Source organism: Roseburia sp. (genome assembly GCF_041325975.1).
Taxonomy (GTDB): Bacteria; Bacillota; Clostridia; order Lachnospirales; family Lachnospiraceae; genus Roseburia; species Roseburia rectibacter.
Genome location: NZ_JBGLEJ010000005.1, coordinates 53,571 through 111,241 on the forward strand (window position 1 = coordinate 53,571; position 57,671 = coordinate 111,241).

General features: G+C 42.7%; 48 protein-coding genes, 2 tRNA genes, 1 other RNA gene and 1 pseudogene (2 of these 52 cut by a window edge). 46 read left to right on the forward strand and 6 right to left on the reverse strand.

The window, feature by feature from the left end; translation table 11 throughout:
- The 12 genes and pseudogenes from ACDD58_RS11550 to ACDD58_RS11605 all read left to right on the forward strand — a co-directional run.
- On the forward strand, positions 1–512 hold the 3' portion of the coding sequence (locus ACDD58_RS11550) for a glucosaminidase domain-containing protein (protein ID WP_370777545.1). 1,048 nt of this gene lie to the left of the window's left edge; only the last 512 of its 1,560 coding nucleotides appear in the window; its start codon lies off the left edge, out of view; its stop codon occupies positions 510–512.
- A gap of 84 nt (positions 513–596) precedes the next feature.
- A complete protein-coding gene (locus ACDD58_RS11555; RefSeq protein ID WP_107435423.1) occupies positions 597–1,349 on the forward strand; it encodes a DNA adenine methylase in 753 nt (250 codons plus the stop codon).
- Between the two features lie 103 nt (positions 1,350–1,452).
- The gene (locus tag ACDD58_RS11560; protein WP_107435424.1) at positions 1,453–1,728 is read left to right on the forward strand and encodes a helix-turn-helix transcriptional regulator; all 276 of its coding nucleotides are present in this window, start codon (positions 1,453–1,455) and stop codon (positions 1,726–1,728) included.
- Between the two features lie 441 nt (positions 1,729–2,169).
- Positions 2,170–2,628: a low molecular weight protein-tyrosine-phosphatase gene (locus ACDD58_RS11565; protein ID WP_370777548.1), complete on the forward strand. Its 459-nt coding sequence runs from the start codon at positions 2,170–2,172 to the stop codon at positions 2,626–2,628.
- Between the two features lie 342 nt (positions 2,629–2,970).
- Positions 2,971–8,496 carry an Ig-like domain-containing protein gene (locus tag ACDD58_RS11570; protein WP_370777550.1) on the forward strand — a complete coding sequence of 1,842 codons (5,526 nt, stop codon included), beginning with the start codon at positions 2,971–2,973 and terminating at the stop codon, positions 8,494–8,496.
- A 535-nt stretch (positions 8,497–9,031) separates the two neighbouring features.
- Positions 9,032–10,363: an aspartate--tRNA(Asn) ligase gene (gene aspS / locus ACDD58_RS11575; RefSeq protein WP_186900629.1), complete on the forward strand. Its 1,332-nt coding sequence runs from the start codon at positions 9,032–9,034 to the stop codon at positions 10,361–10,363.
- A gap of 122 nt (positions 10,364–10,485) precedes the next feature.
- Positions 10,486–10,935, forward strand: a pseudogene (locus ACDD58_RS11580) (GNAT family N-acetyltransferase); the annotation flags it as partial.
- A 150-nt stretch (positions 10,936–11,085) separates the two neighbouring features.
- Positions 11,086–11,403: an Asp-tRNA(Asn)/Glu-tRNA(Gln) amidotransferase subunit GatC gene (gatC, locus tag ACDD58_RS11585; RefSeq protein WP_334302678.1), complete on the forward strand. Its 318-nt coding sequence runs from the start codon at positions 11,086–11,088 to the stop codon at positions 11,401–11,403.
- Positions 11,404–11,416: 13 nt separating this feature from the next.
- Positions 11,417–12,874 carry an Asp-tRNA(Asn)/Glu-tRNA(Gln) amidotransferase subunit GatA gene (gatA, locus tag ACDD58_RS11590; RefSeq protein WP_117918800.1) on the forward strand — a complete coding sequence of 486 codons (1,458 nt, stop codon included), beginning with the start codon at positions 11,417–11,419 and terminating at the stop codon, positions 12,872–12,874.
- Between the two features lie 21 nt (positions 12,875–12,895).
- Positions 12,896–14,326, forward strand: a complete 1,431-nt coding sequence (gene gatB, locus ACDD58_RS11595; RefSeq protein ID WP_186900631.1) for an Asp-tRNA(Asn)/Glu-tRNA(Gln) amidotransferase subunit GatB — start codon at positions 12,896–12,898, stop codon at positions 14,324–14,326.
- Positions 14,327–14,877: 551 nt separating this feature from the next.
- A complete protein-coding gene (gene ltrA / locus ACDD58_RS11600; protein ID WP_370777553.1) occupies positions 14,878–16,161 on the forward strand; it encodes a group II intron reverse transcriptase/maturase in 1,284 nt (427 codons plus the stop codon).
- A gap of 363 nt (positions 16,162–16,524) precedes the next feature.
- Positions 16,525–17,037: an HD domain-containing protein gene (locus ACDD58_RS11605; RefSeq protein ID WP_330414587.1), complete on the forward strand. Its 513-nt coding sequence runs from the start codon at positions 16,525–16,527 to the stop codon at positions 17,035–17,037.
- Between the two features lie 125 nt (positions 17,038–17,162).
- On the opposite strand, the gene ACDD58_RS11610 is transcribed toward ACDD58_RS11605, so the two are convergent.
- Both ACDD58_RS11610 and ACDD58_RS11615 read right to left on the reverse strand, forming a co-directional pair.
- Entirely contained in the window at positions 17,163–19,091 is a 1,929-nt protein-coding gene (locus tag ACDD58_RS11610; protein ID WP_370777555.1) for an ABC transporter ATP-binding protein, read from the reverse strand.
- A complete protein-coding gene (locus ACDD58_RS11615) occupies positions 19,091–20,839 on the reverse strand; it encodes an ABC transporter ATP-binding protein (RefSeq protein WP_370777557.1) in 1,749 nt (582 codons plus the stop codon). The genes ACDD58_RS11610 and ACDD58_RS11615 overlap by 1 nt, the downstream gene beginning before the upstream one ends.
- A 124-nt stretch (positions 20,840–20,963) precedes the next feature.
- On the opposite strand from ACDD58_RS11615, the gene ACDD58_RS11620 reads away from it, so the two are divergent.
- The 11 genes from ACDD58_RS11620 (at position 20,964) to fliB (ending at position 30,073) form a co-directional block, all read left to right on the forward strand.
- Positions 20,964–21,443, forward strand: a complete 480-nt coding sequence (locus tag ACDD58_RS11620; RefSeq protein WP_241070947.1) for a MarR family winged helix-turn-helix transcriptional regulator — start codon at positions 20,964–20,966, stop codon at positions 21,441–21,443.
- 275 nt (positions 21,444–21,718) lie between these two features.
- Positions 21,719–23,908 (forward strand): anaerobic ribonucleoside-triphosphate reductase, encoded by a 2,190-nt coding sequence (nrdD, locus tag ACDD58_RS11625; protein ID WP_370777559.1) that lies wholly within the window; start codon positions 21,719–21,721, stop codon positions 23,906–23,908.
- A 111-nt stretch (positions 23,909–24,019) separates the two neighbouring features.
- Positions 24,020–24,409 (forward strand): thioesterase family protein, encoded by a 390-nt coding sequence (locus ACDD58_RS11630; RefSeq protein ID WP_006858827.1) that lies wholly within the window; start codon positions 24,020–24,022, stop codon positions 24,407–24,409.
- Positions 24,410–24,487: 78 nt separating this feature from the next.
- Positions 24,488–25,195, forward strand: coding sequence for a ZIP family metal transporter (locus ACDD58_RS11635; RefSeq protein WP_006858850.1), 708 nt, complete (start codon positions 24,488–24,490; stop codon positions 25,193–25,195).
- A gap of 14 nt (positions 25,196–25,209) precedes the next feature.
- Positions 25,210–25,560 carry a hypothetical protein gene (locus tag ACDD58_RS11640; RefSeq protein ID WP_370777561.1) on the forward strand — a complete coding sequence of 117 codons (351 nt, stop codon included), beginning with the start codon at positions 25,210–25,212 and terminating at the stop codon, positions 25,558–25,560.
- Between the two features lie 11 nt (positions 25,561–25,571).
- Entirely contained in the window at positions 25,572–26,342 is a 771-nt protein-coding gene (locus ACDD58_RS11645) for a YdcF family protein (RefSeq protein ID WP_006858825.1), read from the forward strand.
- Positions 26,343–26,405: 63 nt separating this feature from the next.
- Entirely contained in the window at positions 26,406–27,056 is a 651-nt protein-coding gene (locus ACDD58_RS11650) for a viroplasmin family protein (RefSeq protein ID WP_022112179.1), read from the forward strand.
- A gap of 23 nt (positions 27,057–27,079) precedes the next feature.
- A complete protein-coding gene (locus ACDD58_RS11655) occupies positions 27,080–28,183 on the forward strand; it encodes a GntR family transcriptional regulator (protein ID WP_118209127.1) in 1,104 nt (367 codons plus the stop codon).
- Positions 28,184–28,186: 3 nt separating this feature from the next.
- Entirely contained in the window at positions 28,187–28,705 is a 519-nt protein-coding gene (gene nrdG, locus ACDD58_RS11660) for an anaerobic ribonucleoside-triphosphate reductase activating protein (RefSeq protein WP_118209126.1), read from the forward strand.
- Between the two features lie 17 nt (positions 28,706–28,722).
- Positions 28,723–28,971 carry a phospho-N-acetylmuramoyl-pentapeptide-transferase gene (locus ACDD58_RS11665; protein ID WP_118209125.1) on the forward strand — a complete coding sequence of 83 codons (249 nt, stop codon included), beginning with the start codon at positions 28,723–28,725 and terminating at the stop codon, positions 28,969–28,971.
- Positions 28,972–28,999: 28 nt separating this feature from the next.
- Positions 29,000–30,073, forward strand: coding sequence for a flagellin lysine-N-methylase (fliB, locus tag ACDD58_RS11670; protein WP_370777564.1), 1,074 nt, complete (start codon positions 29,000–29,002; stop codon positions 30,071–30,073).
- Between the two features lie 65 nt (positions 30,074–30,138).
- Here the strand turns inward: fliB and ACDD58_RS11675 are convergent, their stop codons facing one another.
- A complete protein-coding gene (locus ACDD58_RS11675) occupies positions 30,139–30,270 on the reverse strand; it encodes a thioredoxin (RefSeq protein ID WP_117918705.1) in 132 nt (43 codons plus the stop codon).
- A gap of 283 nt (positions 30,271–30,553) precedes the next feature.
- Between ACDD58_RS11675 and ACDD58_RS11680 the strand changes: the two genes are divergently transcribed.
- The 16 genes from ACDD58_RS11680 (at position 30,554) to ACDD58_RS11755 (ending at position 47,688) form a co-directional block, all read left to right on the forward strand.
- A complete protein-coding gene (locus ACDD58_RS11680) occupies positions 30,554–31,309 on the forward strand; it encodes an N-acetylmuramoyl-L-alanine amidase family protein (protein WP_186899508.1) in 756 nt (251 codons plus the stop codon).
- Positions 31,310–31,342: 33 nt separating this feature from the next.
- Positions 31,343–32,839: a methyltransferase gene (locus ACDD58_RS11685; RefSeq protein WP_370777567.1), complete on the forward strand. Its 1,497-nt coding sequence runs from the start codon at positions 31,343–31,345 to the stop codon at positions 32,837–32,839.
- Between the two features lie 5 nt (positions 32,840–32,844).
- Positions 32,845–35,496 carry an EAL domain-containing protein gene (locus ACDD58_RS11690; protein ID WP_370777569.1) on the forward strand — a complete coding sequence of 884 codons (2,652 nt, stop codon included), beginning with the start codon at positions 32,845–32,847 and terminating at the stop codon, positions 35,494–35,496.
- 144 nt (positions 35,497–35,640) lie between these two features.
- A tRNA-Leu gene (locus ACDD58_RS11695) sits at positions 35,641–35,725 on the forward strand.
- A gap of 27 nt (positions 35,726–35,752) precedes the next feature.
- Positions 35,753–35,836 (forward strand) — tRNA-Leu (locus ACDD58_RS11700).
- 266 nt (positions 35,837–36,102) lie between these two features.
- Positions 36,103–37,284, forward strand: a complete 1,182-nt coding sequence (locus ACDD58_RS11705) for a fibronectin type III domain-containing protein (protein ID WP_370777571.1) — start codon at positions 36,103–36,105, stop codon at positions 37,282–37,284.
- Positions 37,285–37,400: 116 nt separating this feature from the next.
- Positions 37,401–38,381, forward strand: coding sequence for a guanosine polyphosphate pyrophosphohydrolase (locus ACDD58_RS11710; protein ID WP_370777573.1), 981 nt, complete (start codon positions 37,401–37,403; stop codon positions 38,379–38,381).
- A 131-nt stretch (positions 38,382–38,512) separates the two neighbouring features.
- Positions 38,513–39,526 (forward strand): deoxyguanosinetriphosphate triphosphohydrolase, encoded by a 1,014-nt coding sequence (locus ACDD58_RS11715; protein WP_370777575.1) that lies wholly within the window; start codon positions 38,513–38,515, stop codon positions 39,524–39,526.
- 17 nt (positions 39,527–39,543) lie between these two features.
- Positions 39,544–41,376, forward strand: a complete 1,833-nt coding sequence (gene dnaG, locus ACDD58_RS11720) for a DNA primase (protein WP_118209118.1) — start codon at positions 39,544–39,546, stop codon at positions 41,374–41,376.
- A 37-nt stretch (positions 41,377–41,413) separates the two neighbouring features.
- Positions 41,414–42,607 carry an RNA polymerase sigma factor RpoD gene (gene rpoD, locus ACDD58_RS11725; RefSeq protein ID WP_117918691.1) on the forward strand — a complete coding sequence of 398 codons (1,194 nt, stop codon included), beginning with the start codon at positions 41,414–41,416 and terminating at the stop codon, positions 42,605–42,607.
- Between the two features lies 1 nt (position 42,608).
- On the forward strand, positions 42,609–43,382 hold the full coding sequence (locus ACDD58_RS11730) for a tRNA (adenine(22)-N(1))-methyltransferase TrmK (protein ID WP_370777577.1): 774 nt from the start codon (positions 42,609–42,611) through the stop codon (positions 43,380–43,382).
- A 78-nt stretch (positions 43,383–43,460) separates the two neighbouring features.
- Entirely contained in the window at positions 43,461–45,131 is a 1,671-nt protein-coding gene (locus tag ACDD58_RS11735) for a nucleoside kinase (RefSeq protein ID WP_186899502.1), read from the forward strand.
- An 89-nt stretch (positions 45,132–45,220) separates the two neighbouring features.
- An RNA gene (gene rnpB / locus ACDD58_RS11740) (RNase P RNA component class A) lies at positions 45,221–45,580 on the forward strand.
- Between the two features lie 185 nt (positions 45,581–45,765).
- Positions 45,766–46,161: a hypothetical protein gene (locus ACDD58_RS11745; RefSeq protein WP_117918685.1), complete on the forward strand. Its 396-nt coding sequence runs from the start codon at positions 45,766–45,768 to the stop codon at positions 46,159–46,161.
- A gap of 17 nt (positions 46,162–46,178) precedes the next feature.
- Entirely contained in the window at positions 46,179–47,042 is an 864-nt protein-coding gene (locus ACDD58_RS11750) for a DUF5685 family protein (RefSeq protein ID WP_186899501.1), read from the forward strand.
- Between the two features lie 13 nt (positions 47,043–47,055).
- Complete coding sequence (locus ACDD58_RS11755; RefSeq protein ID WP_117918681.1) at positions 47,056–47,688, forward strand: DnaJ domain-containing protein; 633 nt, start codon at positions 47,056–47,058, stop codon at positions 47,686–47,688.
- Between the two features lie 84 nt (positions 47,689–47,772).
- Here ACDD58_RS11755 and ACDD58_RS11760 read toward each other — a convergent pair whose 3' ends face one another.
- The 3 genes from ACDD58_RS11760 to ACDD58_RS11770 all read right to left on the reverse strand — a co-directional run bounded on the left by ACDD58_RS11760 (position 47,773) and on the right by ACDD58_RS11770 (position 49,704).
- On the reverse strand, positions 47,773–48,210 hold the full coding sequence (locus tag ACDD58_RS11760) for an aspartate carbamoyltransferase regulatory subunit (protein WP_186899500.1): 438 nt from the start codon (positions 48,208–48,210) through the stop codon (positions 47,773–47,775).
- An 11-nt stretch (positions 48,211–48,221) separates the two neighbouring features.
- Entirely contained in the window at positions 48,222–49,142 is a 921-nt protein-coding gene (gene pyrB, locus ACDD58_RS11765) for an aspartate carbamoyltransferase (protein ID WP_117918678.1), read from the reverse strand.
- Between the two features lie 157 nt (positions 49,143–49,299).
- A complete protein-coding gene (locus ACDD58_RS11770; RefSeq protein ID WP_117918676.1) occupies positions 49,300–49,704 on the reverse strand; it encodes a hypothetical protein in 405 nt (134 codons plus the stop codon).
- Positions 49,705–49,851: 147 nt separating this feature from the next.
- Here ACDD58_RS11770 and ACDD58_RS11775 point away from each other — a divergent pair, with 147 nt between their 5' ends.
- The 7 genes in view from ACDD58_RS11775 to rlmN are tightly spaced (at most 31 nt apart) and all read left to right on the forward strand, a layout consistent with a single transcriptional unit that may run on beyond the window.
- Complete coding sequence (locus tag ACDD58_RS11775) at positions 49,852–51,420, forward strand: UDP-N-acetylmuramoyl-L-alanyl-D-glutamate--2,6-diaminopimelate ligase (protein ID WP_370777580.1); 1,569 nt, start codon at positions 49,852–49,854, stop codon at positions 51,418–51,420.
- A 1-nt stretch (position 51,421) separates the two neighbouring features.
- On the forward strand, positions 51,422–53,665 hold the full coding sequence (gene priA / locus ACDD58_RS11780; protein ID WP_370777582.1) for a primosomal protein N': 2,244 nt from the start codon (positions 51,422–51,424) through the stop codon (positions 53,663–53,665).
- Positions 53,666–53,689: 24 nt separating this feature from the next.
- Positions 53,690–54,166 (forward strand): peptide deformylase, encoded by a 477-nt coding sequence (def, locus tag ACDD58_RS11785; RefSeq protein WP_186899498.1) that lies wholly within the window; start codon positions 53,690–53,692, stop codon positions 54,164–54,166.
- A 3-nt stretch (positions 54,167–54,169) separates the two neighbouring features.
- A complete protein-coding gene (fmt, locus tag ACDD58_RS11790) occupies positions 54,170–55,105 on the forward strand; it encodes a methionyl-tRNA formyltransferase (protein ID WP_370777584.1) in 936 nt (311 codons plus the stop codon).
- 19 nt (positions 55,106–55,124) lie between these two features.
- Positions 55,125–55,835: a zinc metallopeptidase gene (locus ACDD58_RS11795; protein ID WP_370777586.1), complete on the forward strand. Its 711-nt coding sequence runs from the start codon at positions 55,125–55,127 to the stop codon at positions 55,833–55,835.
- Complete coding sequence (gene rsmB, locus ACDD58_RS11800; protein ID WP_370778739.1) at positions 55,828–57,186, forward strand: 16S rRNA (cytosine(967)-C(5))-methyltransferase RsmB; 1,359 nt, start codon at positions 55,828–55,830, stop codon at positions 57,184–57,186. Before ACDD58_RS11795 ends, rsmB begins: the two co-directional genes overlap by 8 nt.
- A gap of 31 nt (positions 57,187–57,217) precedes the next feature.
- A protein-coding gene (rlmN, locus tag ACDD58_RS11805) for a 23S rRNA (adenine(2503)-C(2))-methyltransferase RlmN (RefSeq protein ID WP_370777588.1) crosses the window boundary here: on the forward strand, positions 57,218–57,671 show its 5' end (the start). 596 nt of this gene lie beyond the right edge of the window; the window shows 454 of its 1,050 coding nt (coding positions 1–454); it begins with the start codon at positions 57,218–57,220; the stop codon falls past the right edge of the window.

Below are 57,671 nucleotides of genomic sequence, written 5' to 3' on the forward strand. Positions count from 1 at the left end.
CGGTTCAGATCATCAAGGACGGTGGCTATGCAACTGCTCCGGATTATGTTAACAAGGTGTGCAGTATCATTGAAAAATACAATCTCACCGCTTATGATCAGCAGAAACAGACAACAGCAGAAAGCTGGTATCGTGTCAGAAAGAACTGGAGCGATGCCAAGAGCCAGATTGGAGCGTACCATTCGCTTGAATATGCAAAGACTTGTGTAGACAAGAATCCTGGTTACAGTGTGTTTGATGAAGCAGGTGTAAATGTATATCCTGAAAATGTGTTTGCTCCTTATATGGTGCGTGTGAAAATCAGCGATTTGAAGATGAGACTTGGAGCAACCATTGACACTGCTTCTGTTGGTCACATCCCGGTGGGCTCGTATACCATTGTGGAGGAAAAGTATGGAAAGGTAAGCAAATCCGGTGAGGAAGGCTTGTGGGGACGTATTAAGTCTGAACAGCCTTACAACGGAAAATATGTTCCGGTCTGGATCTGCCTTTCTTATACCGAGAAAGTGTAATAGGAATGAGTTTTGTCCGGGGGCTGAAATGCTCCCGGATTACCTGATTGAATGCCCCAACATTGAAAATCAGGAGGAAGAAGAATGAACAGTTTTATTGCATGGATTGGTGGAAAAAGGTTGCTTAGAAAGGCGATTATTGAAAGGTTCCCAGAGGAAGGCTTTGACAGATACATTGAGGTGTTTGGTGGAGCCGGATGGGTGCTGTTTGGCAAGGAAGTGGGAAAAGAACTGGAAGTATTTAATGATGCAGACAGCAACCTTATCAATTTGTACCGCTGCATCAAATACCACTGTGAGGAACTGCAGAAGGAACTTAACTGGCTGGCAATTTCAAGGGAACAGTTCTTTGACAATAAGAGCCAGCTGAATGCCAGAGGGCTTACAGATATCCAGAGGGCAGCACGATACTTTCATATTATAAAGGTGAGTTTCGGAGCTGACAGAAAGACCTTCGGAACGAATAAGAAAAACCTTACAAATTCGATTGAATATCTGGCAGAGGTGCAGGAGCGTTTGAAAAATGTGGTCATTGAGAACAGGGATTTTGAAAGCCTGATCCGGGTGTATGACAGACCGGGAGCATTGTTTTACTTAGATCCGCCATATCATGGCACCGAGAAATATTATGAAGGAGGGTTTTCACATGATGACCATATTCGTTTAAAGACCGTTTTAGATGGGATTAAAGGAAAGTTTATTCTTTCCTATAATGATGATGAATTTATCCGTGATTTATATAAGGATTATCACATCGAGGGAATAAGCAGGAACAGCAATCTAACGAACAAACTGAATGCTGATACATTCGATGAAGTAATCATCAAAAACTTTTAAACATTATTTTTTTTAGGGTATAAATAACGCAATACGTTATATTCTAACAAAACAATATTTAAAATTATGCCTCGTGATAAACTAAATAAAGGGGCATAAAATCATGGTTAAAATTCATCTATCAAGACTGCTTGGCGAGAAAAGATGGACTCAGAAGGATTTGGCTGATGCTACTGGGATTCGTCCGTCAACTATCAACGAATGGTATCATGAGCTTGTTCCTCGTTTGAATGTAGACCACATAGATAAAATCTGCGAGGCTTTAGACTGTACGATAACTGATCTATTGGAATACATACCAAATGAACGGAAGACGACTGGAAAATACTTGATTCTTGAAGAACATGGAAATCGTAAGCAGAAAAAAGAAAAAGACTAAGCCACGAAAGGACGTTTGAAAGGTTATTAAATATCTTTCAAGCGTCCTTTTTTAAATTCCTTTTTAAAAGTGGTTTTTGTATTTTATACGAAAAAATTTTGTGTTTTGTGCGCAAAGCAACACAGGAAGATTTTCAAAAAGCAATTAATTCATAATGACCTGATGAAAATGAGAGAAAAATGGCTGAATGCCAGTATTTATCTTAATCCCCAATTTCTTACCTGTCGATTCCCAATGGCAGATTTGCCTTTGGTACAGACTTGAAATTTACCAAAGTTTTTACCAAAATTGATGACAAAAATATGCAAAGATATGCCAAAATATGCCAGAATAAGTGAAAAATGAAGAAAGGTAAAAAGGCTTGAAAAGCCCGAAAATACTGGAAATATGAGAAAAATCAAGATTTTATTTGTTTGCCACGGCAACATCTGCCGTTCCCCAATGGCCGAATTTATATTAAAAGATATGGTATCAAAGCGTGGTATAGCCGACCAATTTGAGATCGCTTCCGCTGCCACAAGCACCGAAGAAATCTGGAACGGCACCGGCAACCCGATCTATCCGCCGGCGCAGGCGGAGTTGAGGAAACATGGAATTGGGAAAACGCCATACACAGACTTTTCTGAAAAACGTGCAAAACAGGTAACAAAAGAAGATTACAGGTATTATGACTATCTGCTCTGTGCAGATGCAAACAATATCAAAAACACCATCCGGATTACAGGGCAGGATGTAGACAGCAAGATAAAACTGCTTTTGGACTTTTCCACAGATACAAAAAGAAAAGGCAGATCCATATCAGATCCCTGGTATTCCGGCAGATTTGATGAAACCTACGAAGATGTCGTAGCCGGCTGTGAGGGGCTGCTTGCACATCTGAAAGAAACAGGACAGATCTGATTAAAAATTTCATAAATAAATATCCCCAAAAAACAGTGTTTATATTGATACGGAACACTGTTTTTTTTGTCAAATTATTATTTGAAAATATTTTCGTATATTTTCGTTAAAAGTCAATATCCGAATAATATATAAAAATCGATTCGTAAAATTGGTGAAAGAGACGAAAATTAAAAGAATATACAAAAAGAACTTGTTCAAATCAACGAATGAATGTATGCTATAGAGGTACGAAAAAAAACGAAATTTAAAGGAGGGGAACAGAAAATGTATAAGACCGGTTAGTGATCTTATCCATAAACAGGGGTATGATTGAAAATCCAAAATGGGGGACTTTGAAAAATGAGAAACAAAAAGATTTTACAGAAGGCCGCTAAGAAATCACTTAGCTGGCTTTTAATTTTAGGAATGCTGGTAACGTTACCGGAAACACCGGGAGCCATATCTGCAGCAGCTGCAGAACTTGAGACTGGTACAGAGGAAAATGTAAAAGAAGAAAACAGTACAGCGGATGTTACGACAGAGAAGGAAGAAAATCCAGTTGTAGAGGTTGAAGCAGATACAAGCGAAAACCAGAAAACAGAAAAAGAAACAGAGACGGCAGCATCAGAAACAGATACGGCAGAAACAGAAGATGTGGAAGCATCAGAAACGGAGACAGAAGATGTGGAATCAGCTGACACAGAAGTGGCTGAGGATGAGTCTGGGACAGTAGAAGATACGGAGGCAGTGGAGCAGGAAGAGACGGAAACAGAGCAGGAATTAAAAGCTGCAGAAGGATCGATGAACCTGACACTGCATTTTGATAACAGTGCTGCAAAGTATAAAACACCTGCACTGCAGTTTTGGGGAGATGATAATACTGTCGTATCCGGTGCAGTTAAGACAGATCAGGAAATTACCGGTTGGGGAGAAGCTGTCGGACAGATTTTAACGCAGGATAAAGGCGGTGATTTCTATAGTGTAACTTTACAGGGTAATTTTACCGGATTTCAGTTTTTAGATTATGATACACCATCCCAGAATACAAATGGTCAGGGATTTGTCAGCACCATGAAAGCATACACAGATGAAACACCGACAGATCTTTATTATATCTGTAAAGATGGCAAATGGGGCTGGTATTTAGATGCAGCAGGCACAGAAGCCTTAAAAGAGCCGGAACTTGTTTACCTTACCATGCATATCAAACCGGAAACGAAATGGTCAAAGCCGGCAATGCAGCACTGGAATGACAAATTGACTATCACTGATACAAAAGGTCAGGAAACGATCACCGGCTGGGACGTAAAAGGAGATCTTTTCACAGCAGAAGAGAATGGATTTTACAAACTCACTGTCAAAGGAACATTCGGAGGCTTTCAGTTTGTAGATGCAGATAATGCGGATGATACAAAAACAGGTGACAATACTTACGACAAACTGTTGGATAAATTTGTAGCAGAAACGCCAACCGATGTATATTATATCCAGAAAGACGGCACCTGGAACTGGTACATGGATAAAGATGGAACTATTACACTTGCTTCCACAAAAGAGGTATCGGACCAGGCAGTCGACAATGCAGATGGAACTACCACATTCACGGCTGTTGCAGAAAATGTAAAAGATAAAGTAAAGGTTGTTTATGGTAAAAAATCAGAGGTGGAGGAAAAAGGAATTTCTGCATTAAAGACGGTTACCATGACAGCAGATAAAAATGTTGCAAATGCATATACCACGGATGCGATTTTCCTTGGAGATGATGCATTGGACATCGTATATTACATCGAAGTAGATGGTGTAAAAAAAGACATTGAAACATCCGCTGGTGTTACAGTTGGAAAAGATACTTATCTTTCTTATACCAGAGATAAATTTACCGGCAGAATGGTCTGTGTACCGGGTACATTTCCTGGAAAAAGCTGGGATGCAGCATCAAATATAATGACATACATGGGAGAGGGGTTATATTCCTATACATTTAAAAATGTTCCGGCGGCAAATTACGAGTACAAGATTGCGATGGGTAACTGGAGAGAAAGCTATGGTGCAGGCGGTGCTGCAAGTGGATCGAATATTGCAGTAACGGTGACGGAACCACAGGATGTTACCATTTACTATTCAGATTTCAGCCACTATTCAAAATGCAGTATCGATTATAAGTTCGGGGCAAGCCTGTCATTGCAGGGAACAGGGATTCCATCGGATACAAAATTTTCTGACAGCAGACTGACCGGAATTTACAGTGCGACTGTGGAAAATATGGAGGCAGGTACTTATTCCGATACAAAGATCGTATCGGATGATGAGACGGTTGAAATGGAAACATATACCGTAGATACCACGAAAGATGTGACATTCTATTACGATCCGGAATCCGGCATCTATTATTCAGATGCTTCCGACAAGGAGGTTGCAACGGAAAAACTGGTATTCGATTCTAAGGACACTGCCTACAAATCAGTATATGGTGCAGTGGCAACCGGGGAGGAAGTTACCTACTCCATCGATACCGGAGATGAAGTTACTGCAGTCAAACTGGTCGTAAAAGGCGTGGCAAAGAAAACACTTTCCATGAAAAAAGCAGAGGGTGCGGAAGAGGGAAAACAGAGATGGTCTGTTACCACAAGGTATGACAGACTTGGAGAATATCAGTATTTCTTTGCAGTATACAATGAAACTGCAGTGGTAATGTATGGCGATGATGACGGATTTTATGGAACCGGTGTGGCAGCCAATTTGTTAAATCTTTTACCATATGATCAGATTGTATATCAGTCAGGTTATGAGACACCGGACTGGATGAAAAATGCAGTGATCTACCAGATCTTCCCAGATCGTTTCTATAATGGCGATGTGACAAACGATACCATCACTTCGGATGCAAGAGGTTCGATGCAGTATGAATATATGAATGACTGGTATATTTTGCCGGAGAATCCGGAGCAGGTCACATTACATCCGGATACATATCCAACTTATGCATACAAGGGAGATGGAAACTGGAGCAATGAGATTTATGGTGGAGACTTAAAAGGAATCACCAAACGGATCGATTACTTAAAAGCACTTGGTGTTACCGTGATCTACTTAAATCCGGTATTTGAATCTATTTCCAGCCACAGATATGATACAAGCGACTATAAAAATATTGATCCGATCCTTGGAACACTTGGAGATTTTGAGGAACTGGTCAGCGTAGCAGAAGCGAATAATATGCATGTTGTATTGGATGGTGTATTCAATCATGTATCGGATGATTCTGTTTATTTTGACCGTTACTATGAGTATCTGGAAGATGGAACCGATACGATCGGAGCTTATCCTTACTGGGCATATGTATACGATGCCATGAGCGAGAAAAAGATTTCCAAAGAGGAAGCAGAAAAACAGGCAAAAGAATATTTTACGGCAGAGTATGGAATTACAAACTATGACTATACAGAATGGTTTGATGTATTTTCCGATACAACTTTAAAAGATGACAATGACGATGAAGTATGTGATTCCGTAGGACTTCGTGCCGGAAAACCAGTATATGGTTATGATGGATGGTGGGGTTATGACTCCATGCCGATCATCAAGGCAACGAACGGTTCCGAATATCAGACCGGTACCTGGGCAGAAGAAGTAATCGGAAAAAATGAGACAAGTAAGACCGCAGATAACAGTGTAACACAGTACTGGCTGTCAAAAGGAATGGACGGATGGAGACTCGATGTTGCCAATGAAGTATCGGATGAGACCTGGCAGCACTTCCGTAAATCCGTGAAGGCACTTGACAGTGACAATGTGATCATTGGAGAGATCTGGACGGATGCAGTCAAATATCTGATGGGTGACATGTATGATTCCGTTATGAACTATATGTTCCGTGGAGCAGCGATCGCTTATGCAAAGGGCGGGAATTCCGCAGATGCATTAAATACTTTAGAGCGTTTGAGAGAGCGTTATCCGAAAGAAGCATTTTATGCAATGATGAACCTTGTTGACTCTCATGATACAACACGTTTGTTATCTTACTTAGATGGTATTGATGACGATAGAAAACAGAAAGAAATTGCAGAGGCATTCCCGACTTACGAGAATACTTCAGATGCAGCAAAACAGAAACAGTATTTAGTTGCGTTAATGCAGTTTACCTATGCAGGTGCACCGACGATCTACTATGGTGATGAGCTTGGTATGGTAGGTGCAGATGATCCAGATGACCGCCGTGCGATGATCTGGGGCGAAGGAAATGAGAATCTGGTAAAATGGTATGCAAAACTTGCTGCAATAAGAAGCAGTTACAGTGCATTGAGAACAGGCTCCGTAGAGCCGGTATATGGCACAGATAAAGAAATTTTAGGCTATGTCAGAAGTGATGATTCGGATATCATGCTTGTTTTGATGAACAACAGTGCAGCAGACAAGTCTGTGACAGTAAATGTTGCAGAACTTGGAATTAATGCAGCAGAACTTGCAGATGTGATCACAGGAAACAGCTGCAGTGCAGCAGGCGGCAGTGTAACGGTAAATGTTCCGGCATACAATGGTGTGATCTTAACAGACAAGGGTCATGTAAAACAGGTTTCTGTGGATGAAGAAAACTTAAAACCTGGTTTTGATCCTGCATATAAGATTAAGGCAGAAGAACGTGCAGTCAAAGTAACAGGAGTTTCACTGAAAAAGACAGAGATTACCTTACAGAAAGGTAAAACAGCAAATATTTCTGAAAATGTAGTAGTAGCACCGCAGAATGCAACAAACACAGCAGTAAAATACAAGACTTCTGACAAAACAGTTGCTTCAGTTGACAAAGATGGTAATGTAACTGCAAATGCCAAAGGAACTGCAACAATTACCGTGACAACAAAAGACGGAATGTTTACATCAGAATGTAAAGTAACTGTAGGAGATCAGGTACAGGCAGCGAAGATCAAATTAAACAAGACAAAACTCAGCCTGAAAAAAGGAAAAACATATACCTTAAAGGCAACAGTCACTCCGAAGGATTGTACGGATAAATCCGTGAAATGGAAATCTTCCAAATCCTCTGTTGTAAAAGTAGATGCAAACGGAAAAGTAACTGCAAAGAAAGCAGGAACCGCTACAATTACAGCTACCACAAAGAATGGTTTAAAGGCAACCTGTAAGATCACGGTTACAGATCCGGCAACCAAAGTATATCTGACACCGGCGATGAGTATCAAAAAAGGAAGTTCCGTAAAACTGACAGCATCTGTATTTCCGAAGACAACGACAGATAAACTTACATGGTCTACATCAAACAAAAAGGTAGTGACAGTAACAAAGAGCGGTAAGATCAAAGGAGTCAAAACAGGAACAGCTACGATTACAGTTAAAACAACAAGTGGAAAGAAAGCAACCTGTAAAGTGACCGTTGTAAAGAGTAATAAGAAGTCAGCAGGTATTAAACTGAGTGCAAAGAAACTGACATTAAAGCAAAATGCAACAAAACAGCTGAAAGCTACTCTTGATAAGAATGCAACGGACAAAGTGACATGGAGCAGTTCTAACAAGAAAGTAGCTACAGTCGATAAAAATGGTGTTGTAACGGCTGTAAAGAAAGGTACTGTAACGATTACCGCAAAGACATCAGGTGGAAAGAAAGCAACCTGTAAAGTGACGGTAAAAGTACCGGCAACCAAGGTAAAATTAAACAAAACCAAGGCGACTGTTGCAAAGGGCAGGACTCTGACCTTAAAAGCGACTATGACACCTTCTTCCTCAACAGATAAACTTACCTGGACGAGTTCCAACAAAAAAGTGGCAACAGTTGATAAGAATGGTAAAGTAAAGGCGCTGAAAAAAGGAACAGCCACGATTACTGTAAAAACTGCAAGTGGAAAGAAAGCAACCTGCAAAATTACTGTAAAATAATGTTGGTGCATTAATAAAAATGCAGCATAAAACAAAAAAAGTTGCAAAAAAATATTGCAAAGAAGAAATCTATGTGGTATAAATGTTACAACGTTAAAACAGTAAAGCGATGAAAGAGACTCTGATCTTCAGACGTCGACAGGAATACAGCGTCACCGACTGAGAGCGCTGTTTGAAAGAGAAGGTCAAGGGAACACTCTGGAGCAGACTGATTGAACAGGAATTTGCACGAGCGGTTGATCTTAAAAACAGCGGCAGTGGATCGAAAGTAGGTCAGTACGTGGGTGCGCGTTAAGCACAGAGAGCGGAAAGATGATGAGAACGACATCATTTTTCAATGCGGGTGGTACCGCGGGATACTAAGAGATTTCGCCCCGGAAAAGCATATGCTTTTCCGGGGTTTTTTGTATTCATGATAATAGAATGTTCGCGGAGCGTGCATTCTATTATTTGTTGAAAATCTGAAAGACAGAGTTTTGTTTTTCAAAAAGGTTCCCGTCCCGCACCTTATCATATCTAAAGGAGTGTACAGAATATGGAATTCATGACAGGTGTAAACAAAAAGGAAACCTTAGAGATCGGTGATTTACTGACCGGCAGCTATGAGGGAAAAAGTGTAAAAGTAAACGGAGCAGTGCATACCATCCGTGATATGGGTGAAGTTGCATTTATCGTCTTAAGAAAGAGAGAAGGACTGCTCCAGTGTGTTTACGAAGAAGGAAAAACACAGTTTGACTTAAAAGATTTAAAAGAGGCAGCAACGATTGAGTTGGAGGGAACCGTAAAACCGGAGGAACGTGCACCACACGGATTTGAGATCCGTCTGGATAAAATCAAGGTATTGTCCGAACCGGCTGCACCGATGCCGCTTGCAATCTCAAAATGGAAATTAAATACCTCCTTGGAGGCGAATTTAAACAACCGTGCGATCGCCCTTCGAAATGTCAGGGAGCGTGCAAAATTCCGTATTCAGGAAGGTGTGGTACGGGGATTTCGTGATTTCTTATACAGTCAGGGGTTTACAGAGATCCATACACCAAAGATCGGTGCAAAAAGTGCAGAGGGCGGGGCAAACCTGTTCCGGTTGGAATATTTCCACAGACCGGCAGTTTTACAGCAGAGTCCTCAGTTTTACAAACAGATGATGGTCGGCGTATTTGACCGGGTGTTTGAGACGGCGCCGGTATTCCGTGCAGAAAAACATAATACCAAACGTCACTTGAACGAGTACACCAGCCTTGATTTTGAGATGGGATATATTGATGGATTCGAAGATATCATGGCGATGGAGACCGGATTTTTGCAGTATATGATCGCACTGCTCAAAAAAGATTATGCAGAGGAACTTCGGTTATTAGGCGTCACACTGCCGAACGTCGAAAAGATCCCGACCGTGCGGTTTGATGAGGCAAAAGAAAAAGTAGCGGAAAAATATCACCGTCAGATCAGAAATCCATACGATCTTGAACCGGAGGAGGAAGCACTGATCGGACAGTATTTTAAAGAAGAATATGATGCAGATTTTGTATTTGTTACGCATTACCCATCCAAGAAACGTCCGTTTTATGCCATGGATGATCCGGCAGATCCGACGTATACGTTAAGTTTTGACCTCTTATATCAGGGACTTGAGATCACGACCGGCGGACAGCGTATCCACGATTATAACAGGCTGATGGAGAAAATTGAAAAACGTGGTATGGAGTCTGAGGGAATGGAACAGTACTTATCCGTATTTAAACATGGCATGCCGCCACATGGTGGACTTGGAATCGGATTAGAGCGTCTGACCATGAAATTAGTCGGTGAGGACAATGTTCGTGAAACTACTTTATTCCCTCGTGATTTAAGCAGATTAGAGCCGTAATCAGGTTAGAACAGATGCAAAGAATCCAAAACAAAATAATTTTAGATCCATATCAGGTTCAAAATTGAATGTAAATTGAGTTTTGCAAACAGGGATCATATGAATGAAAAAGGAGAACAGCCGTGAAACATTTGGGAACAAAAACAATCGAAACAAGACGTCTTGTTTTAAGACGATTTACACTTTCCGATGCAGAACCGATGTACCGTAACTGGGCATCGGATCCGGAAGTGACAAGATATCTGCTGTGGCCTGCACATGAGAGTGAAGAAGAGACGAAAGGCATTTTAAAAGGCTGGATCGCTGCATACGATAAAACGGAAAAATATGAATGGTGTATCGAATTAAAAGAGATCGGTGAGGCAATCGGCAGCATTGGTGTCGTAGCTGTCAATGAAAAAGTGCAGTCCATGGAAGTCGGTTATTGTTTAAGCTGTGACTACTGGAATAAAGGAATCATGTCAGAAGCATTAGAGGCAGTGGTAGAATACTTGACTAACGAAGTTGGGGCACGCAGGATCGCGGCGCGATGTGATACCAGAAATCCGTACTCAGCCAAAGTGATGGAAAAGTGTGGTCTTAAATATGAAGGAACAGCGATTCAGGCTGAGTGGAACAATTCTGGAGCCGGGGATGTTGCTTATTATGGTCTGGTGGTTGGACCTGTGATCGTAGAAGAACCGGAAGAAGCTGAAGAACCGGGAATCGAGGAAGAGGAAGAAATTCCGGCAGTTAAGACCGGACGCAAAAACGAAATCTCAGACGAGACGATCGAGTATGTCGGAATCCTTGCAAAATTAGAGCTGAATGAGGAAGAAAAAGAGCATGCCAAGAAAGATATGGAAGAAATGCTCAACTATATTGATAAATTAAACGAACTTGATACCACAGGAGTGGAACCTATGTCACATGTATTTCCGGTAAACAATGTATTCCGGGAAGATGTAGTGACAAACGGGGACGGCAGTAAAGAGACACTGTTTAATGCACCGGAACAGAAAGATGGTGGATTTAAAGTGCCAAAGACGATTGGAGATTAATCAGGAGGATCATATGAACATTATGAGTTTGACTGCCGTGGAACTCGGCAAAAAGATAAAAGCAAAAGAAATCTCAGTAGAAGAAGCTGTTATGGCGGCATTAGATGCCATCGAGAAAAAAGAAAAACTCGTAAACAGCTTTGTGACGGTAGATAAAGAAGGCGCACTGAAACGTGCAAAAGAAGTACAAAAACAGATTGATGACGGCATTTTGACTGGACCGCTTGCAGGTGTTCCGGTTGCCATTAAGGATAATATGTGTACGAAAGACTTGCTTACCACCTGTTCTTCTAAGATATTATATAACTTTATCCCGACCTATACGGCAGAGGCAGTTTTAAATCTGGAAAAGGCGGGGGCAGTGATTTTAGGAAAGACCAATATGGATGAGTTTGCCATGGGAAGTACGACAGAGACATCTGCTTATGGCGAGACGAAGAATCCGTGGAACACAGAGCATGTGCCGGGAGGTTCTTCGGGTGGTTCCTGTGCAGCAGTTGCGGCTGAGGAATGTGTTTTTGCACTTGGTTCAGATACTGGCGGTTCTATCCGTCAGCCGAGTTCTTTCTGTGGTGTGACCGGAATCAAACCGACCTATGGAACGGTATCACGTTATGGACTGATCGCCTATGGTTCATCTTTAGATCAGATCGGGCCGGTTGCGAAAGATGTGACTGACTGTGCAACGATTTTAGAGACGATTGCTTCTTATGACACGAAGGATTCCACTTCTGTAAAAAGAGAAGATTACGATTTTACCAGTGCACTGGTGGATGATGTTGCAGGAATGAAGATCGGTATTCCGCGTGATTATTTCGGGGAGGGTTTAGATCCGGAAGTAAAAGCAGCAGTTTTACAGGCAGCAGAGGAATTAAAGAAAAAGGGCGCCATCGTGGAAGAGTTTGACTTAAGTCTGGTAGAATATGCGATTCCTGCTTACTATGTCATCGCCTGTGCAGAGGCAAGTTCGAACCTTGCAAGATTTGATGGTGTAAAATATGGTTACCGTACCAAAGAGTATGAGGGACTTCATAATATGTACAAAAAATCACGTTCCGAAGGATTCGGACCGGAGGTAAAACGTCGTATCATGCTTGGTTCCTTTGTGTTAAGCAGCGGATATTACGACGCATATTATCTGAAAGCACTCCGCACCAAGGCATTGATCAAACAGGCATTTGATAAAGCATTTGAAAAATATGATGTCATTTTAGGACCGGCGGCACCGACCACTGCACCAAAACTGGGACAGTCCTTAAGTGATCCGATCAAGATGTATTTAGGAGATATCTATACGATTTCTGTAAACCTTGCCGGATTACCTGGTATTTCACTGCCATGCGGCAAAGATAAAAATGGTCTGCCGATCGGGTTACAGCTCATTGGAAACTGCTTTGAAGAGAAAAAGATCATCCGTGCGGCATATGCGTTTGAACAGACAAGAACCTATGAGCACAGCCCGCTTGCATAATCCGAAAATGGAGGAATAGAGATGAGTAAAATATATGAAACTGTCATTGGACTTGAGGTCCATGTTGAGTTAGCAACAAAAACAAAAATCTTCTGCGGCTGTTCCACAGCATTCGGCGGTGCACCAAATACACATACCTGTCCGGTGTGTACCGGTATGCCGGGTTCTCTTCCTGTATTAAACCGTCAGGTGGTGGAATATGCGATGGCAGTGGGAATTGCCACAAACTGCAGCATCACCCAGTACTGCAAATTTGACCGTAAGAACTATTTTTATCCGGATAATCCGCAGAACTATCAGATTTCCCAGCTATATCTGCCAATCTGCAGAAACGGCGGTGTTGAGATCGAGACGGCAGCCGGAAAGAAGATCATTGGTATCCATGAGATCCATATGGAGGAGGATGCCGGAAAACTTGTACATGATGAGTGGGAAGATGTCTCCATTGTTGATTACAACCGTTCCGGTGTGCCGCTGATTGAGATCGTATCTGAGCCTGATATGCGTTCTGCGGACGAGGTTATTGCTTATCTTGAAAAACTGCGCATGATCATCCAGTATCTTGGCGCTTCCGACTGTAAATTAAATGAAGGTTCCATGCGTGCCGATGTCAACCTGTCTGTACGTGAGGCAGGCGCAAAGAAGTTTGGAACCCGTACCGAGATGAAAAACTTAAACTCCTTTAAAGCGATTGTAAGAGCTATCGAGGGAGAGCGTGCACGTCAGATTGAACTGCTTGAAGCCGGAAAGAAGATCGTGCAGGAGACACGCCGCTGGGATGACAATAAGGAATCTTCCCATGAAATGCGTTCCAAAGAGGACGCCCAGGATTACCGTTATTTCCCGGAGCCGGATCTTGTCCCGATCGTGATCAGCGACGAGTGGATCGCAAAAGTAAAGGCAAACCAGCCGGAGCTTCGCACGGAGAAATTGGAGCGTTACCAGAAAGAATTTGATCTTCCGAAATATGATGCCGAGATCATTACTGGACATAAGAAATTTGCGGATCTGTTTGAGGCGGCAACCGAGCTCTGCGGAAAACCGAAAAAAGTGTCCAACTGGATCATGGTGGAGACGATGCGCCTGTTAAAAGAAAATAACATGGATCCGGAGGATATCCGTTTTTCACCGGTCAATCTTGCAAAACTGATCAATCTTGCCGATTCCGGTTCCATTACAAACACGGTCGCAAAGGAAGTATTCGAACTGATCTTTAAAGATGACATTGATCCGGAAAAATATGTTGAAGAGAAAGGCTTAAAGACAGTCAACGACGAGGGTGCACTCCGTGAGACAGTACAGAAAATATTAGCAGAAAATCCACAGTCGGTTGAGGATTACCATAACGGCAAAGAAAAGGCAATCGGATTCTTAGTCGGACAGACCATGAAAGCCATGAAAGGAAAGGCAAACCCGGCGCTTGTGAACCAGATATTAAAAGAGTTACTGTAAGGTATTATATTTGATACCAACATCATGTATATAAAAATATGAGGACTGAAAAAAGTCCTCATATTTTTGGTTTGCGCGCCATGGGCGCGCTCTAATGGGTGAAAGTCCCGAACACGCCTAGGCAACGAGGAAGTGTATAGCAGAACAGCAAGGGTGTCCATCGTGAGGTGGAATCTGAAGGAAGCTGTAAGCAAACTCTTGGTCCGACGGACAGAAATCACATATAAGGCTCGGAAATACGGATAAGTCTGCCAAAAGAGATGAAGTCCTAAAGTTGCTGGAAGTACGAGTAAATGTGGCGGATAGATGAGAGGAAAGAGCGTGCACCTTAAGCGTGGAGGTCTCACAGGGGTTTCATTAGCCTAGTAACAACGAACTGTGAGAAGTCAGCCGAGCCCATAGTAGTGAAGAAGTCTCTGTAATAGAGATGGAGCAAAGGGGCGAACAATCAATAAGTTTGAGTATGTCTCGTATTGCAGAAGAGATAACATCTGCCGTAACCAATCGGGTAAAAGATGGTCAAATCAAGCGAGACGGAAAGGAAAGAACGCATGGACACAGGTAGTCTAATGAAGCAGATATTATCTAGCGATAACCTCAACAGAGCATATCTGCAGGTCGTACGAAACAAAGGTGCAGAGGGAGTGGACGGAATGAAGTGCACAGAACTTAAGGAACATCTTGCAAAGAACGGCGAAATCATTAAGGAGCAGCTGAGGACAAGAAAGTATAAACCTCAGCCAGTACGGAGAGTGGAGATACCAAAACCCGATGGCGGTTTCAGAAACCTGGGAGTGCCAACAGTAACAGACAGATTTATACAACAAGCTATTGCACAGGTCTTAACACCAATCTATGAGGAGCAGTTCCATGATCATAGTTATGGATTCAGACCGAACAGATGTGCACAACAGGCAATCCTGACAGCACTTGATATGATGAACGAGGGCAACGACTGGATTGTAGACATTGACTTGGAAAAGTTCTTTGACACAGTAAACCATGACAAGCTTATGACCATCATAGGCAGAACTATAAAAGATGGAGATGTTATCTCTATCATTAGGAAATATCTTGTCAGTGGAATCATGATTGATGATGAGTATGAGGATTCTATTGTGGGAACACCACAAGGAGGAAATCTTTCACCATTACTGGCAAATATCATGCTGAATGAACTTGATAAGGAAATGGAAAAGAGAGGGCTTAACTTTGTACGATACGCGGATGACTGTATTATTATGGTCGGAAGCGAAATGTCTGCCAATCGTGTAATGAGAAACATATCTCGTTTTATTGAAGAGAAACTAGGACTCAAAGTTAACATGACCAAGAGCAAAGTAGATAGACCAAGAGGATTGAAATATCTGGGTTTCGGATTCTACTTTGATTCAAGAGCACACCAATTTAAGGCAAAACCACATGCAAAATCAGTAGCAAAGTTCAAGAGGCGAATGAAAGAACTCACTTGTCGTAGCTGGGGCGTTAGTAACAGCTATAAGGTTGAGAAACTTAATCAGCTTATCAGAGGGTGGATTAACTACTTTAAAATAGGTAGTATGAAGGTGTTATGTGCCACGCTCGACCAAAGCATAAGATTTCGATTGCGCATGTGTATATGGAAACATTGGAAAACTCCACAGAATCGCGCGAAGAACTTAATAAAGCTAGGGGTATATAAGAAACTAGCGTACTCAACGGCTTATAATGGTGCGAGAATCGCACACTGCTGTCAAGGCGGTGCCATGAATGTAGCCGTTACAAAAGAAAGACTAACCCGTTTTGGATTAGTCTCAATGTTAGATTACTACACCGAAAGGTGTGTTACTTGTTAAGTTGATTGAACCGCCGTGTACCGAACGGTACGCACGGTGGTGTGAGAGGTCGGGAAATCACTCAGATTTCCCTCCTACTCGATCGATAGCTTGACAATCTTGTTTATGCATGCATATACTAAGTTAATTGCGAAACTCATTCATGAACTGGCGATGTTGTGGAAAATTGACAGATGAAAAAGAAAGTGCTGGGGAGCCGTCGGTACTTAGTGACCGTATTTTGGTCATTTAGTATCCGCTACGAGCGACACGCAGCGAGAGCGTGCTTTCGTTTCAGCTGTCAATTTCCCACAACGTTCACAGCCTAAAGCAGAGTTTCGCCCAGATACTGTTTCATAGAATAGCATGGAAAGAAGGAGCAAAATGACCTATCATTTATCCGACGAGCAGGAAAAATACTTTTATGACACCTTAGAGGAACTCTGCAGGCAGTCCCGCCTGTTAGAGTCTCATCGCTATATACAGCATGGAGACACCAGCGTATTTCGCCACAGCGTATCGGTTGCATATTTCAGCTATTATCTGGCATTGAAAATGAACGCACCTGTGGATATCCACTCGCTGATCCGTGGAGCGTTACTGCATGATTATTTTCTTTATGACTGGCACGAAAAAGATGCGTCACATAAATGGCATGGATTTCATCATGCAGAAAGGGCGTGCGAGAATGCCATGCGTGACATCCCGGATCTGAATGAAATAGAAAAAGATATGATAAAATGTCATATGTTTCCATTAAATATCGTTCCGCCCAAATATATGGAAGGCTGGATCTTGTGCTGTGCGGATAAGATATGTTCCGGTGCAGAAACTGTGAAAGGACGCATGCCGGAGAAAGTTATTTTACCATGGAAGAAGAAAGAAAAAGTGGTTTAGAGTAATATAAAAATAGAGATGAAAATGGGCATATATAAAGTTTTTGGCTTTATATATGCCCATTTTTTGAGGTCACTTATGAAAACACAGAGAAAGAAAAATATCTATACGATTTAAAATATATTCTAGCCTTCCGCAAGATTTCCTGTGTAAAGCTGATAATATTTTCCTTTTTCTTCCATGAGTTTGTCATGGTCGCCGCGTTCGATGACGCGTCCCTGCTCTAATACGATAATGCAGTCACTGTTCTTGACTGTGGAGAGGCGGTGGGCGATCACGAAAGTGGTACGTCCTGCCATCAGTTTATCCATACCATCCTGAACGATCTTTTCTGTTCTGGTATCAATGGAACTGGTTGCCTCATCGAGGATCAGTACCGGCGGATCTGCGATCGCAGCGCGTGCGATGGCGAGCAGCTGACGCTGTCCCTGGCTTAAGTTTGCACCGTCACCGGTTAAAAGTGTGTTGTAACCGTCCGGCAACTGGTGGATAAAGGTATCTGCATTGGCAAGTTTTGCGGCTGCAATGACTTCTTCATCTGTGGCATCGAGTTTTCCATAGCGGATATTTTCCATTACGGTTGCAGTGAACAGGTGTGTGTCCTGAAGTACGATGCCGAGGGAATGACGCAGATCGTCTTTTTTAATCTTATTGATATTGATACCATCGTAGCGGATCTTACCATCCTGAATATCATAGAAACGGTTGATCAGGTTCGTGATCGTAGTCTTTCCGGCACCGGTACTTCCGACAAAAGCAATCTTCTGACCAGGTGTTGCGTAGAGGTCTACATTGTGGAGCACGATCTTATCCGGGTTATAACCGAAATCAACATCATCAAAGACAACATCGCCTTTCAGCTCGATATAATCGATACTGCCGTCAGCCTGATGTGTGTGTTTCCATGCCCACATACCGGTACGTTCTTTTGATTCGACGATCTGACCGTTTTCTTTTCTGGCGCGGACGAGTGTAACATAACCTTCGTCTGTTTCCGGTTCTTCATCAAGCAGCTTAAAGATACGCTCGGAACCGGCAAGGGCCATGACGATATTGTTGAGCTGCATACTAAGCTGGTTGACCGGCTGGCTGAAACTCTTATTATAGGTAAGGAAACTTGCAAGTTTTCCGAGTGTAAAACCGCCGATGCCGTTTAAGGCGAGTACACCGCCGACTAAAGCACAGAGTACATAGCTGATGTTACCGATCTGTGCATTGACAGGCATTAAAATATTACCAAATTTATTGGCATTGTCTGCACTGTGGAAGAGCTGGTCATTCAATCTGTTAAAGTTTTCGATACTTTCTTCTTCATGGGTAAAGACCTTGACGACTTTCTGACCATTCATCATCTCTTCGATATAACCGTTGACCGTTGCGATATCTTTCTGCTGTGCGATAAAGTATTTTGCACTGAGTGCACCGATCTTTTTTGTGGCAAAAAGTGTGACACCGATCATAAGAAGTGTCACGATTGTCAACGGAACATTTAAGAGAAGCATGCTGACAAATACACTCACGATGGTGATGATGCTGTTCAAAAACTGTGGCATACTCTGGCTGATCATCTGACGGAGTGTATCGATATCGTTCGTATAGGTGGACATGATATCTCCGTGATAATGTGTGTCAAAGTAGCGGATCGGAAGTTCTTCCATATGGGTAAACATGTCATCACGCAGGTTTTTTAAAGTACCCTGTGAAACATTTACCATGATACGTGTATATATATAAGAAGCGATTGCTCCGATCAGGTAAAAAACGGCAACACGCATGATGGCATGCAGCAGACCGGAAAAATCAGGATCTGCCTGACCGATGAGCGGCAGAATATAGCTGTCGATCAGAGTCTGCATAAACCAGGTACCCTGTACACTGGCAAGTACGGTAATGAAAATACAGAGCACGACAAGAATACAGTGAACTGCATAATTTTTCATGATGTAAGCGAGCAGACGCATAAAAAGTCTGCCGGGATTTTCAACTTTCGGACGTGGGCCTTTTGGACCTCTGCCACCCGGACCATGAACCGGTTTGGTATTTTTTTCTGCCATTATGCAGCACCTCCTTCATCGAAATCACCGCTTCCGCTGGTCTGTGATTCATAGACATCGCGGTAGATATCATTGGATTCTAATAATTCTTCATGTGTGCCAAAGCCATTTACAACACCGTTATCTAAAACGATGATGCGATCTGCATTCTGGACGGAGGAGATTCGCTGTGCGATGATGAATTTGGTTGTGTCCGGAATCTCTTCGGCAAAAGCCTTGCGGATCTTAGCATCGGTTGCAGTGTCGACAGCACTGGTACTGTCGTCTAAAATAAGTATTTTCGGTTTCTTTAACAGGGCTCTCGCGATACATAAACGCTGTTTCTGACCGCCGGATACGTTGGTTCCGCCCTGTTCAATGTAAGTGTTGTAGCCGTCCGGGAAACGGTCGATAAATTCATCTGCGCAGGCAAGATGGCATGCGTGGCGGCATTCTTCGTCGGTCGCATTTTTATCACCCCAGCGCAGATTTTCGTAAATGGTTCCCGAGAAGAGCACGTTGTTCTGCAGTACCACGGAAACCTCGTCGCGCAGCGTATCCAGGTCGTAGGAGCGGACGTCTTTGCCGCCGACAAGGACTGCGCCCTCTGAGACGTCATAGAGACGGCTGATTAAGTTGACGAGCGAGGATTTCGAACTTCCCGTGCCGCCGATGACACCGATCGTTTCCCCGGAGCGGATGGAAAGATTGACATCATCAAGGATCGGTTTATCCGAAGTCTTGTTGTAACGGAAGGTCATATGGTCGAAGGTAACACTGCCGTCGGCAACCTCATAGACCGGATTTTCCGGGTTTGTGATATCACTCTTTTCATTTAAGACTTCACAGATACGCTCGGCACTTGCGATACTCATGGCTAACATGACGAAAACCATGGAGAGCATCATCAGACTCATCATGATGTTCATACAATAGGTAAGAAGACTCATCAGTTCGCCTGTGGTAAGAGAACCTGCAACGATCATTTTTGCCCCCAGCCAGCTTAATGCGATGATACAGCTATATACAGCAATCTGCATGACAGGGGAGTTGAAAGCGAGTACGCCCTCTGCTTTGACAAACATGTTATAAATATTTTTGCTTGCCTGTGTGAACTTCTTCTTTTCATAATCCTCACGGACATAGGCTTTGACTACACGGATCGCGGAGACATTTTCCTGTACCGATGCATTTAAGTCATCGTACTTTGGAAATACTTCCATAAAGTAATGATGTGCCCGTATTGTAATAAAGGCAAGGATCACACCAAGTACGATAACAGCGATCAGGTAAACGCATGCGAGTTTCGCATTGATGAAAAATGCCATGATCATCGCGCAGACTAAAGAGATCGGTGCGCGCACGCACATACGCAGCAGCATCTGATATGCGTTCTGCAGATTCGTCACATCCGTGGTGAGCCTTGTGACAAGACCTGCGGTGCTGAATTTGTCAATGTTGGAAAAAGAAAAGGTCTGTATATTTTCGTACATTGCTTTTCGTAAGTTGCGGGCGAATCCTGCGGAAGCACGGGCACCGTATTTTCCACCCATCGTTCCTGCAAACAGGGAAACACACGCGACAATGACCATACATCCGCCCATGACGTAAATATGGTGGATATCCCCGGCTTCCACGCCGTTATCGATGATCGATGCCATCATCAGTGGGATGATCGTTTCCATGAGTACTTCTAAGATCATGAAAACAGGAGTGAGGAAAGAATCTTTTTTAAATTCTTTGATCTGAGCTCCCAGAGTTTTTAACATAACATCACATCCTTTTCAAAAAATAATTGATTTTTATTTGTTAGTGTGCTAACAATATAGTTATAAGGCATAAAAAAAAGAATGTCAATGTAAAAAATAATATTATTTCAGCAGGAGATAAATCATGCATACAGATACGATAGGATATAAAATACGTTTGATCCATAACCAGATCCATAAGCGGATGGAGGCAAAAAAACAGGAAAATGAAAAAGAACCACTTACGGGAATGCAGCGCTGGACGCTTGGATTTTTGCGGGATCATGATGGAAAGGATATCTATCAGAAGGATATTGAAACGGAATTTTCGGTATCGCGGGCAACCGCATCAAACATGCTTGCAGTCATGGAACGGAAAGGGCTGGTGCGCCGTGAGACGGTGGAGCATGATGCGAGGCTGAAGAAACTGGTGCTGACAGATAAAGCACGTACTATGGTAGAGAGGTCAGAGCAGGATATGCGTGAAATGGAAGCTCTTTTAGAGAAAGGACTGAGTGATGAAGAGGTAAAAGATCTTAAGAAATATTTAGACCGGATGCTTTTGAATCTGGATGTGGATATTGCCTGTCCGAAGAATTCTTTCTGTGGTGGCATGAAAAAATAGAAACACTAGATATTGTGGTTGATGATGCAGGATATACAAGTGAAAAAAATGACGAAGAAATCACCTTAAATTTGGTAATAGTGAATAAAGACCGCGTATTTACTGGGGTTGCAACGATCGATTCTGTCCGGATATCATAAAAATGGGAAAATATATATGTTCCAAACACATTGACAAAGACACAATATATTGTATAATAAGTACTCGTAGGTTATGCGGCCGTTTGGGTATGGCAGGCAGCCATCAGTCAGAAACAGAAAGGGATTTGATCGGAAATGAAAATTATTAAAAGAAGCGGTATGGAGGATACCTTTGATATTAAAAAAATTGAGGCGGCGATCCGCAGGGCAAACAACAGCGTTATTGATTATGAGAAGCTGACAGATAAGCAGATTGATGAGATATCAAAAAATGTGGAAATTGCCTGTGAAAATATGAAACGTTCTCCAAGTGTAGAAGAGATTCAGGATATGGTAGAGAACCAGATCATGAATCAGCGTGCATTTAATGTGGCACGAAACTATATTACATACCGTTACAAACAGGAACTGGTGCGCAAATCCAACTCAACGGATGAACAGATCTTAAGTTTGTTAGAGTGTAATAATGAGGAAGTAAAACAGGAAAATTCAAATAAAAATCCAACGGTAAACAGCGTGCAGAGAGATTATATGGCAGGAGAGGTCAGCAAAGATATCACAAAGAGATTTTTGCTGCCGCCGGATATCGTGGAGGCGCACGAGCAGGGAATCATTCATTTTCATGATGCGGATTATTTTGCACAGCATATGCACAACTGCTGTCTGGTCAATTTAGAGGATATGCTTCAGAACGGAACTGTTATCAGCGAAACAATGATTGACCGTCCGAAGAGTTTCTCTACAGCATGCAATATCGCAACACAGGCAATCGCACAGATCGCAAGTTCCCAGTACGGTGGACAGAGTATCTCACTTTCCCATCTGGCACCGTTCGTACAGGTCAGCCGTGAAAAATACCGCAAGCAGGTCCGCACGGAACTGGAAGCAATCGGAGTGACACCGACTGAGGATAAAGTCAATAAAATTGCGGAGATCCGTGTGAAAGAAGAGATCAACCGTGGTGTGCAGATGATCCAGTATCAGGTGATCACACTGATGACGACAAACGGACAGGCACCGTTTATCACGGTATTTATGTATTTGGATGAGGTACCGGAAGGCCAGCTTCGCGATGATCTTGCCGCAGTGATCGAGGAGATGCTCCATCAGAGAATCCTTGGTGTAAAGAATGAGCAGGGCGTATACATTACACCTGCATTCCCAAAACTGATCTATGTGTTAGAGGCAGATAATATCCGTGAGGGTACCAAATACTGGTATCTGACAAAACTTGCAGCGGAATGTACGGCAAAGAGAATGGTTCCGGACTATATTTCAGAGAAGATCATGAAAAAGTTAAAAGACGGCAACTGTTATACCTGTATGGGATGCAGATCTTTCCTGACTGTTGACCGCACAAAAGGAAATTATGCAAATGCAAAAAATTACGTTCCGGGTAAGAAGTATTACGGCAGATTTAACCAGGGAGTTGTCACTTTAAATCTCGTGGATGTCGCATGCTCTTCCGGAAAAGATATGGATAAATTCTGGGAACTTTTGGATGAAAGGTTAGATCTTTGTTACAGGGCTCTGATTATCCGTCATAAGAGACTGCTCGGTACACCTTCTGATGTGGCACCGATTCTCTGGCAGAACGGTGCACTGGCACGTCTGAAAAAAGGTGAGACGATCGATAAACTTTTATATGACGGTTATTCCACGATTTCTCTTGGCTATGCCGGACTTTGTGAGTGTACCAGATACATGAAGGGGGTTTCCCACACCGAGCCGGAAGGAACAGAGTTTGCATTAAAAGTAATGCGCCGTTTAAATGATGCATGTACGGAATGGAAAGAAAAACACAATATCGATTTCAGCCTGTACGGAACACCACTGGAATCAACGACTTATAAGTTCGCGAAATGTCTTCAGAAGCGTTTTGGCATTATTCCGGGAGTGACGGATAAGAACTACATCACAAACAGCTATCATGTCCATGTGACAGAGGAAATCAGTGCATTCGATAAGTTGAAGTTTGAGTCACAGTTCCAGGAGCTTTCTCCGGGAGGTGCGATCAGCTATGTGGAAGTGCCGAATATGCAGAATAATCTTGACGCTGTACTTGCAGTGATGCAGTATATTTATGACAATATTATGTACGCAGAGCTGAATACCAAGAGCGATTACTGTATGGAATGCGGTTATTCCGGAGAGATCAAGATCGTCAATGACAAGGACGGCAAACTTGTCTGGGAGTGCCCGAACTGCGGTAACCGTGACCAGAACAAGATGAGCGTGGCGCGCAGAACCTGCGGCTACATTGGAACACAGTTCTGGAATCAGGGCAGAACACAGGAAATTAAAGAGAGAGTGCTTCATTTATAAAATTCATATTGCGAAAAAGAACCGTATATCAACATTGATGTGCGGTTCTTTTTATGATAAACTGTAATGGTACTAAATCACTAAAATAAAAATTTAACTTTGGAGGATAAAATGTTAGAAGCAGGAATCAAAGGACAGCATACCATTATAGTAGAGAAAGAAAATACAGCAGCAGTGATGAAAAGCGGTACGTTAGCAGTATTCGCGACACCGGCAATGATCGCCCTGATCGAGGAGACCGCATGGAAGAGTGTTGCAGATGAACTTGAAGAAGGATGTGTGACTGTGGGAACGAGCCTTAATGTAAAACATCTTGCCGCATCACCGGTGGGAATGAAGGTAACCTGCAATACCACTTTAGTGGAAGTGGATAAAAGACGTCTTGTATTTTCCGTAGAAGTAGAGGATGAGACCGGAAAAGTCGGAGAAGGAACGCATGAGCGTTTTATTGTACAGGCGGAAAAATTTCAGAATAAGGCGGATGCCAAGTTAAATAGATAGGAGGAAACATTGAATTTAGTTATCGGGTTACTGGTCCCGTTTCTGGGAACTTCGTTGGGGGCAGCATGTGTTTTCTTTATGAAAAACGGGTTGAACCGTCTGGTACAGAAAGCACTGCTTGGTTTTGCATCCGGCGTTATGGTGGCAGCATCTGTGTGGTCGCTGCTGATACCATCCATCGACATGTCAGAGGGAATGGGAAAATTTGCATTTTTACCGGCAGCAATCGGATTTATATTTGGAATCCTGTTTTTACTGCTGATGGACAAAATCATTCCGCATCTTCATATGAATGAAGACAAACCGGAAGGATTGCCAAGTCACCTAAAAAAAACAACCATGCTGGTACTGGCTGTTACTCTTCATAATATACCGGAGGGAATGGCAGTCGGTGTTGTGTTCGCTGGACTTTTATCAGGAAACAACGGAATTACACTGGCGGGAGCATTTTCATTGTCCATAGGAATTGCAATTCAGAATTTTCCGGAAGGTGCAATTATATCGCTTCCGCTGAAAAGTGAAGGCGGCAGTACAAAAAAAGCCTTCTGGTATGGCGTGGCATCCGGTGTGGTAGAACCGATCGCGGCGGGAATTACGATTATTTTAGCCGGAATCATCACACATATGCTGCCATATCTGCTTGCATTTGCAGCAGGGGCAATGATCTATGTGGTCGTGGAAGAGCTTCTTCCGGAAGCATCAGAAGGAGAACATTCCAATATTAATACGATTGGATTTGCGGCAGGTTTTCTGATCATGATGATATTAGATGTCGCATTGGGATAAAGGAGGAAATAAATATGCAGGACGATATAAGAGAACAGCTGATCAAACAGTTTCCATCAGATGTGGTAGAGATACTGGATCAGAGTGGTAAAACATACTATGGCTGTCCGACCTGTAAGAGGGCAGTTACAGTAGGAACTGATAAATGTCCGGGATGCGGACAGGTGCTTGCCTGGGATCATATCCGCAAGGAAAACCAAAAAAAGGGGACGATGACAGCAGTGTTGAAATTTGAGGTGGCAGGCGATTTTACAAAGGGAGACTGCAGAAAATGTCCGCTTTCCTACATTGCAAAAGAAAAAAATGAAAATGTTTATGAATGTCCGTTGAAAATGCGTGCAAACTGTAAACTTGAGCTTATGTAGAAAGGAAATTCATGCGCGGTGTACAGATGGTCATTATAGCGGTCGGAGGCATTTTATTATTCTGGTTCTTCGCGCCGCTGTTATGCAAAGGAATTTTTAATATAGGAACGGCGACCGGGATTCTGATCTCGTTATTCCTGTTATGTTATGGAATTTTTTTCGGGCGTATGAACAGGAGAGCTTTGATATTGTGGAATGGCAGGAAAACACACTGGATATGTGTTTTCCTGCTTGTCCTTGTACTTATAATGATCATGACAGTGTTGGCAGAGACATTTCTGATGATCCACTCAGCATTACACACTCCGCCGCAAAATACGACAGCTGTTGTTTTAGGATGCAGTGTAAAAGGTACAAAACCAAGCAGAATATTAGAGGAACGTATTGATGCTGCATATGATTATCTGAGTGTAAATAAAGATGCAGTATGTATTTTGTCCGGTGGCAGAGGACCGGGTGAAGATATCACGGAAGCACAGTGCATGTATGAAGTGCTGACAAAACGGGGAATCAGTGAAAATCGTCTGATTTTAGAAGAACGATCTACAACGACGGAAGAAAATTTAAAATATACCGGAGAAATTTTAAAAGACCGTGGACTTGATATGACTGTGACACTGGTTACCAGTGAATTTCATGAATATCGGGCGAATCAGATGGCAGCCAGGCTGGGAATGAAAAGTTACAGTACCCCGGCACATACATTTTTTGTATATTTTCCCACCTATTATGTGAGGGAACTGTATGGCATTTTATATTATGAATTGCGTCATTGGGATTAGTGTGGAAGTATTTTTATAAAAACAGTGCAGTAATAAAAAGTGGAATGTCAGAGAGAGGAAAAGATGCCAGGAAAATATTATGCAGTAAAAAAAGGAAGAAAACCGGGAGTGTACCAGAGCTGGGCAGAATGTAAAGCGATGGTGGACGGCTTTCCTGGAGCAGTATATAAGAGTTTTAAAACAAGAGAAGAAGCAGTGGCTTTTGCCAAAGCTGCGACATATACCGGAGCAGATGCTGCGCCAAAGATGCAAAATGCAATGAAGAAAACAATGCAGCAGGAAGATGGGGCAATGCCGTCTGTCTATGCGTTTGTGGATGGTTCTTACAATGTGGCAACGCATGTCTACGGATATGGTGGCTTTCTGATTCATGATGGCATAAAAGAAGTGCTGCAGGGGAGTGATAAGGATGCAGAGATGGCAGCGATGCGCAATGTCGCAGGGGAAATCTGCGGCAGTATGGCTGCGATCAGAAAAGCGGTCGAATTAGGATTGCCGGAAGTAACGATTTATTATGATTACATGGGAATCGAAATGTGGGCAACCGGTGCGTGGAAGTGCAATAAAAAAGGGACAGCAGCATACCGTGATTATGTGGCATCGGTGAGAAATGTGATTGTGATCCGTTTTGTAAAGGTAAAAGGACATTCCGGTATCGATGGCAATGAGGAAGCAGATATGTTAGCAAAGCAGGCAGTGGGGAATGAGATATAAAACCGGAATCCGGGAGCAGATATATGGATAAAAAGTTAAAATATTATGATCTGATGGAGGACTTAAGAAAACAGATCGTTTCAGGAAAAATAAAGCCGGGAGAAAAACTGCCATCGGAAAATGAACTTTCCGGGACATATCAGGTAAGCAGACAGACTGTACGGAAAGCTCTGCAGATTCTTCAGAACGAGGGATATATTTATGCGGAACATGGACGTGGAACGTTTTGTTCGGAGATGGCGAGACGCACGGGTGAAACAAAAAATATAGCAGTGGTCACGACATATCTGTCTGATTATATTTTCCCGAGAGTGATCCAGGGAATTGATAAAGTCCTTACGGAAAATGGATATAGTATTCTTTTAAAGAATACAAGAAATTCCAGAAATATGGAAGCAAAATGTTTAGAAGAATTATTGCAGAAGGGAATTGATGGGCTGATCATAGAACCAAGCAAAAGTCAGATCTTCTGCAAACATATTAATTTATACCAGACGCTGGATGAATATCGGATTCCATATGTATTTATTCAAGGCAGTTATGCGCAGCTTGCAGAAAAGCCACATATCCTTTTAGATGACTGCCTTGGAGGATATCTGGTTACAAGATATCTGATCTCACTGGGGCACCATCACATCATAGGGATATTTAAAGCGGATGATACGCAGGGACAGCAGCGGCACAAAGGGTATGTGCAGGCTTTACAGGAAGCAGGGATTGCGTATGACCCGGATAAAGTGGTATGGTTTTATACGGAAGACCGGAAAACGCATCCATATGAACAGGTGTGTCATATGGCTAAGATGAGATGTGAGCATTTCTTTGACAGTGTGGTATCGTATAATGACCAGATTGCACTAGAGGTCATCCGGGCATTAGAGGATGAAGGACTTAAAGTGCCGGATGATGTTTCAGTGACAGGATATGATGATTCCTATCTTGCGTCAAGTGGAAAAGTACCGCTCACCACGGTGGCTCATCCACAGGAAAAATTAGGTGAAATGGCAGCAGAGCTTCTTCTTGGACTGCTGAAAGAGGGAAGTGTCCCGGAGTCAGAAAAGCAGATCCTTGTGAAACCCAAGCTGGTGATCCGGGAATCCTGTATATCCCGGAAAAAGGAGGAATAAAAGATGAACTATGCGCAGATCAAACCCTGTTCCATTGAGAATGGTACAGGTGTGAGGGTGTCTTTGTTTGTGTCCGGATGCAGACATCACTGCAAAGAGTGCTTTAATCAGGAAACATGGGATTTTTCCTATGGTAAACCGTTTACAGAAAATACGGAAGATGAGATCATGCAGGCGCTTGCACCGTCCTACATTGCAGGACTGACACTGCTTGGAGGAGATCCGGGGGAACCGGAAAATCAGCAGGGGCTTCTTCCTCTTTTACAGAGAATAAAAAAAGAACTGCCGGATAAAAATATCTGGGTGTACAGCGGATATCTGTATGAGGATTTTCTGCCGGGCGGAAGGGCATATTGTGAGGCATCAGAGCCTTTTTTATCAATGATCGATGTTATGGTGGATGGACCTTTTATTTTAGGAAAAAAGGATATTGGCTTAAATTTCAGGGGATCTTCGAACCAGAGAATCATTAATGTGCCTGAAACGAGAAAAAAACAGGAAATTATATTACTGATGGAATAAAGGAAAAGGGGAATAAGATGAAGTTTTCATGGAAAATGATTGCTGCTGCATTAAGTTATGCATTAGGTGTTCTGGGCTGGTGCTATGTTGGCGGTTATAAGATCCTGACAGGTCCGGTAAAGGGACTGATCCTTGCGCAGATGGCAGGAAGCATGTCTTTGGGACGACTGGTAGCTGCAGCGATTGAAGGATTTATATATCTTTCATTAGCAGGCGGAGTCTGGTGCATTGGGTATATGTTAAGCAGTCATTTCAGGGAAGATTGAGAAATATATAGAGAGGAACGAAAAGAAAATGGTTTTTAGAGTGCCGTCATATTATAAAGAGTTCCGGTGCATTGCTGATAAATGTCCGGATAATTGCTGCAGAGGATGGGAAATTGATATTGATGAGGATACACTGGATTATTATAAGGATCTGAAAGGACCGATGGCAGAGAAAATCCGTGCATCGATCAGCGAGGATGGCAGTTTTGTGTTAAATGAAGAGGGATGGTGTCCGCTTCTGAATGAAAAGGGACTCTGCGAGGTATGTCTGACTTTGGGGGAGGATTCTCTGTCAGAGGTGTGTACGGAATATCCGAGATTTACGACGGAGTATCCGAAAACGAGAGAAAAAGTATTATGTCTTTCCTGCGGGGAAGTTGGGCGTATCGTCTTTTCAGATACGGAAACGATCGGATTTGACGAACAGATTCTTTCGGAAGATTATGATGAGTATGAGTGGGAGGAGGGGGATGATGAGCTTGCGGAGAAACTTGAAGCAGTAAGAGCACATGCGATCGGCCTGCTTCAGGATCGCACTCATTCCATAACAAAGCGCATCGCAATGTATCTCGATTATTGCTGTCAGATGCAGAAGGAGCTGTTTGAGACAGCACCAAAAACGGAAGAACCGGAAAAGATCAGCCTTTACGAGGCATTCTTACAGCGGCTTTCGCAGTATGAGGAGCTTGAATCCATTGGTGATGCGTGGTCTGATATGGAAGATAGGCTGAAGAATTTTTATAATGAAGAAAATTATGAAAAGACGCACCGTGCTTTTATGGAGTCACAAAAGGAAAACGAGTATCAGTATGAACATCTGATGGTATATTATACTTTCCGTTATTTTATGAGGGCATTCTATGATAACAATCTGCTTGAAAAGGCGCAGTTTGCAGTTGCATCTTTTTTGATGGTGCGTGATATGGATGTCATGGTCTGGATGGAAAACGGACAGAAATTTGATCTTTCAGACCGTGTCGAAACAACGAAAGTTTATGCAAAAGAAGTAGAGCATTCCGAAGAAAATATAGAAATGTTAGGAGAATCATTTTTGTTTGAAGACGTATTTTCCGTAAAAGGTCTGCTTGCACAGATCATGTAAAAAAATAAGCCGGGTGACAGGGCACCTGACAGCTTTCATAAGCTGACGGCCTGATCAACCGGCTTTTAGTATCTGCCTGTGAGAAAATGCAGGAAAGATACAGGCTTTTTCCCGGCGGCTTTTGTCTCATCGATATATTTCTCATAGAAAGAAACAACTTCAACGAAAGACATTGCCGGATCGATTGCATAAGTCATACAACACACCTCCTTATTTGTTTTCTATAATATAGCATAATGTATCGGGAAAATCAACAAAAAACAATTCGACATATTGTGCAATATATACAAAAACTGATGAGACGGATGAAAAACTGTACAAAAGCAGGAAAATAACAAGTGTGTATTTTTACTAGATTTCACATAATAAAATTGTATAATATTACTTGAGATTTAAAAAAGTGATTATTTTTCCAGAAATGAAACGGGAAAAATAAAAATATTATACAAAATATTTCTGACATAAGAAAAAGGGGAGACTATGGATCAGGGAGAAGCAGGCCGCAGACGTGAAGCGGAAAAAAGAAGATACGAGGCACGAAAAAGAAGACAGAAGAAACGGAAAAGACAGCAGATGTTTGCAGGCGGTGTCATGATCTTTACGGCAGTTATGTTTGTGGGAGTGATTTTATATGGTGTATGGCGCATATCCCACAGGACAATACAGACACAGGATGAGATCATTGTGGAGGAAACGAAATATATTGCGGACCGGCCGGATTTTTCTGTGCAGCTTTTAGATTATAATGAATTCTCAAGACCGGGAACGGCACTTGAAAAAATAAATGGGATTGTTGTGCATTATACCGCAAATCCGGGAACAACGGCGCAGCAGAACCGTGATTATTTTGAAGGACTGGCGCAATCAGGGGAAACGCATGCAAGCAGTCATTTTGTGATCGGGATCAGTGGGGAGATCATCCAATGCATTCCATGCAATGAAATCGCATATGCTTCGAATGAGAGAAATGCCGATACGATTTCCATAGAGTGCTGTATTCCGGATGATACGGGAAAATTTACGGATGCGACTTATGGATCGCTGGTTCATCTGGTGACATGGCTGATGGGACGTTATGATCTGACTACGGATGATGTGATAAGACATTATGATGTAACTGGAAAGGCATGTCCGAAATATTATGTGGAAAACGAGGCTGCATGGGAGCAGTTTAAGTCGGATCTTGTCGATTACATAGAGACCAACGGTATTGCAAAAACAGAGGAAATACAGTAAAATGAAAGTATCAATTATGTCGAAGGAAGCAGTATGATAGAGAAATATTACGAAGCATTGCAAAAAAGAGAAAATCTCCGCGAAAACCTTGTAGAATTGCGTAACAGGATGAAAGATGAAACCGTCAGAAAACAGTTTGCGTCACTGACCGGGGATGGCAGATTACTGTTAGAACTGTTAGAGGAAGAAGATCCTAAGGTGCGTAAAAATGCAGCGATGATCCTTGGGGAACTGAGGCTGGCAGGTGCTGTAGATGCATTAGTTACGGCATATGAAAGGGAGCAGACTCTTTTTGTAAAAAGCGCGTATTTAAAGGCACTTGCCTATTTGGATATTACGGCATATCAGGAACGGCTCAAAGAGAGGATGGAAGAACTTCTCTCTTATACTCCGGCAATAGAAGAAAAAAAGCATATTGATGAGGAGGTTCGTGCACTTGGCAGGCTGTTAGAAAAGGCAGAAGATAACAAAAGTCACGCATTTACCGGATTTAAAGATCCACATGAGATGCTGCTGCTGACCGGGCATACACGTACGGATGTAACCTTGAAGGAAATTGGGGAACTTCCAGCGGATATCAGGAGAAAAACGGCAAAACATCCACTCGGAGTGGCAGTGTATACAAAGGATGTGCGTGCTATGGCAAATCTGAGAACTTACCGTGAACTTTTGTTTCCGATCCGTTTAAAGCAGGATGAGGGGCAGGAAGAGGAGTTAGCAGATGCGATCTGGCAGAGCGGCATCAGTGATTTTTTAAAGGAGTGTCATAAACAGGACACCCCGTTTCGTTTTCGTGTAGAGATCCGGGCAGATATGGAGAACGACAAAAGAGCTTCTTTTGCGAAAAAGTTTGCAATACAGTTAGAGCGTGCATCAGCGAGATGGCTGACCAATTCAACGGGTGATTATGAAATAGAGATTCGTCTGATAAAGAAAAAAGATGGAGGATTTGCACCATTTTTAAAACTGTATACGATTCCGATGCGGCGTTTTGCCTACCGGAAAAATGCAGTTGCAGCATCCATTCATCCATCACTGGCAGCAATGCTTGTGGCACTTGCAAGACCATATCTCAAAGAAAATGCACAGATCTTAGATCCATTCTGCGGAGTGGGGACAATGCTCATCGAGAGAGACATTATAGAACCGGCAAGGGAAAAGTATGGGATCGATATTTTTGGACCGGCGATTGAAGGAGCAAGGGAAAATGCCTCTTTAGTGGGTGAAAAGATCAATTTTATCCATAGAGATTATTTTGATTTTAGACATGATTATCTGTTTGATGAGATCATTACCAATATGCCGGTAAGGGGAAAACAGTCACGCGGTGAGATGGATACACTTTATGCTTCATTTTTTGAAAAATCAAAAGAAATCTTAGCACCGGGCGGAATGATGATTTTTTATTCAAATGAAGAAGGCATTGTAAAGAAACAACTTCGTTTACATACAGAATACAGGTTGATACAGGAGTTTGTGATTTCAGAGAAACGTCATTTTAGTCTGTATATCGTTGGAATAAAGGGGTAAAGGGAATGGCACTTTTAAGTAGGAAGAAGGAAGAAGATCCTTTAAGATCAGAACAGGTACTGTTGGATATATCACTGATGCAGAATCTACAGGACCGTTTCTGTGATGCGAATAACCTGTATCTGATGTGTCTTGACAGAGACCGCACGGAAGTCACAAAGACATATGGTTCGAAGGAAGAACTTGAGTATCTGGGCAGTGTGATCGACATGGACAGACATGCCGGGCTGTTAGAACGGCTGCAAAACAGCAGGATTGAAAGCGTGATCGAAGAGGACTGTGGTGCAGATGGAATCCGGATGTGCGGGGTAGCTGTAAAGGTAAGCGGAGAGGTATCTGCGATCTGGATCGTGGTCGGTATAATGGAAGATGCCGGAGAAAATGTACCGGATTACATGATGAGAACAACGCCGGAGCGTTATTATAAGTCGATTGAGTTTTTGGAAACATTGTCAAAGCAGATGTTTGCCGTCAAATTAGAGGAACTTTTAGCACAGGAGGCTTTTTTAAAGAGCCGCGAGTCGGAAGAACAGATGGAGACGGAATTAAAACGTAATGAGGCGATGACAGCGATCGTGCGTATGCTTGAGTCGGAGGACAGTTTTGATGGGATTGTCCGGGATATTTTAAAGGAGGCATGCGGGTATCTTGAGATTTCTGCTGCGGTTTTGTTCCGGGAAAATATAGACGGCGCAACCGTTAATATGATCAGTGAGTATTATTCCGCGGGAAGAGAGTCCCGGATGGATGCTTCACAGAACATTCCAAAAGCAGAATTGCCTTTTTTTAATGGAAAACCATACATGATCTCTGCAGATTCGAAGATGCCTGAGTCGTTCCACAGATTATTTGATGCACAGAAAATGAAAGCAGGGCTGTTCCTGCCAATCGATGTTGGTGGGAAAACAGGGATGTATGTCTGCTTCTGTGAAGATGAAAAAGAACGTATCTGGGACAGTGGAGAGATTAAGTTTGTCAATGATGTCAGAAGGATCATACAGACGATCCTGGTAAAACGTATCGCAAAAAATTCACTCGCAAGTTCGTATGCGTCACTGGAGGCGATTCTTGAAAATGTGGGATGCGGAATCTACGTGATGGATACAAAAGAAAATACCATCCTGTATACAAACCAGCGTTTCCGTAAAGCGTTTGGTGGAGACATGCACAGTGCCGGCATTGAAGAATGTTTAAGACAGGGAGCACAGTCAGAGGACAGCCTTTATTTCAGGGAAGTTTACTCAAAAGAAGAAAACCGCTGGTTTGATCTGCACAGTACAAGGATCAACTGGGTTGACGGAAGAAAAGTTCTTTTATGTACGATTTATGATGTGACAGATAAAAAATTATATCAGCAGAAGATTGAGCGTCAGGCAAACAATGATTTCCTGACAGGGCTTTATAACAGAATGCGCTGTGAACAGGATCTGGAACGGTATATCCGTCAGACGAAAGAGTTTGGTGGAGAGGGAGCATTACTTTATATTGATCTGGATGATTTTAAGCATATCAATGACGGACTTGGACATCAGTATGGTGATGTTTTACTTAAGAATATTTCAGGCAGCCTGCAGAGGATTCCCGGTGTGGAGAATAACTGTTACCGTATGGGCGGTGATGAGTTTATCATCATACTGGCACATCATCATATGACAATGCTTCAGCAGATCTTAGATGAGATCAAATCGTTATTTACAAAACCGTGGATGTTAAAAGGAACAGATTATTACTGTACGATGAGTATGGGAGTTGTGCGTTTCCCGGCAGATGGGGACACGGTGGAAGAACTGATCAAAAAAGCAGATATTGCCCTTTATTCTGCAAAGTGTGCAGGAAAGAACCGTATAGAGTTTTATGATGACAATGTTGAGTCTACCTCTTACAAGCGGCTTGATCTTGAAAAGAATATGCGCAATGCAACGAGAAATGCATTCAGCGAATTTGAAGTATATTTCCAGCCAATCGTAAATATCACAAAAGAAGGAAATCCATGTGCCGGTGCAGAAGCACTGATACGCTGGAATTCAGGGGAACTTGGATTGATACCGCCGACAGATTTTATCCCGCTTGCGGAATATTTAGGACTGATCAACCCGATCGGCGAATTTGTTTTGCGTGAAGCGTGTATCCATTGTAAATACTGGAATGATATGGGGCATCCGGAGTACAAAGTGAATGTTAATCTCTCTGTTGTACAGCTTTTACAGAACGATATCGTAGAGCGGATCGCACATGTGATCGAGGAGACAAGGATCACACCGCAGAACCTTACCTTAGAAGTAACAGAGAGTCTTGCGGTCAATGATATGAGCCGGATGAAACGGATACTTGCAGATATCAGACATCTTGGAGTACGTGTTGCGCTGGATGATTTTGGTACAGGCTATTCTTCTTTAAATCATATCAGGGAGATGCCGATCGATGTCATAAAGATCGACCGCTGTTTTATCATTGATATTGGAAAAGATGATTTCTCCAACGCATTTGTAAAAATGGTCGGAGAACTGGCAACTGCGATCCATGTGAATGTCTGTGTAGAGGGCGTGGAGACAAAAGAACAGTTAGATGCGCTGATGGGATCAAAGGTTCAACTGATTCAGGGATTCTATTTTGGAAAACCGATGAAGGCAGAGATGTTTGAGAGACAGTTCCTGTAAGGGCTGTCTTTCAATATCTAAATAATCAAAACAGTTCCAAAAATTAAAAAAATAAATAAAATTAAAAAAATATCAAAAAAACTGTTGACATATTTGTTTTTCTCTGTTATTATAAATGAGTCGTCGCGAGAGAGTGATTGATACGCGGAAGTGTCGGAATTGGCAGACGAGCAAGACTAAGGATCTTGTGTTCATTGCGAACGTGTGGGTTCAAGTCCCATCTTCCGCATCAAAGATTTCTTTGATTGACGGGTTTGCAGGAGTGGCGGAATTGGCAGACGCGCAGGCTTCAGGTGCCTGTGGTAGCAATATCGTGTGGGTTCAAGTCCCATCTCCTGCATTTTTATATGTTAGGGTGAAAGAAGCATTGAGGATTCGATGCTTCTTTTTTTTCTCTCACAGAAGACATGGGTGTCAAAAGGCGGCTCACAACTTAGTGGTTGTCAAATTGCGCAAAGCCGTGGCCCATTTTATGACTTTGGGAGAAAATTACGTTCCGTGAAAATAGTACTTTTTCCATAGAGAAAATACAAAAAGAATATGCTAAAATGAAATCGTATTGTTTCTTTACATTAGAGAAGTAAAGAGGAAAAGGAGAAAATCTATATGAAGAAAATGAAGACGTATATTCTTGGAATGGTTCTGGCATTTGCATTGATCCTTCTTCCACAGAATGTATCAGCAGCAACACAGATCCCTGTCACGGCTGTGGAGGATATCACGGATGTGATGGCAGTAGGTTCTACGAATATTAAGGTCCCGACCGGAGAATACAGTAATGTGGTACAGTTTAGCTTAAACAAACCGTCATATGTGTATGTGTCTGCGTATTCGACAGTTATGCATGAGGATTATGATTCTTTAGGTGCGATTGAGGAATTTGCAGTATATTCAGATGCAAACTGTTCGAATCTGGTTACCGGAGACGAGGTAACTGTTGTATGGGGGAATGAGAGAAAGTCAAAATATCTGTGCCTCGATGCTGGAAATTACTGGATTTGCTTTGCTAAAACTAAAAACGGTAGTTACAATGATGTCAGTTATGGCGAGTTCCGCCTTTCAGTTGCAGCCCAGTATCTGAATGTAACCGGAACAAAGAATGGTTCCTGGGGACGTGCAAAACAGATTACCACGGATAAAAAAGTAACTGGATTTTTAAGTTCCAACACAAGAAAAAGCTGGTTTAAATTTAAAGTATCCGGAGATACAACAGCAAGATTGAACCTTTCACTGGAGAATCCGCTGGGAGAAAGTGTTTTTGAAAGCAGCAAAACAGGTGTGACGTTATACCGTTCGAACCATAATGTATTGGAGCGTATGAATATTGCAGAAAATTATTATTCTTCTGCATGTTCCAAAGAGGTTACATTAAAGAGCGGTACTTACTATATTGAAATTGCAGGCAGTGAAGCATATAAAGATAGCTTGGATCCGACAAAACTGAAAAAAACCGGTGTGAACAACATGGGTGTGGTAAACTTAAAGATTACCACAGTCAAAAAAACCAAAATTTCCAAACTTTCCAATGTGAAAGGAAAGAAAGCACAGGTTACATATAACAAAGTAAGCAATGCAAAGGGATATGAGATCCAGTATTCCACGGACAAGAAGTTTAAAAAGGGCGTGAAAGTCAAAAAGGCAAACGCAAAGACAACAAAGGTTACTCTGAAAAAGCTGACAAAAGGAAAAAAATATTATGTGCGTGTCAGAGCATATCGTGTGGACGAGGATGACAACAGAGTAAACGGCTCATGGAGTGAGGCGAAATCAGTAAAGATCACAAAATAAGACAGCAAGGTATAAGTGGCGCGGCAGAAAAACTGCCGCGCTATTTGCATTTAGGAGGAAATCATTTATAATAGATACCAATGTGGCACAGAAGGCGGAAAACAAAGGATGGAAAAATGATTGCTTTAAATGATTATCTTTATTCCGGGGATACGGTATTTCGGATTTTAAAAAAATATACAGAAGATTTAAAACGTGTGGCAGAGGAAAATGACAGTGAGGTGGATCGGTTACACTGTAATTTCCTGATGCAGATCATGGAACTGCTAGAGCATAATGACTTTTTGACAGCACAGTCGCAGAAAATACGGGAATTTTATCAGTATATGGCGAAACAATATCCTTACCTTTCTTTTACTTTTAAAGGAAGGATCAAATCACTGATCCGTGCGGAAGCAAAATTCAACGGATATATCGTAGAGCATGTTTATAATTATTATCTGAAAAACCATGCCTATCCTCCGGTGGATGAATTAAAGGAACGGCTGAGCTGCTTCAGGGATCTGATCGCATACCGCATTGTCATATCCATGCCTAAATGCCATGTGGGAGATGAAAAGGAAAGAGAACAGGAAGAAATCAGACATTTATATGACATCGCAAATGTGCTTAAGGTATTTTTAGAGGAGCGGGGATTTACGGCAGAACCGGCAGGCGGTATAAAGCTGAGTGATTCTCCACTGCTCAGTGAAGAAGTACGGCCGTATTACAGGGATTATATTGTGAATGAAGAACCGGATGGATACCGGTCGTTACATATTACTTTTTTTGACAACAGTGCACATTGTTATATGGAAATGCAGCTTAGGACAAAAGCGATGGATGATATAGCGGAAATCGGACCAGCGAATCATCTGGGATATGAGAAGAAGCAGGAGAGTGAACGTGCAAGACGTGATGCTGTTCCGGTGGGGGAATGTATTTATTTTGATGAGGCATATGAAAGAGGAATGAAACTGCAGCAGATCGAACTGGCAAAACTGGATGTGAATATGTTTTCGGCAATTGATAACAGCCTGATCAATGATGGGTGTGGACTTTACCGGGGAAGACTGATCCTTCCATATGAACATTTATCTCGTTTTCAAAATGATTAATGGAAAAGAGGGCAAAGTTGAGGGCAAAATTTTGTCATTAATTTAAAATAAAAAAAGGAAATCGAAAAAGAACGCGGAATATATATATTGTAATTACTGTGTGGCAGGTTTATCCAAAGAGGAGGAACAACATGTCGATACGGGAAGATATTGAACGGATGGAATGTGAGAACTTAAGTCCGTATGCTACGCTCAGCATACATTCAAGAGGACGTGATTATCCGGAAGGACAGTGTGATATAAGACCTGTATTCCAGCGCGATAGAGACCGGATTTTACACTGTAAGGCATTCCGCCGGTTGAAGAATAAAACACAGGTGTTTCTGACACCCAAAGGAGATCATTACAGAACGAGGCTTTCACATACCTTAGAGGTATCACAGAATGCCCGCACGATCGCAAAAGCACTGCGGCTCAATGAAGATCTTGTCGAGGCGATCGCATTAGGGCATGATCTGGGACATACGCCGTTTGGGCATGCTGGTGAGTTTGTGCTGAATGGACTGTGCGATGAAGGTTTCCATCACAATGAGCAGAGTGTAAGGATCGTTGAGAAGCTGGAAAAGGACGGTAAGGGACTGAATCTGACCTGGGAGGTAAGGGATGGTATCTTAAACCATCAGACGAGTCTGATGCCGCATACTTTAGAAGGAAAGATTGTCCGGCTGTCGGATAAGATCGCCTATATCAATCACGATATTGACGATGCCATAAGGGCGCAGATACTGACAGAGGAGAATATACCGTTAGAACTTCGGAAAACACTGGGATTTTCGACGAGGCAGCGTTTAAATACACTGATACATAACATCATCAGCAACAGTGTTGGAAAAGACGATATCATTATGTCGGAGGAAGTAGAGCAGGCTATGATCGAACTGCGCAAATTTATGTTCGACCATGTCTATAAAAATCCGGTAGCAAAAGGGGAAGAGACCAAGGCAAAAGCCATGATCGAGCAGTTGTTCTTCTATTATATGGAACATGTAGAACTTCTCCCTGAGAAATATCTGCGCATGCGTGATGCCGGTGAAACAGACCAGCGTATCATCTGCGATTACATCTCCGGCATGACAGACCAGTACGCCATCACAAAATTCAGCGAATACTTCATGCCACAGGCCTGGCAGGTAGATGGCTACTAACACGAAAGGAGAAAAAGATGCCGTATTATTCTGATGACATCATAGAAGAAGTGCGTTCCAGGAATGACATTGTTGATGTGATTTCCCAATATGTGCGTCTTTCAAAAAAGGGCAGTACCTATTTCGGACTCTGCCCGTTTCATAATGAAAAAACAGGCTCCTTTTCCGTGTCGCCTAACAAACAGATGTATTATTGTTTCGGATGCGGCGCGGGTGGAAATGTATTTACATTTCTGATGGAGTATGAAAATTTTACATTTGGTGAGGCGATGGAAGCGTTAGCCGACCGCGCCGGTGTGGAACTGCCAAAACAGGAATACACCAGTGCACAGAGGCAGGAAGCGGACAAGCGCGCAAGACTGCTTGAAATTAATAAAGAAGCAGCAAAATATTTTTACATGCTGCTGCGTGGAGAGAGAGGTGCGCGCGCGCTTAACTATTTCAGAAAGCGTGAGCTGTCAGATGAGACAATGCAGAAATTCGGTCTCGGTTATTCCGACCAGTACAGCGATGATCTTTACCAGTATCTCCGCAAAAAAGGATACGAAGATGATATTTTAAAAGAATCCGGTTTAGTCAGCATTGATGAGAGGCGCGGCGGGTATGATAAGTTCTGGAACCGTGCGATGTTCCCGATTATGGATGTACACAATAAGGTTATTGGTTTTGGTGGACGTGTCATGGGGGATGGTGAGCCGAAATATCTGAATTCTCCGGAAACAAAGATCTTTGATAAGAGCCGCAATCTTTACGGATTAAATTTTGCAAGAAGCACCAAAAAGCCACAGCTTCTTCTTTGTGAAGGTTATATGGATGTGATCGCCCTGCATCAGGCAGGGTTTGACAATGCAGTTGCTTCTTTGGGAACGGCACTTACGAGTGGACATGCAAATCTGTTAAAGCGCTACACGAAAAATGTTTATCTGACCTACGACAGCGATGGAGCAGGTGTAAAGGCAGCGCTTCGTGCAATCCCGATCTTAAAAGAAGTTGGGATCACCACGAAAGTTATCAATATGAAGCCGTACAAAGATCCGGACGAATTTATCAAAGCACTTGGTGCAGAGGAATATCAGAAGCGGATCGATACAGCAGAAAACAGTTTTATGTTTGAAATACGTATCTTAGAGCAGCAGTATGATATGCATGATCCGGAGAGCAAGACAAAGTTTTATAATGCGGTTGCAGAAAAACTTTGTACGTTCGGGGAAAAATTAGAGCGTGATAATTATATTGCTGCGGTAGCAGAGAAGTATATGATCGGTATAGAAGATCTGCGCAGGCTGGTAAACCAGTATGGTGCAAAGATCGGTATGGCAGCGGGTGGTGCATCACCTGTGAGAGAGCGGGCAGAAGTCAGGCGTGACCAGGGCGGTGAAAAGAAAAAGGAAAGCGGTATGATACAGTCACAGAAACTGCTTTTGACCTGGCTCATCGAGCATACCGGATTATTTCCTAAGATTGAGAAATATATTTCGCCGGAAGATTTTACAGAAGAGATTTATCATAAAGCGGCGGAAATATTATATGAACAGTATCGGGATACCGGTACCGTCAACCCGGCAAAAATTGTCAGTATGTTTCAGAATGAAGAAGAACAGCGCGAGATCGCAGGTCTTTTTCATGCCACGATCCGTGGTGTAGAGACAGAAGGAGACAAAGAAAATGGTGGATATTCCAAAGAAACGTTTGAGAAAGCGTTAAAAGAAACCATTATCCGGGTAAAACAAAACAGCATTGAGTATCACTTGAAGAACATGGCACCGACTGATATGGCGGCGCTGCAACGGTCAGTGGCGGATAAGAAGGCACTTGAAGAATTAGAGAAAGTGCATATTTCCATTGATTAAGGACAAAATAGTAGAAAACCTGAGAGGATGAAACAAAATGGCAACAAAAAAGAAAGAAAACAACGAAAATACGAAGGTTTCCGGAAAGAAAGCGGATGCATCTGCAGTAAATAATGCGGAGACAGAAGCAGCAAGAGAAAAATTTCAGGAAAAATTAAAAGAACTTTTAAGCCTTGCAAAAAAGAAAAAGAATATGTTGGAGTATCAGGAAATCAGTGATTTCTTTGCTGATATGCAGCTTGATTCCGATAAATTTGAGAAAATTCTTGATTTCCTTGAGGCAAACAATATCGATGTTTTAAGAATTACAGATGATGATGCAGATGATGATATTCTGCTTGAAGTGGATGATGATGACGAGATTGAGGTAGAAAAGATCGATCTTTCTGTTCCGGATGGTGTATCCATTGAAGATCCGGTACGTATGTACTTAAAAGAGATCGGTAAAGTGCCGCTGCTTTCTGCAGAAGAGGAGATCGAGCTGGCAAAGCGTATGGAGCTTGGCGATCAGGAAGCAAAAAAACGTCTTGCAGAGGCAAACTTACGTCTTGTAGTCAGCATTGCAAAACGTTATGTGGGACGTGGTATGTTATTCCTTGACTTGATTCAGGAGGGAAATCTTGGTCTGATCAAAGCAGTTGAAAAGTTTGATTACCGAAAGGGATATAAGTTCTCGACATATGCAACATGGTGGATTCGTCAGGCGATCACAAGAGCTATTGCAGATCAGGCACGTACGATCCGTATCCCGGTACACATGGTAGAGACGATCAACAAACTTATCCGCGTGAGCAGACAGTTACTGCAGGAGTTAGGACGTGAACCTACCCCGGAAGAAATCGCAGCAGAGATGAACATGCCGGTAGAGCGTGTGCGTGAAATCTTAAAGATTTCCCAGGAGCCGGTTTCCTTAGAGACCCCGATCGGTGAGGAGGAGGACAGCCACCTTGGAGACTTTATCCAGGATGATAATGTACCTGTTCCGGCAGATGCGGCAGCATTTACTCTGCTAAAAGAACAGTTAGAAGAAGTGCTTGGTACACTGACAGAGCGTGAACAGAAGGTGCTTACACTTCGTTTTGGTCTTGAGGATGGACGTGCAAGAACACTTGAGGAAGTTGGAAAAGAGTTTAATGTTACCCGTGAACGTATTCGTCAGATTGAGGCGAAAGCACTGCGTAAACTGCGTCATCCAAGCAGAAGCCGCAAGTTAAAGGATTATCTGGAGTAAGATGGTAAAGATATCAGACAGATTAAAAACGGCGGCTTCATTGGTCAGTGAAGGTGTGGTATTAGCAGATGTGGGAACAGACCATGGTTATGTACCGATTTATCTGTTAGAACAAAAGAAGATCAGATGTGCGATCGCAATGGATATTAATAAGGGACCACTGGAACGTGCAAAGGAACATATTCATTTATATGGTATGGATGCATACATACAGACCAGGCTTTCGGATGGAGTTGCAGCGTTACAAATGGGCGAGGCAGACTCCATACTGGTTGCAGGGATGGGTGGCGGACTTGTGATGCATATTTTAGAAGAAGGAAAAGCTGTCTGCCAGGCGGCAGACGAATTGATACTTCAGCCACAATCGGAACTGTCCGGTGTCAGGGATTACCTTGCGAAAAACGGATACATGATCGATGCAGAGCGTATGGTATTTGAGGATGGCAAATATTATCCGATGATGCGTGTGCATTATCAGACAGGGAAAAATAAAAATACAGATATAACAGAAAAAGATGCAGCACTAAAAAATGCTGGAAACTGTGAAACACAGGATCAAAGCAGATATAAGGTCGAATGTTTATACGGAAGACACTTACTTATGGAAAAAAATCCCATACTGCATCAGTATCTGCAGAAAGAACACAAGGTGTTTGAAACTATTCTGGATAATCTTTTAAAACAGCCTGAGTCAGAGAAAATAACTGCACGTATCGGAGAAGTAAAAGAATCGCTTGGTTATAATGAAGCTGCACTTGCATATTATAAAGCATAAGCCATCCTTGTGGAAAATGACATTTTTTACATGCTGGATTTGTGCTGTCTTAAGAAATGGGCGGGAATGGAGAATCATATGGGAGAAGAACAGATCATTGTAAAAATCGGGGAAGAAGAAAAAACGTATCCGACAGGAATCAGCTTTTTAAGTATAGCGCAGGAATATCAGGACCGGTATGAGGATGATATCGTGCTTGCATTGTATAATAACAGACTGCGTGAATTAAAGAAAACCATAGAAAAAGATGGAGAACTGTCTTTTCTTACAACTTCTGATAAGACCGGAAAACGTGCTTACCGCAGGAGTGTCACACTGCTGATGCAAAAAGCAGTGTGGAATCTGTGGAGCAAAGAGCATATTGGAGTACATGTCAGATATGCTATCGGTCAGGGATATTACTGTGAACTGATGAAAGATGGGGAAAGCTGTAAGATCACGGAGGCGATGATCGGATCACTGAAAAAAGAGATGTATCGTCTTGTGATGGCAGATCTGCCAATCGAAAAATACAGTATGAATACGGATGAGGCAGTAGCTTTATTCCATGAACTTGGAATGAAAGATAAAGAGAAGCTGTTCCGTTACCGGCGCAGTTCCAGGGTAAATATTTACGAGCTGGATCATTATAAGGATTATTTTTATGGATTTATGGTGCCGTCTACCGGATATTTAAGATATTACGATGTGACAGCATACCAGGATGGATTTGTACTTTTGTTCCCTGGGGAAGATGCAAAAAAAGTTTCGGAATTTGTGCCTTCGGATAAATTGTTTTATACATTAAAACGTTCGAGAGACTGGGGAAAACTGCAGCAGATCGATACGATCGGCGCTCTTAATGATGCAATCTCTGCAGGAAAGACGCAGGAGATGATCTTGACGCAGGAGGCACTGTTTGAAGAACGTATCGGCGCACTTGCGGAAATGATCGTAAAGGAAGAGGGCAAGAAGTTTATCATGATCGCAGGACCGTCTTCATCTGGAAAAACGACTTTTTCACACCGCCTGTCCATACAGCTTGCGGCAAAAGGCTTAAAACCGCATCCATTTCCGCTTGATGATTATTATGTGGATCGTGATAAGTGTCCGCGTGATGAAAACGGAGAACTTGATTTTGAGTGCCTTGAATCGCTGGATGTGGAGCTTTTCAATCATGATATGAATGAACTTCTGGCAGGAAAGGCAGTGAATCTTCCAATCTTTAATTTTAAAACAGGAAAAAGAGAATACAAAGATAAGATCATGCAGCTGGGAAAAGATGACGTGTTAGTTATCGAGGGTATTCACGGACTGAATGATAAATTGTCCTATTCTCTTCCGGTAGAGAGCAAATTTAAGATTTATATCAGTGCGCTGACACAGTTAAATATTGATGAGCATAACTATCTGCCGACTACTGATGGAAGAATGATACGCCGTATCGTGCGTGATGCAAGAACCAGAGGAACTTCAGCAAAAGAAACGATAGCCATGTGGGATTCTGTGCGCCGTGGGGAGGAAAAGAACATTTTTCCATTTCAGGAAGGGGCAGATGTGATGTTCAATTCTGCACTGATCTATGAACTGGCAGTATTAAAGATATATGCAGAACCATTGTTGTTTGCCATTGACAAGGACTGTCCGGAATATCTTGAGGCAAAACGTCTTTTGAAGTTTTTGGATTATTTTCTTCCGATGTCCCCGGATGGAATCGGGCAGAATTCTATCATCCGTGAATTTATCGGTGGTTCGTGTTTTAATGTATAAGAAAAACAGGCTTGCACAAATAAGAAAAAAAGTGTATAGTTAATCGGGTGCCTTGCTGGCAGAATGTGCCGGCTGGCAAATGATGGATTTAAGTAGGACAAATGATCGCGGCCCGTTTATCGGGGTGAGGAAAGTCCGGGCTTCACAGGGCAGGATGCCGGATAACGTCCGGTAGAGGCGACTCTAAGGATAGTGCAACAGAAATATACCGCCCGGTATATACCGGGTAAGGGTGGAAGGGCAGTGTAAGAGACTACCGTCTCTCTGGTAACAGAGAGGGCATATGTAAACCCCATCCGAAGCAAGACCGAACAAAAGCGTTGACGTGGCCCGCCAGCTTTAGGTAGGTTGCTTGAGGCGGCTGGTAACAGTCGTCCTAGATAGATGATCATTCCGACTGTGGCTTGCCACAGTTTAGACATAACCCGGCTTATCGTCCTGCTTAAATCAGATATCAGTAATGGAAATATAACCAAAATCTAAAATGTTTCTTAAAAGACAATAGGAATGTTGACGTTTGTGTGTATTGGGTTTACCATAGCGTCATGGACAAAAAACGGTGCCAGATGGGTACCGTTTTTCCGTACATAAATATAAAAATGTGATGGCATCTGGATGGAAAGGAATGTTATAGATGAGAGAAAAATTACGACAGTTTATGATTGGCAGATATGGGGTGGATGATCTTTCAAGAGTGCAGATCATAGCTGCGCTGGTACTGCTTTTGGTATCTACATTTTTGCGGGTGAATATTTTATACTGGCTGGGACTGGCACTGTTAATTTATTCTTATTTCAGAATACTCTCGCGGAATGTGTCAAAACGTTATGAGGAGAACCAGAGATTTCTAAATGCAAAATACAAGGCAGTGGTAAAGAAAAACAATATGAAAAAACGCTGGGCACAGCGTGGTACTTACCGTTTTTTCAAATGCCCTCAGTGCAGACAGACAGTCCGGGTGCCGAAGGGAAGAGGAAAGATCTGCATTACCTGTCCGAAATGTAAGACAGAATTTATCAAAAAAAGCTGACAAAGGAGAAATGCTTTGTGTTTGGTTATATTAATATCAATCAGAAAGAGCTGACGGAAGAAGGCAAAAAAGCATATCAGGCATATTACTGCGGACTTTGCAGACAGCTTAAATCAAATTGTGGAACCAAGGGACAGATGCTGCTTGCATATGATATGACGTTTCTGATCGTTCTGCTGACCGGCCTGTATGAACTGCCGGATGAAAAGTCACAGTTTACCTGTGCACTGCATCCGTCACAGAAGCGGAATGCGTGGATCAACGAGGCTACAAAATATGCTGCGGATATGAATCTGATTCTGGCATATCATAATCTTATTGATGACTGGAAGGATGACAGGGCTTATACAAAGAAGGCATTTGCAAAAATGCTGAATAAGGATTATACTCGTATCATGTCAAAATATCCGAGACAGGTAGGTGCCATTGAGGAATACATGAAAAAGATCGGAGATGCCGAAAAACACCGGGAGACAAATCTTGATCTTGTTGCCGGTCTGACCGGAGAGATGGTTGCAGAAGTGTTTTGCTGGAAGGAAGATGAATGGGCAGAAGAACTCCGCACAATGGGATTTTACATGGGTAAATTTATCTATCTGATGGATGCGTATGAAGATTATGACAGGGATAAAAAGAAAAACTGTTATAATCCGCTCACATTTGTCCAGAAAGAGCAGGCGCAGGATCTTGATACCTGGTGCCGGCTGCTTTTGACAAGTATGATGTCAGAATGTGCAAAATCATTTGAACGTCTGCCGATTCTTTTGCATGCAGATATTCTGCGTAATATTCTGTATTCAGGTGTATGGTCGAAGTATGAATATCTGCAGATTAAAAAGCGCAGGACCCAGGAAAAGGCAAAAAAGAAAGAGCATAAATAATGAGGTTTGATGTATGATGGATCCATATCAGGTGCTTGGTGTTTCACGGAGTGCCTCTGATGAAGAGATAAAAAAAGCATATCGTTCCTTAAGCCGTAAATATCATCCGGATGCCAATGTCAATAATCCGAACAAGGCGCAGGCTGAGGAAAAATTCAAAGAAGTACAGCAGGCATATGACCAGATCATGAAGGAAAAGCAGCAGGGAAGCAGCTATGGATATAATTCAGGAAATGGTTATGGATATGGGGGCGGACAGAGCTATCATTATAACCAGAGCACTGAAAATCCCAAAATACAGGCGGCTGCAAATTACATAGCTAACCGTTGTTATGCGGAAGCACTTAATGTTTTAAATGGGATTCCTTTTTCAGAAAGAAATGCACGCTGGTATTATTACAGTGCCCTGGCAAATCAGGGAGCAGGAAATAATATCATTGCAAAGGAGCATGCCACACGTGCAGTGGAGATGGAACCGAGCAATTTTGAATACCGTCAGTTTTTACAGCATTTAGAGTATGGCGGAACATGGTATACAAACATGGGAAGCAATTACGACAGACCGTATTCGAGTGCAGGCAACTGGTGTCTTAGTATGCTGTTTTTGAATATGCTCTGTAACTGCTGCTGTCTGCGGCCGTTCTAAAGAAATATGCTTATATTGGCAAACAGAAGATTACATAAAAATACTGCCAGATCGATAAATGGATGATCTGGCAGTATTTTTAGATTAACGACGGTTTGGATTTGTGTATTTCTCCTCACAGTATTTACAGCGGTATATTTCTTTCTCCGGATCGGTCAGAATGAAAATCTGATCCAGTTCCTGCTCGATCGAAGTGATACAGCGTGGATTTTTACATTTGATCACATTTTTGACCTGTTTTGGGAGACAAAGTTCTTTTTTGGATACGATCTGGTCATTCTGGATCACATTGACCGTGATATTGTGATCGATAAAACCTAATATATCGAAGTCGAGTGCGTCAGTTGGACATTCTACCTTTAAAATATCCTTTTTACCCATTTTACTGCTCTTTGCATTTTTGATAATGGCAACCGGACAGTCAAGCTGGTCTAATTTTAAATCATGATAGATCTGCAGGCTCATACCTGCCTGAATATGATCAAGGACAAAGCCCTCATGGATTCCACTGATATTTAACATTGTTCTCCTCCTTATTCAACCTTAATTTCAAGCAGCGTTAAGATCAGAGCCATACGGACATAGACAGCATATTGTGCCTGTTTGAAATAAACAGCTCTCGGATCGTCATCTACCTCTACGGAGATCTCGTTGACACGTGGGAGTGGATGTAAAACGATCATATCTTCCGGTGCGAGATCCATTTTTGCTTTGGTCAGGATATAGAAATCTTTTAAGCGGACATAATCTTCCTCGTTGAAGAAACGTTCTTTCTGGACTCTTGTCATATAAAGTACATCAAGCTGTGGGATGGCATCCTCTAAACGCTCAACTTCAGTAAATGGAACATTATTTGCACGCAGGACATCTTCACGGATATAACTTGGAATACGCAGTTCTTCCGGTGAGATCAGTACAAATTTAATGCCTGGATAACGAATCAGGGCACTGATCAGAGAGTGAACAGTACGGCCAAATTTTAAGTCTCCGCAGAGTCCGATCGTCATATTGTCAAGACGTCCTTTTAAGGAGCGGATGGTAAGAAGATCGGCTAATGTCTGGGTTGGATGCTGATGACCGCCGTCACCGGCATTGATAACGGGAATTCTGGATTTTTGGGAAGCTACAAGAGGTGCACCTTCTTTTGGATGACGCATTGCACAGATGTCTGCGTAACTGGAGATAACTCGGATTGTATCGGAAACACTTTCGCCTTTTGCTGCGGAACTGGAATCAGCACTGGCGAAACCTAAAACAGAACCGCCAAGATTTAACATGGCAGCTTCAAAACTTAATCGGGTTCGTGTACTTGGTTCGTAAAAACAGGTGGCTAATTTTTTGCCTTCACATGCGTGTGCATATTTGTTCGGGTACTTCTCAATATCATTGGCAAGGTCTAAAAGCCTGTCTAATTCATCGATGGAGAAGTCCAATGGGCTCATTAAATGACGCATATTAATCCTCCTAATATTCAGCATTTTTTCTATCATATAATAATCATTATCTGATTTCAAGAAGAAAAAAATTTACGTTATATTGACAAAATATGCGCTTGTTTTCAGATATTTTTGGGCAGATAAGTCTATATATCAGTAATTGAAAATAAAAATATCAGGAGGAGCCTGGAGTGTTACAGTGAATAAGAATGCGTTCAAATAACAATCCGGCAGCCATCCACAGTGGGGCATAATCAAGCCGGATGACGCCGCCTATATTCGCTTTTGCCTGGCTGTAATCCCAGGGACACATGCCATGGTGTTTTAAAAGTGTGCCGCTGATATATTCAAATGAAAAAATGCCAACGGAATAGATACAGCCACGAAGGAGAGCCGGCAGATTTTTGATATGCCGGTACAGTGGTGCGATTACCGCAGCAGTTCCATAAATAGGAAACATCCATACGGATGTCCGCCCGATCAGACGTTTATCCTGTTTCAGAAAAGAGCCTGTGGAAGTAAAAAGAATTTCCATGCACCAGCCGGTCAGTCCACAGACAAAGAAGTTTTTTGTAATCATGTTCGTGTGTTCCTTTTATAAAATCATGATATCAGTATGCCGCATGGTATTGGAAAATATGTAACATTTTTCTAAAATAAAGGCGGAAAACTTGTAAAAACAGACGTTCTGTCATATAATAAAACAAGTGTATTCCAAGGAAAGAGAATGCGGCTGAATCAATTACTCGAACATATTTCATACGAAAGCGTGAAGGGGAGCCACGACCTTATCATTACGGATATCTGTTATCATTCCGGAAGAGTAAAGCGGGGGTCCCTGTTTGTCTGTATAAAGGGACAATATACGGATGGACACGATTATATTATGGATGCGGTAAATGCAGGTGCATTTGCGGTGGTAGTGGATGAAAACTGTATGGTAAATGTCCGGTGGGAATGTTTTATTTATACAGAGCATGGAAAAGTGCGTGTGCATGAGCTGGTACGCAATTATGGCATGGCTGTGATCGGGGTACATGATACCAGATTGGCGCTTGCCCGGATTTCTGCAGCATTTTATGACTATCCGGCAAAAAAACTTAAGATGATCGGGATCACCGGAACAAAAGGAAAGACGACGACATCATTTCTTATAGCAGGAATCTTAAAAGAAGCAGGATATAAGACCGGTATGATAGGCACTATTTGGGTGGATAATGGAAAAGATATAAAAAAAGCAGGTCATACGACGCCGGAATCAAGCGATCTGCAAAAAGAACTGGCGCAGATGGTAAAAAATGGATGTGTGTGCTGCGTGATGGAAGTATCTTCCCAGGGAATCAAGATGCAGCGTGTGGCAGGGATTTTTTTTGATATCGGGATATTTTTAAATATTGAACCGGATCATATCGGACCGGGAGAACACGCATCATTTGCAGAGTATCTGTATTGTAAGAGCAGGCTGCTCAGGCAGTGTGCGTCAGGGATTGTCAATCTTGATGACCGGAATACAGAAAAAATACTGTTTGGTCATACCTGTAAGACAGAGACTTTTTCTGTGCAAAAAGAAAATCATATGGAAGTTTTAGGGCAGAAGGCAGATATTGTGGCAGAAAAGATTACGTTTTCCATGAAAGAAGGAAGATTATACAGCCATTTTTTTACGGATGGCAATGAAGAATTTCTGCTGCAGATGCCAGGAATTTTTAATGTTTCAAATGCACTTGCAGCCATTCTTGTGGTGCGTCATTTTAAGATAGCGCAGAATGTGATAAAAGATGCACTGCAAAGACAGACGGTTCCGGGACGATGCGAAAATGCAAAAATATCAGACGAATTCGTGTTTTTGATCGATTATGCGCACAATGAGATGAGTCTGCGCAACCTGCTGCAGACATTGCGTGAATTTAAACCGGGGAGGCTTATTGTGATCTTCGGCTGCGGGGGTAACCGTTCAAAATTAAGAAGAGGCAGAATGGGTGAGACGGCAGGAATGCTTGCAGATTTTACGATTCTGACATCCGACAACCCAAGATGGGAAGATCCGGAGCTGATCTTAGATGATATTGAGAACGGTATGAAGGGTACGGAAGGGGCATACATACGCATCGCAGACCGGCGGTTGGCGGTGGCATACGCATTTGACCACGCCAGAGAGGGAGATATTATCGTTCTTGCAGGAAAAGGGCATGAGGACTATCAGGAGATCTGCGGGGTACGTTATCCGATGGAGGATAAAGAACTTATAAAAAAGGCAGCAGAGCGGGACAGACAAAGAGAAAGGCATAGTAACTGAAATGGCAGAATATGCAAATATCATTGTGGATATTTATCAGGGAAAATTAGATAAAACGTTTCAATACCGGGTGCCGGAGAGGCTAAAGAGTACGATCGCAGTCGGTATGTTAGTTTCAGTTCCATTTGGTTCCAGAAAAATGCAGGGATATGTAATAGAACTGACAGATGTCTGTGAGTATGAGGAAGATAAGATCAAAGAGATACTCGCGGTCGTAAAAGACGGTGTCCGGATCGAGTCACAGATGATCGCACTCGCAGGCTGGATGCGGGAAAATTATGGCGGAACCATGAACCATGCCCTAAAGACAGTACTGCCGGTCAAGGAAAAAAAGAAAGCAAAAGAACAGAGAACAATAAGACTTGCGCTGCATCCCGTTGAGGCAAAAAATGAGCTGGCGGAATGTGAGAGAAAGCATAAGACGGCAAGGGCAAAACTTCTTATGGCACTGTTAAATGAGCGGGAGTTAGAATGGGAGACGGCAACGCAGCAATTGACAGTTTCAGCATCTGTAATCCGTGCAATGGAGGAAGCAGGTATCGTAAGAGTTGTCAGTAAGACAGCATACCGCAATCCGGTTGATGGACTGGACACGGGTGGGGAACGAAAACAACTGAATGAGGAACAGCAGAATATCGTTTCAAAGATCACGGCGGAGTATGATGCGGGAGAACGCAGGACATATCTGATCAAAGGCGTCACCGGAAGCGGAAAGACGGAAGTTTATATGGAGCTGATCGCACATGTGCTCGCACAGGGAAAACAGGCGATCGTGCTGATACCGGAGATTGCGTTAACCTACCAGACGGTGAGACGTTTTTACAACCGTTTTGGGGCACAGGTATCGATCATAAATTCAAAACTTTCGGCGGGAGAGCGGTATGACCAGTTTGAACGTGCGAAAAACGGAGAAATTTCAGTGATGATCGGCCCGCGTTCAGCGTTATTTACACCGTTCCCCGATCTGGGGATCATTATCATAGATGAGGAGCATGAGGCTTCCTATAAGAGCGAGACAGTGCCAAGATATCATGCGAGGGAAACTGCGATACAGAGGGCAGAAATGACAGACGCGATCGTAGTGCTTGGTTCTGCTACACCATCTCTTGAGAGTTATTATAAGGCAGAAAAAAATGAATACTGTCTGTTAGAATTAAAACACAGAGTACAGAAACGACCGATGCCTTTGTGCGAGACCATCGACCTGCGGGAGGAGTTAAGAAGGGGCAACCGGTCAATCTTAAGTGACCGTCTGAGTGAGCTCATGGAGGACCGTCTGAAAAAGGGAGAACAGACGATGCTTTTTATCAACCGGCGTGGCATGGCAGGCTTTGTCTCTTGCAGAGCCTGCGGTCATGTGATAAAATGTCCGCATTGCGATGTTTCTCTGAGTCAGCATGGAAGCGGTGATAGGACACGTTTAGTCTGTCATTATTGTGGATATACGACGGCACAGCCGGATCTGTGTCCGGTCTGCGGCTCTAAGTATATCAGTGGCTTTAAGGCAGGAACACAGAAAATAGAACAGGTGGTAAAAGCGCGTTTCCCACAGGCACGTGTGCTTCGGATGGATATGGATACCACGAGGAGCAAAGAAGGGTATGAACAGATTTTGTCAGCGTTTGCAAATCACGAGGCTGATATACTGATCGGTACACAGATGATCGTAAAGGGACATGATTTTGCCGGGGTTACGTTAGTGGGTGTGCTTGCGGCAGACCTTTCGCTTCATATCAGTGATTACCGTGCGGCTGAACGGACTTTTCAGCTTCTGACGCAGGCGGCAGGACGTGCCGGCAGAGGTGATGTGCCGGGCAGTGTTATCATACAGACTTATGACCCGGAGCATTACAGTATTACGACAGCAAAAGAACAGAATTATGAGGCTTTTTACGGTCAGGAGATCGAATACCGCAAACTGATGCGATATCCACCCGTATGGAATATGCTTTATATTTTATGTGCGTCGAAAAATGAAATGGCAGCGGGGGAAGCAGCGATAGCGTTGATGGAAAGAATCGGTCAGGCGGCGAAAGAAAGCAGCGAGGGAATCTATCCGATCGGACCGTCAGATGCACCGGTTGCAAAAATATCCGATGTCTACCGGAAGGTGATCTATGTAAAAACAAAAGAGTACAGGACACTTGTTCTTTTAAAGGATAAACTGGAAGGTTTTATGAAGGATAACCGTCTGTATCAGAATGTGGCAGTAGGATTTGATTTTAACCCGGTCAACGGATTTTAAAATAGTATAATGGAGGATAAAAAAATGGCACTTAGAACAATCAGAATACAGGGAGATCCTGTACTTACAAAAAAATGCAGGGAAATTACAGAGATAACACCAAAGATCAAAGAACTGATCGACGATATGCTTGATACCATGTATGAGGCAAACGGAGTTGGTCTTGCAGGCCCACAGGTTGGTGTGTTAAAGAGAATCGTAGTCATTGATATCGGAGAAGGACCGGTCGTTATGATCAATCCGGTCATCCTTGAAAAATCCGGTGAGCAGACCGGGGATGAGGGATGCTTAAGTCTTCCGGGAAAAGCCGGTACTGTTACAAGACCAAATTATGTGAAGGCGCGTGCGTTCGATGAAAATATGGAGGAATACGAGATCGAGGGAACAGAGCTTATGGCACGGGCAATCTGCCATGAGTTAGATCATCTTGACGGACATATGTACACGGAACTCGTAGAAGGACCGTTACATGATGTAACTTATGATGATCCGGAGGAATAATATATGCGAGTTATTTTTATGGGAACACCGGATTTTTCGGTGGGGACATTAGAAGAGATCATAAAAGCCGGTCATGAGGTGGTACTGGTTGTCTCACAGCCGGATAAAGCGGTGGGAAGAAGCAAGGCATTAAAATATACACCGGTGAAAGAGTGTGCCCTGGCACATGGCATAGAGGTATATCAGCCGGAGCGCGTCAGGGACAGTGCATGTATCGAATATCTGAAATCTTTTCATGCAGATATCATGATTGTAGTGGCTTTTGGGCAGATTATACCAAAGGCAGTGTTAGACATGCCAAAATACGGCTGTGTAAATGTACATGCGTCATTGCTGCCGAAATACCGTGGTGCAGCACCAATCCAATGGGCAGTCATAAATGGCGATCCATATACCGGTGTGTCCACACAGCGTATGGATGAAGGCGTTGATACAGGAGATATCATTTTAGAAGAAAAAGTTGAGATACGGCCGGATGAGACAGGTGGAAGTTTATTTGACCGTCTTGCAGAAGTTGGAGCGAAACTCTGTGTAAAAACCATAGAAGCGATTGAAAACGGCACGGCTGTTTATACACCGCAGGATAACAGCAAAGCAACACATACGGCAAAGATCCACAAAGAATTAGGCAGTATTGAATGGAAAAAGAGTGCAAAAGAGATTGAATGTCTGATCCGTGGCTTAAATCCGTGGCCGAGTGCATATACAAGACTGGATGGAAAAACACTTAAGATATGGAGAGCGAATGTACTTCCGGATGAAGGCAAAGCTACTCCGGGCTGCATTATAAAAGCGGAAAAGGGAAGTTTCCTGGTACAGACAGGAAATGGTGTCCTAGAGCTTCTTGAAGTACAGTTAGAAGGAAAGAAACGTATGACCACGGAAGCATTTTTAAATGGTTATACGGTGGAAGCAGGAACTTATTTTACACGTGGTTAAGTGAATGGAGGTAATGAGTATGCCTTATTACTATTATGGTTTTGATCCGACTTATGTTTTAGTTTTAATTGGTGCGGTGATCTGTCTGATCGCATCTGCAAGAGTAAAGAGTACTTTTAATAAATATTCACAGTACCGCAGCATGAGCGGTATGACAGGAGCACAGGCAGCGGAGCGTATCTTAAATTCTGCCGGAATTTATGACGTGACAGTCTGTCATATATCAGGAAGTCTGACAGATCATTATAATCCGTCGAAAAAGACACTGAATCTGTCTGATTCCGTGTACGGAAGTAATTCCGTTGCTGCGATCGGAGTTGCAGCGCATGAGTGTGGACATGCGATCCAGCATCAGAAAAATTATGTGCCATTGTCACTCCGTACAGCGATCGTTCCGGTTGCCAATATTGGTTCAACACTGGCATGGCCGCTGATTCTGATCGGGTTGTTTTTTAACCGGTCAACAGGTGCGATGCTTATCGATCTAGGAATCTTATGTTTTTCATTTGCAGTGTTATTCCAGCTTGTAACGCTTCCGGTTGAATTTAATGCTTCACACCGGGCACTTCGGATTTTAGGCGAGCAGGGAATTTTATCTGACAGTGAACTGCCTTATACCAGAAAAGTATTGAAAGCTGCGGCACTGACCTATGTTGCAAGTGCGGCTGCGGCAATTTTACAGCTGCTTCGACTGGTTCTTTTGTTTGGAGGACGTAATCGTGATGACTGATACCGTAAATACAAGAAGACTGGCATTAGATGTTCTCGTTGAAGTGACGGAGCATGGGGCATACAGCAATCAGGTGCTTCGTGCAGTACTTGAAAAATATCAGTATATGGAAAAATATGAGAGGGCCTTTTTGACCAGACTTGTTGAGGGAACGATCCAGCACATGATAGAGCTTGATTATGTGATCGACCAGTTTTCCAAAGTGAAAGTAAAAAAAATGAAACCCGTCATCCGCAATATTTTAAGACTTGGTGTGTATCAGATATGCTATATGGATTCTGTGCCGGATTCGGCAGCATGTAATGAGGCTGTAAAACTGGCAAGAAAAAGCGGATTTTCTACATTGAGTGGTTTTGTGAATGGTGTGCTCAGAAATATTGCAAGAAACCATGATTCCATCCAGTATCCGGATGAAGAAAAAGAGCCGGTTTGTGCTTTGAGTGTCCGTTATTCCATGCCGGAGTGGATCGTGGAAGAGTGGCTTAGCGCATATGGATCAGAGCAGACAAAGGCAATATTGGATGCATTTTCGAGAGAAGCACCGCTTACGATCCGCACAAATGTGACAAAGATCACACCGGAAGCGTTAAAAGAACAGTTAGAAGCGGAAGGTGTGACGGTCCAGACGTTAGAGGATCTTCAATATAAAGGACTGCCGCATGCAGATGGATCTGGTTATGCAAAGGCATATAATTATGCCTTTGCGATCTCCGGTTTTGATCATCTGATGGCACTTCCTTCATTTAGAGAGGGACTTTTTTATGTACAGGATATCAGTTCCATGATGGTGGCGGAGACTGCGGCACCGGGGGAAGGTGCACATGTGATCGATGTCTGTGCAGCTCCGGGAGGTAAGAGTATACATCTTGCAGAAATGTTAAACGGCACAGGAAGCGTGGAGGCGCGGGATCTGACGGAATACAAGACGGGACTGATCGAGGAAAATATCAGCCGTTATCAGGTGAAAAATATGACAACAAAGGTCTGGGATGCCACGGTGTCAGATGAGAGCGCAAGGGAAACAGCCGATGTACTGATCGCAGATCTTCCATGTTCCGGACTTGGTGTGCTGCGGAAAAAGACTGACATCCGTTATAAAATGAGCCGCAGGCAGCAGGAAGAGTTAGAAGAACTTCAGCGCCGGATTTTAGATACCGTCTGTTCCTATGTCAGAAAAGATGGGATCATGGTTTATTCTACATGCACGATCAATCCTGGAGAAAATCAGGAGAACGTTGCATGGTTTCTGGGAAAACATCCGGAATTTGAACTGCTTGATATGGAACAGATCTATCCGGGAGCGCAGGTGGGAGATGGATTTTTCTACGCGAAATTAAAACGTATCTCATAGTTATTGAAAAAGAGAATGGAAAGAGAAAGTTATGCAGCAGGAAAAAACAGATATCAAGTCTATGAATCTGGAAGAATTAAAATCATATATGGAATCCATCGGAGAGAAAGCATTCCGTGCAAAACAGCTGTATCAGTGGATGCATCAAAAGCAGGCATCATCCTTCGATGAAATGACAAATTTGTCAAAATCCCTTCAGGAAAAACTAAAAAATGAATGTCATTTTGTCAGTTTAAAGCAGGAGGCAGTACAAATTTCAAAATTAGACGGTACCAGAAAATATCTGTTTGCATTAGATGATGGAAATGTGATAGAAAGCGTCCTGATGCGTTATAAGCATGGCAATTCGGTCTGCATTTCCTCCCAGGTCGGCTGCCGGATGGGCTGCCGGTTCTGTGCATCGACGTTAGATGGTCTGGTGCGTGGACTGACACCGTCAGAAATGTTAGATCAGATCTACCGGATTACAAGAGATACCGGGGAGA

Excerpts from the sequence above, each read along its gene's own strand:
- ACDD58_RS11555 (WP_107435423.1), top strand. The coding sequence starts at position 597 with ATGAACAGTTTTATTGCATGGATTGGTGGAAAAAGGTTGCTTAGAAAG.
- ACDD58_RS11560 (WP_107435424.1), top strand. The coding sequence starts at position 1,453 with ATGGTTAAAATTCATCTATCAAGACTGCTTGGCGAGAAAAGATGGACT.
- ACDD58_RS11565 (WP_370777548.1), top strand. The coding sequence starts at position 2,170 with ATGGCCGAATTTATATTAAAAGATATGGTATCAAAGCGTGGTATAGCC.
- ACDD58_RS11570 (WP_370777550.1), top strand. The coding sequence starts at position 2,971 with ATGAGAAACAAAAAGATTTTACAGAAGGCCGCTAAGAAATCACTTAGC.
- aspS (WP_186900629.1), top strand. The coding sequence starts at position 9,032 with ATGGAATTCATGACAGGTGTAAACAAAAAGGAAACCTTAGAGATCGGT.
- gatA (WP_117918800.1), top strand. The coding sequence starts at position 11,417 with ATGAACATTATGAGTTTGACTGCCGTGGAACTCGGCAAAAAGATAAAA.
- gatB (WP_186900631.1), top strand. The coding sequence starts at position 12,896 with ATGAGTAAAATATATGAAACTGTCATTGGACTTGAGGTCCATGTTGAG.
- ltrA (WP_370777553.1), top strand. The coding sequence starts at position 14,878 with ATGGACACAGGTAGTCTAATGAAGCAGATATTATCTAGCGATAACCTC.
- ACDD58_RS11605 (WP_330414587.1), top strand. The coding sequence starts at position 16,525 with ATGACCTATCATTTATCCGACGAGCAGGAAAAATACTTTTATGACACC.
- ACDD58_RS11610 (WP_370777555.1), bottom strand. The coding sequence starts at position 19,091 with ATGGCAGAAAAAAATACCAAACCGGTTCATGGTCCGGGTGGCAGAGGT.
- ACDD58_RS11615 (WP_370777557.1), bottom strand. The coding sequence starts at position 20,839 with ATGTTAAAAACTCTGGGAGCTCAGATCAAAGAATTTAAAAAAGATTCT.
- ACDD58_RS11620 (WP_241070947.1), top strand. The coding sequence starts at position 20,964 with ATGCATACAGATACGATAGGATATAAAATACGTTTGATCCATAACCAG.
- nrdD (WP_370777559.1), top strand. The coding sequence starts at position 21,719 with ATGAAAATTATTAAAAGAAGCGGTATGGAGGATACCTTTGATATTAAA.
- ACDD58_RS11630 (WP_006858827.1), top strand. The coding sequence starts at position 24,020 with ATGTTAGAAGCAGGAATCAAAGGACAGCATACCATTATAGTAGAGAAA.
- ACDD58_RS11635 (WP_006858850.1), top strand. The coding sequence starts at position 24,488 with ATGAAAAACGGGTTGAACCGTCTGGTACAGAAAGCACTGCTTGGTTTT.
- ACDD58_RS11640 (WP_370777561.1), top strand. The coding sequence starts at position 25,210 with ATGCAGGACGATATAAGAGAACAGCTGATCAAACAGTTTCCATCAGAT.
- ACDD58_RS11645 (WP_006858825.1), top strand. The coding sequence starts at position 25,572 with ATGCGCGGTGTACAGATGGTCATTATAGCGGTCGGAGGCATTTTATTA.
- ACDD58_RS11650 (WP_022112179.1), top strand. The coding sequence starts at position 26,406 with ATGCCAGGAAAATATTATGCAGTAAAAAAAGGAAGAAAACCGGGAGTG.
- ACDD58_RS11655 (WP_118209127.1), top strand. The coding sequence starts at position 27,080 with ATGGATAAAAAGTTAAAATATTATGATCTGATGGAGGACTTAAGAAAA.
- nrdG (WP_118209126.1), top strand. The coding sequence starts at position 28,187 with ATGAACTATGCGCAGATCAAACCCTGTTCCATTGAGAATGGTACAGGT.
- ACDD58_RS11665 (WP_118209125.1), top strand. The coding sequence starts at position 28,723 with ATGAAGTTTTCATGGAAAATGATTGCTGCTGCATTAAGTTATGCATTA.
- fliB (WP_370777564.1), top strand. The coding sequence starts at position 29,000 with ATGGTTTTTAGAGTGCCGTCATATTATAAAGAGTTCCGGTGCATTGCT.
- ACDD58_RS11675 (WP_117918705.1), bottom strand. The coding sequence starts at position 30,270 with ATGACTTATGCAATCGATCCGGCAATGTCTTTCGTTGAAGTTGTTTCT.
- ACDD58_RS11680 (WP_186899508.1), top strand. The coding sequence starts at position 30,554 with ATGGATCAGGGAGAAGCAGGCCGCAGACGTGAAGCGGAAAAAAGAAGA.
- ACDD58_RS11685 (WP_370777567.1), top strand. The coding sequence starts at position 31,343 with ATGATAGAGAAATATTACGAAGCATTGCAAAAAAGAGAAAATCTCCGC.
- ACDD58_RS11690 (WP_370777569.1), top strand. The coding sequence starts at position 32,845 with ATGGCACTTTTAAGTAGGAAGAAGGAAGAAGATCCTTTAAGATCAGAA.
- ACDD58_RS11705 (WP_370777571.1), top strand. The coding sequence starts at position 36,103 with ATGAAGAAAATGAAGACGTATATTCTTGGAATGGTTCTGGCATTTGCA.
- ACDD58_RS11710 (WP_370777573.1), top strand. The coding sequence starts at position 37,401 with ATGATTGCTTTAAATGATTATCTTTATTCCGGGGATACGGTATTTCGG.
- ACDD58_RS11715 (WP_370777575.1), top strand. The coding sequence starts at position 38,513 with ATGTCGATACGGGAAGATATTGAACGGATGGAATGTGAGAACTTAAGT.
- dnaG (WP_118209118.1), top strand. The coding sequence starts at position 39,544 with ATGCCGTATTATTCTGATGACATCATAGAAGAAGTGCGTTCCAGGAAT.
- rpoD (WP_117918691.1), top strand. The coding sequence starts at position 41,414 with ATGGCAACAAAAAAGAAAGAAAACAACGAAAATACGAAGGTTTCCGGA.
- ACDD58_RS11730 (WP_370777577.1), top strand. The coding sequence starts at position 42,609 with ATGGTAAAGATATCAGACAGATTAAAAACGGCGGCTTCATTGGTCAGT.
- ACDD58_RS11735 (WP_186899502.1), top strand. The coding sequence starts at position 43,461 with ATGGGAGAAGAACAGATCATTGTAAAAATCGGGGAAGAAGAAAAAACG.
- ACDD58_RS11745 (WP_117918685.1), top strand. The coding sequence starts at position 45,766 with ATGAGAGAAAAATTACGACAGTTTATGATTGGCAGATATGGGGTGGAT.
- ACDD58_RS11755 (WP_117918681.1), top strand. The coding sequence starts at position 47,056 with ATGATGGATCCATATCAGGTGCTTGGTGTTTCACGGAGTGCCTCTGAT.
- ACDD58_RS11760 (WP_186899500.1), bottom strand. The coding sequence starts at position 48,210 with ATGTTAAATATCAGTGGAATCCATGAGGGCTTTGTCCTTGATCATATT.
- pyrB (WP_117918678.1), bottom strand. The coding sequence starts at position 49,142 with ATGCGTCATTTAATGAGCCCATTGGACTTCTCCATCGATGAATTAGAC.
- ACDD58_RS11770 (WP_117918676.1), bottom strand. The coding sequence starts at position 49,704 with ATGATTACAAAAAACTTCTTTGTCTGTGGACTGACCGGCTGGTGCATG.
- ACDD58_RS11775 (WP_370777580.1), top strand. The coding sequence starts at position 49,852 with ATGCGGCTGAATCAATTACTCGAACATATTTCATACGAAAGCGTGAAG.
- priA (WP_370777582.1), top strand. The coding sequence starts at position 51,422 with ATGGCAGAATATGCAAATATCATTGTGGATATTTATCAGGGAAAATTA.
- def (WP_186899498.1), top strand. The coding sequence starts at position 53,690 with ATGGCACTTAGAACAATCAGAATACAGGGAGATCCTGTACTTACAAAA.
- fmt (WP_370777584.1), top strand. The coding sequence starts at position 54,170 with ATGCGAGTTATTTTTATGGGAACACCGGATTTTTCGGTGGGGACATTA.
- ACDD58_RS11795 (WP_370777586.1), top strand. The coding sequence starts at position 55,125 with ATGCCTTATTACTATTATGGTTTTGATCCGACTTATGTTTTAGTTTTA.
- rsmB (WP_370778739.1), top strand. The coding sequence starts at position 55,828 with ATGACTGATACCGTAAATACAAGAAGACTGGCATTAGATGTTCTCGTT.